This window comes from Roseateles chitinivorans, assembly GCF_002761755.1.
Lineage (GTDB): Bacteria > Pseudomonadota > Gammaproteobacteria > Burkholderiales > Burkholderiaceae_C > Roseateles > Roseateles chitinivorans.
Genome location: NZ_PEOG01000016.1, coordinates 54,810 through 104,852, shown reverse-complemented (window position 1 = coordinate 104,852; position 50,043 = coordinate 54,810). Strand labels below are relative to the sequence as shown.

At 70.7% G+C, this 50,043-nt stretch carries 48 protein-coding genes (1 of these 48 cut by a window edge); 21 read left to right on the top strand and 27 right to left on the bottom strand.

The window, feature by feature from the left end; genetic code table 11:
- Positions 1–364: methyl-accepting chemotaxis protein (locus CS062_RS07930; RefSeq protein WP_233217966.1), on the top strand; the 364-nt coding region annotated here is incomplete at its 5' end.
- 201 nt (positions 365–565) lie between these two features.
- Here CS062_RS07930 and CS062_RS07925 read toward each other — a convergent pair.
- Entirely contained in the window at positions 566–1,312 is a 747-nt protein-coding gene (locus CS062_RS07925) for a sulfite exporter TauE/SafE family protein (protein ID WP_099861020.1), read from the bottom strand.
- Between the two features lie 84 nt (positions 1,313–1,396).
- On the opposite strand from CS062_RS07925, the gene CS062_RS07920 reads away from it, so the two are divergent.
- The 4 genes from CS062_RS07920 (at position 1,397) to CS062_RS07905 (ending at position 5,411) form a co-directional block, all read left to right on the top strand.
- Positions 1,397–2,365: a LysR family transcriptional regulator gene (locus CS062_RS07920; protein ID WP_158238706.1), complete on the top strand. Its 969-nt coding sequence runs from the start codon at positions 1,397–1,399 to the stop codon at positions 2,363–2,365.
- Positions 2,366–2,442: 77 nt separating this feature from the next.
- Positions 2,443–3,459, top strand: a complete 1,017-nt coding sequence (locus CS062_RS07915; RefSeq protein WP_099860996.1) for an aldo/keto reductase — start codon at positions 2,443–2,445, stop codon at positions 3,457–3,459.
- A 171-nt stretch (positions 3,460–3,630) separates the two neighbouring features.
- Positions 3,631–4,623: a diacylglycerol/lipid kinase family protein gene (locus tag CS062_RS07910; RefSeq protein ID WP_099860994.1), complete on the top strand. Its 993-nt coding sequence runs from the start codon at positions 3,631–3,633 to the stop codon at positions 4,621–4,623.
- A complete protein-coding gene (locus tag CS062_RS07905) occupies positions 4,620–5,411 on the top strand; it encodes a metallophosphoesterase family protein (protein ID WP_099860992.1) in 792 nt (263 codons plus the stop codon). Before CS062_RS07910 ends, CS062_RS07905 begins: the two co-directional genes overlap by 4 nt.
- Here the strand turns inward: CS062_RS07905 and CS062_RS07900 are convergent.
- Positions 5,381–6,226 (bottom strand): phosphatase PAP2 family protein, encoded by an 846-nt coding sequence (locus CS062_RS07900; RefSeq protein ID WP_158238705.1) that lies wholly within the window; start codon positions 6,224–6,226, stop codon positions 5,381–5,383. The genes CS062_RS07905 and CS062_RS07900 overlap by 31 nt on opposite strands.
- Positions 6,227–6,319: 93 nt before the next feature.
- Positions 6,320–6,574, bottom strand: coding sequence for a hypothetical protein (locus CS062_RS07895; RefSeq protein WP_099860986.1), 255 nt, complete (start codon positions 6,572–6,574; stop codon positions 6,320–6,322).
- 160 nt (positions 6,575–6,734) lie between these two features.
- Here CS062_RS07895 and CS062_RS07890 point away from each other — a divergent pair, with 160 nt between their 5' ends.
- From CS062_RS07890 to corA, 5 genes are all read left to right on the top strand, one after another.
- Entirely contained in the window at positions 6,735–7,742 is a 1,008-nt protein-coding gene (locus tag CS062_RS07890; RefSeq protein ID WP_199174198.1) for a LysR family transcriptional regulator, read from the top strand.
- A 216-nt stretch (positions 7,743–7,958) separates the two neighbouring features.
- Entirely contained in the window at positions 7,959–9,047 is a 1,089-nt protein-coding gene (locus CS062_RS07885; RefSeq protein WP_099860984.1) for an extracellular solute-binding protein, read from the top strand.
- Positions 9,048–9,102: 55 nt separating this feature from the next.
- The gene (locus CS062_RS07880) at positions 9,103–10,743 is read left to right on the top strand and encodes an ABC transporter permease (RefSeq protein WP_099861017.1); all 1,641 of its coding nucleotides are present in this window, start codon (positions 9,103–9,105) and stop codon (positions 10,741–10,743) included.
- On the top strand, positions 10,740–11,858 hold the full coding sequence (locus CS062_RS07875; protein ID WP_099860982.1) for a GNAT family N-acetyltransferase: 1,119 nt from the start codon (positions 10,740–10,742) through the stop codon (positions 11,856–11,858). The genes CS062_RS07880 and CS062_RS07875 overlap by 4 nt, the downstream gene beginning before the upstream one ends.
- Before the next feature lie 107 nt (positions 11,859–11,965).
- A complete protein-coding gene (gene corA / locus CS062_RS07870; protein WP_099860980.1) occupies positions 11,966–12,934 on the top strand; it encodes a magnesium/cobalt transporter CorA in 969 nt (322 codons plus the stop codon).
- Positions 12,935–12,965: 31 nt separating this feature from the next.
- On the opposite strand, the gene CS062_RS07865 is transcribed toward corA, so the two are convergent.
- From CS062_RS07865 to CS062_RS07845, 5 genes are all read right to left on the bottom strand, one after another.
- Positions 12,966–14,030, bottom strand: a complete 1,065-nt coding sequence (locus tag CS062_RS07865) for a tartrate dehydrogenase (RefSeq protein ID WP_099860978.1) — start codon at positions 14,028–14,030, stop codon at positions 12,966–12,968.
- A gap of 105 nt (positions 14,031–14,135) precedes the next feature.
- The gene (gene hpaI, locus CS062_RS07860; RefSeq protein ID WP_099861016.1) at positions 14,136–14,936 is read right to left on the bottom strand and encodes a 4-hydroxy-2-oxoheptanedioate aldolase; all 801 of its coding nucleotides are present in this window, start codon (positions 14,934–14,936) and stop codon (positions 14,136–14,138) included.
- A gap of 5 nt (positions 14,937–14,941) precedes the next feature.
- Positions 14,942–16,393 carry an NAD-dependent succinate-semialdehyde dehydrogenase gene (locus CS062_RS07855; RefSeq protein ID WP_099860976.1) on the bottom strand — a complete coding sequence of 484 codons (1,452 nt, stop codon included), beginning with the start codon at positions 16,391–16,393 and terminating at the stop codon, positions 14,942–14,944.
- Positions 16,394–16,465: 72 nt separating this feature from the next.
- Complete coding sequence (locus CS062_RS07850; RefSeq protein ID WP_099861014.1) at positions 16,466–18,037, bottom strand: UxaA family hydrolase; 1,572 nt, start codon at positions 18,035–18,037, stop codon at positions 16,466–16,468.
- 14 nt (positions 18,038–18,051) lie between these two features.
- Positions 18,052–19,050 carry a tripartite tricarboxylate transporter substrate binding protein gene (locus CS062_RS07845; protein ID WP_233217965.1) on the bottom strand — a complete coding sequence of 333 codons (999 nt, stop codon included), beginning with the start codon at positions 19,048–19,050 and terminating at the stop codon, positions 18,052–18,054.
- 188 nt (positions 19,051–19,238) lie between these two features.
- Here CS062_RS07845 and CS062_RS07840 point away from each other — a divergent pair, with 188 nt between their 5' ends.
- Positions 19,239–20,222, top strand: a complete 984-nt coding sequence (locus CS062_RS07840; protein ID WP_099860975.1) for a LysR substrate-binding domain-containing protein — start codon at positions 19,239–19,241, stop codon at positions 20,220–20,222.
- Here CS062_RS07840 and CS062_RS07835 read toward each other — a convergent pair.
- From CS062_RS07835 to CS062_RS07825, 3 genes are all read right to left on the bottom strand, one after another.
- On the bottom strand, positions 20,174–21,256 hold the full coding sequence (locus CS062_RS07835) for a hypothetical protein (RefSeq protein WP_143742278.1): 1,083 nt from the start codon (positions 21,254–21,256) through the stop codon (positions 20,174–20,176). The genes CS062_RS07840 and CS062_RS07835 overlap by 49 nt on opposite strands.
- Before the next feature lie 204 nt (positions 21,257–21,460).
- Positions 21,461–22,573 carry a PepSY-associated TM helix domain-containing protein gene (locus CS062_RS07830; protein ID WP_199174197.1) on the bottom strand — a complete coding sequence of 371 codons (1,113 nt, stop codon included), beginning with the start codon at positions 22,571–22,573 and terminating at the stop codon, positions 21,461–21,463.
- A gap of 25 nt (positions 22,574–22,598) precedes the next feature.
- The gene (locus tag CS062_RS07825; RefSeq protein WP_099860971.1) at positions 22,599–24,773 is read right to left on the bottom strand and encodes a TonB-dependent siderophore receptor; all 2,175 of its coding nucleotides are present in this window, start codon (positions 24,771–24,773) and stop codon (positions 22,599–22,601) included.
- Between the two features lie 391 nt (positions 24,774–25,164).
- Between CS062_RS07825 and CS062_RS07820 the strand changes: the two genes are divergently transcribed.
- Together CS062_RS07820 and CS062_RS07815 are read left to right on the top strand one after the other, a co-directional pair.
- A complete protein-coding gene (locus tag CS062_RS07820) occupies positions 25,165–25,962 on the top strand; it encodes an isocitrate lyase/PEP mutase family protein (RefSeq protein ID WP_099860970.1) in 798 nt (265 codons plus the stop codon).
- A gap of 76 nt (positions 25,963–26,038) precedes the next feature.
- Positions 26,039–27,037, top strand: a complete 999-nt coding sequence (locus CS062_RS07815) for an alpha/beta fold hydrolase (protein ID WP_099860968.1) — start codon at positions 26,039–26,041, stop codon at positions 27,035–27,037.
- A gap of 24 nt (positions 27,038–27,061) precedes the next feature.
- Here CS062_RS07815 and CS062_RS07810 read toward each other — a convergent pair whose 3' ends face one another.
- Positions 27,062–27,736, bottom strand: coding sequence for an NUDIX hydrolase (locus tag CS062_RS07810; protein ID WP_099860966.1), 675 nt, complete (start codon positions 27,734–27,736; stop codon positions 27,062–27,064).
- Between the two features lie 199 nt (positions 27,737–27,935).
- Between CS062_RS07810 and CS062_RS07805 the strand changes: the two genes are divergently transcribed.
- The 4 genes from CS062_RS07805 to CS062_RS07790 are packed head-to-tail and all read left to right on the top strand — an operon-like array spanning position 27,936 to position 32,826.
- Positions 27,936–28,769: a cysteine hydrolase family protein gene (locus CS062_RS07805; protein ID WP_099860964.1), complete on the top strand. Its 834-nt coding sequence runs from the start codon at positions 27,936–27,938 to the stop codon at positions 28,767–28,769.
- Positions 28,770–28,782: 13 nt separating this feature from the next.
- Positions 28,783–30,018: a nicotinate phosphoribosyltransferase gene (gene pncB, locus CS062_RS07800; RefSeq protein ID WP_099860962.1), complete on the top strand. Its 1,236-nt coding sequence runs from the start codon at positions 28,783–28,785 to the stop codon at positions 30,016–30,018.
- 19 nt (positions 30,019–30,037) lie between these two features.
- Entirely contained in the window at positions 30,038–31,744 is a 1,707-nt protein-coding gene (locus tag CS062_RS07795; RefSeq protein WP_099860961.1) for an NAD+ synthase, read from the top strand.
- A gap of 56 nt (positions 31,745–31,800) precedes the next feature.
- Positions 31,801–32,826: an NUDIX domain-containing protein gene (locus CS062_RS07790; protein ID WP_099860959.1), complete on the top strand. Its 1,026-nt coding sequence runs from the start codon at positions 31,801–31,803 to the stop codon at positions 32,824–32,826.
- Between the two features lie 23 nt (positions 32,827–32,849).
- Here CS062_RS07790 and pobA read toward each other — a convergent pair whose 3' ends face one another.
- Entirely contained in the window at positions 32,850–34,022 is a 1,173-nt protein-coding gene (gene pobA / locus CS062_RS07785; protein ID WP_099861010.1) for a 4-hydroxybenzoate 3-monooxygenase, read from the bottom strand.
- A gap of 260 nt (positions 34,023–34,282) precedes the next feature.
- On the opposite strand from pobA, the gene CS062_RS07780 reads away from it, so the two are divergent.
- A complete protein-coding gene (locus CS062_RS07780; RefSeq protein WP_158238704.1) occupies positions 34,283–35,065 on the top strand; it encodes a helix-turn-helix domain-containing protein in 783 nt (260 codons plus the stop codon).
- Positions 35,066–35,103: 38 nt separating this feature from the next.
- Here CS062_RS07780 and CS062_RS07775 read toward each other — a convergent pair whose 3' ends face one another.
- Complete coding sequence (locus tag CS062_RS07775) at positions 35,104–35,571, bottom strand: nuclear transport factor 2 family protein (protein ID WP_099860956.1); 468 nt, start codon at positions 35,569–35,571, stop codon at positions 35,104–35,106.
- Between the two features lie 102 nt (positions 35,572–35,673).
- Here CS062_RS07775 and CS062_RS07770 point away from each other — a divergent pair, with 102 nt between their 5' ends.
- Positions 35,674–36,267 carry a TetR/AcrR family transcriptional regulator gene (locus tag CS062_RS07770; protein WP_099860954.1) on the top strand — a complete coding sequence of 198 codons (594 nt, stop codon included), beginning with the start codon at positions 35,674–35,676 and terminating at the stop codon, positions 36,265–36,267.
- Positions 36,268–36,746: 479 nt separating this feature from the next.
- Here the strand turns inward: CS062_RS07770 and CS062_RS07765 are convergent, their stop codons facing one another.
- Together CS062_RS07765 and CS062_RS07760 are read right to left on the bottom strand one after the other, a co-directional pair.
- Positions 36,747–38,189 (bottom strand): ATP-binding protein, encoded by a 1,443-nt coding sequence (locus CS062_RS07765; protein ID WP_099860952.1) that lies wholly within the window; start codon positions 38,187–38,189, stop codon positions 36,747–36,749.
- Positions 38,186–38,794 (bottom strand): 2-hydroxychromene-2-carboxylate isomerase, encoded by a 609-nt coding sequence (locus CS062_RS07760; protein ID WP_099860950.1) that lies wholly within the window; start codon positions 38,792–38,794, stop codon positions 38,186–38,188. Before CS062_RS07760 ends, CS062_RS07765 begins: the two co-directional genes overlap by 4 nt.
- A gap of 218 nt (positions 38,795–39,012) precedes the next feature.
- Here CS062_RS07760 and CS062_RS07755 point away from each other — a divergent pair, with 218 nt between their 5' ends.
- Positions 39,013–39,759, top strand: coding sequence for a response regulator (locus CS062_RS07755; protein ID WP_099860949.1), 747 nt, complete (start codon positions 39,013–39,015; stop codon positions 39,757–39,759).
- On the opposite strand, the gene CS062_RS07750 is transcribed toward CS062_RS07755, so the two are convergent.
- Together CS062_RS07750 and CS062_RS07745 are read right to left on the bottom strand one after the other, a co-directional pair.
- A complete protein-coding gene (locus CS062_RS07750; protein ID WP_199174196.1) occupies positions 39,756–40,334 on the bottom strand; it encodes a thioredoxin family protein in 579 nt (192 codons plus the stop codon). The two genes, CS062_RS07755 and CS062_RS07750, sit on opposite strands and share 4 nt — an antisense overlap.
- A gap of 186 nt (positions 40,335–40,520) precedes the next feature.
- The gene (locus CS062_RS07745) at positions 40,521–41,171 is read right to left on the bottom strand and encodes a TetR/AcrR family transcriptional regulator (protein WP_099860947.1); all 651 of its coding nucleotides are present in this window, start codon (positions 41,169–41,171) and stop codon (positions 40,521–40,523) included.
- Positions 41,172–41,259: 88 nt separating this feature from the next.
- Between CS062_RS07745 and CS062_RS07740 the strand changes: the two genes are divergently transcribed.
- Positions 41,260–41,658: a DUF3331 domain-containing protein gene (locus tag CS062_RS07740; protein WP_158238703.1), complete on the top strand. Its 399-nt coding sequence runs from the start codon at positions 41,260–41,262 to the stop codon at positions 41,656–41,658.
- Between the two features lie 188 nt (positions 41,659–41,846).
- On the opposite strand, the gene CS062_RS07735 is transcribed toward CS062_RS07740, so the two are convergent.
- The 9 genes from CS062_RS07735 to CS062_RS07695 form a co-directional block, all read right to left on the bottom strand.
- Entirely contained in the window at positions 41,847–43,217 is a 1,371-nt protein-coding gene (locus CS062_RS07735) for an SLC13 family permease (RefSeq protein ID WP_099860944.1), read from the bottom strand.
- Between the two features lie 271 nt (positions 43,218–43,488).
- Positions 43,489–44,451 carry an ACP S-malonyltransferase gene (locus CS062_RS07730; protein WP_099860942.1) on the bottom strand — a complete coding sequence of 321 codons (963 nt, stop codon included), beginning with the start codon at positions 44,449–44,451 and terminating at the stop codon, positions 43,489–43,491.
- A gap of 18 nt (positions 44,452–44,469) precedes the next feature.
- Positions 44,470–45,372, bottom strand: coding sequence for a triphosphoribosyl-dephospho-CoA synthase MdcB (mdcB, locus tag CS062_RS07725; protein ID WP_099860941.1), 903 nt, complete (start codon positions 45,370–45,372; stop codon positions 44,470–44,472).
- Complete coding sequence (gene mdcG, locus CS062_RS07720; RefSeq protein WP_099860939.1) at positions 45,369–46,049, bottom strand: malonate decarboxylase holo-[acyl-carrier-protein] synthase; 681 nt, start codon at positions 46,047–46,049, stop codon at positions 45,369–45,371. Before mdcG ends, mdcB begins: the two co-directional genes overlap by 4 nt.
- The gene (locus CS062_RS07715) at positions 46,046–46,747 is read right to left on the bottom strand and encodes a biotin-independent malonate decarboxylase subunit gamma (RefSeq protein ID WP_099860937.1); all 702 of its coding nucleotides are present in this window, start codon (positions 46,745–46,747) and stop codon (positions 46,046–46,048) included. Before CS062_RS07715 ends, mdcG begins: the two co-directional genes overlap by 4 nt.
- 27 nt (positions 46,748–46,774) lie before the next feature.
- A complete protein-coding gene (locus CS062_RS07710) occupies positions 46,775–47,722 on the bottom strand; it encodes a biotin-independent malonate decarboxylase subunit beta (RefSeq protein ID WP_099860936.1) in 948 nt (315 codons plus the stop codon).
- On the bottom strand, positions 47,719–48,042 hold the full coding sequence (gene mdcC, locus CS062_RS07705) for a malonate decarboxylase acyl carrier protein (RefSeq protein ID WP_099860934.1): 324 nt from the start codon (positions 48,040–48,042) through the stop codon (positions 47,719–47,721). The genes CS062_RS07710 and mdcC overlap by 4 nt, the downstream gene beginning before the upstream one ends.
- Positions 48,043–48,097: 55 nt before the next feature.
- A complete protein-coding gene (gene mdcA, locus CS062_RS07700; RefSeq protein WP_099860932.1) occupies positions 48,098–49,777 on the bottom strand; it encodes a malonate decarboxylase subunit alpha in 1,680 nt (559 codons plus the stop codon).
- Positions 49,778–49,868: 91 nt separating this feature from the next.
- Positions 49,869–50,043 carry the final stretch of a LysR substrate-binding domain-containing protein gene (locus tag CS062_RS07695; protein WP_099860930.1) on the bottom strand. Its footprint extends 740 nt past the window's final position, so the window shows 175 of its 915 coding nt (coding positions 741–915); its start codon lies beyond the right edge, outside the window; it ends in the stop codon at positions 49,869–49,871.

Below are 50,043 nucleotides of genomic sequence, written 5' to 3'. Positions count from 1 at the left end.
TGTCGCCGCGGAGGTGCGCCACCTCGCCAAGCGCAGCGCCGCCGCCGCCGGCGAGGTCAAGGTGCTGATCGGCGAATCGGTCACCCGCGTCGAGCGCGGCCAAGCGGAGGTGCAGGCCGCCGGCACCGCGATCGCGGCCATCGAGCGCGGCATCGGCGCGGTCGGCGGCGAGATCGAGCGGATCGCTCATGAGGTGGCCGAGGAGGCCGGCGGGCTCCAGCAGCTGCGCGGCACCTTTACCGACGTCGAGCGCATGGTCCAGCAGAACGCTGCCCTGGTGGAGGAAGCGGCCGCCTCGGCCGCGTCGCTCAACGATCAGGCGGAGCGGATGAACGAGCTGGCATCGGCATTCCGGCTGGCGTGACGCTGGCCCTGACCAGCAAGGCACGCGCCTCGTCGAGCACCTCGACCAGCTCGGCCGCGGCGACCTGGATCGCGAAGGCGTGCGTGTCGGCGTCCGCCGGACACCGGTCGCGGGTCGAGTCCTGGAGCCACAAGGCGAGCCGGTAGGCGCGCTCGAGCCGTGCGCCGACGGCGCAGCTTCCATCGGTGAAAAGCCCGGCGCTCACAGCCCGCGCCACAGGTTGGCCGCGCCCAGCACGATGAACACCAGGAACAGCGCGCGCTGGAAGGTCGTGGCGCTGATGCGGGCGCGCACCGCCGCGCCGAGCGCCAGCCCGACCGCAGCGCCGGCCAGGGCGACAAGGGACGGAATGGACAGCAGGCCCTCGCCGTCCAGGGCCTGCAGCCGCGCCGCCAGCGCCAGCGTCGCGACGGTGAAGGACAGGCCGAGCGCCTGGATCATGGTGTCCTTGTCCAGGCGCAGCGCCTGCAGGTAGGGCACCAGCGGCAGCGCGAAGACGGCGGTGGCCGCGGTGACGAAGCCGGTGGCCAGTCCGACGGCCAGGCCGATCCACCAGGCGTCGGCCGCCACTGCGGGCACCACCGGTTTCCACAGCCCCCAGAGCCCGTAGACGATCAGGATGGCGCCCAAGGCCAGCCGCGCGTCGATCGGCACGAGGGTGGCCAGGTCGGGACTCCAGACCGTCGTGATCGCCAGGCCGGCCCAGAGCGGCCAGAGCGTCGCGACCAGCCGCCGTCCCGCCGGTCCGCGACACTGCGCGACATTGGTCACCAGGGCGGGCACCACCAGCAGCGCGGCGGCCTGCGCCGGCGCCATCCACAGGCCGAGCAGGCTCATGGCGACCGTCGGCAGGCCCATGCCGGTGATGCCCTTGACGCCGCCGGCCAGGACGAAGACCAGCCCGATGCCGAGCCAGGGCGCGAGCGCCGCGAAAGAGATCGACTGCATGCGCCGCATCTTCATCGCCGGAGGGGGCGGTGTCGATCTCGATGTGCGGCGGATATCCTTCGCCTCTGCAAGAGGATGGGCCCGATGACTGCCGCCAACACCCGCTCCCGCCCCGCCGCGCGACCGATCGACTACCGCGTCGATCCCTTCGACCTGCAGCTGTTCGAGGCGGTGGTCGCGCAGGGCTCGATCACCGCCGGTGCGGCGGCGATGGGCCTGTCGCTCGCGGCGGCGAGCGCGCGGCTCAAGGCGCTGGAGCATCGCGTCGGCGTGCGCCTGCTCGACCGTTCCAAGACCGGCGCCGTGGCGACCGACGCGGGCCGCGCGTTGTCGCGCCAAGCGCACCGGGTGCTGGCGGAGCTCGATTCGCTGCATGTCGCGATGTCGGCCTTCGGGCACGGGCTGCGCGGCACGGTCCGTCTGCTGGGCAACACGGCGGCGATGGTCGAGGCGCTGCCGCCGCGGCTGGGGCCCTTCCTGGCCGCGCATCCGGACCTCGACCTCGAGCTGCAGGAGATGGCCAGCGACGCCGCGTTGCAGGCGCTGCGAGGCGGTGTCGCCGATGTGGCGGTGGTCGCGAACCATGTCGACACCACCGGCCTGAGCGCCCACCCCTGGCTGGAAGACGAACTGGTCGCGCTGCTGCCGGCGAGCCCGCGTCGGCGGGCGGCGTCGATCCGTTTCGTCGAGCTGCTGGACCGGCCCTTCGTCGGCCTGGGCGCCGAGGCGGGCCTGAGTCGATTCCTGCAGGCGCAGGCGGCGCGCAGCGGTCGGGTGCCGAAGCATCGGGTGCGGGTGTCGAGCTTCGAGGCCGTCGCGCGCCTGGTCGAAGCGGGCGCCGGTGTCGCCGTCATGCCGCGCGGCGCGGCGAGGCGGCAGATGTCGGCGGGTCTGCGCGTCGTGGCGCTCGACGATGCCTGGGCCCGTCGCACGCTGCTGCTGTGCCACACGGCGCAGGCGCCGTCGCTGCCGGGCGTGCGGGCCCTGATCGATGCGCTGCTGCTCGCGCCCCGGGGCGATGCGCGCCCTGTCACACCGGCAAGGCCGGCTTGAAGGACCCGATTCGGCTTCATGAATCGCGGTCCAGGCTCTAGATTGGTAGCACCCTCATTGCGATGGAAAGGACTCCCATGGCCCTCAAAGACCTGCTCCCCGGCCGGCTCGGCTTCGGCACCGCGCCGCTGGGCAACATGTTCCGCGACATCCCCGAGGCCGAAGCCCGGGCGACCGTCGATGCCGCGTGGAACGACGGCATCCGCTACTTCGACAACGCGCCGTTCTACGGCGCCGGCCTGGCCGAGATCCGCATGGGCGAGGCGCTCGCCGGCCGCCCGCGCGACGACTACGTCATCAGCACCAAGGTCGGGCGGCTGGTGCTGGACGAGATCGAGGACGTCAGCGCTCGCGACTTCGGCGAGAAGGGCGAGGTCTTCAAGTACGGCCGTCCCAACAAGATCGTCAACGACTATTCCGAGGATGCGACGCTGCGCTCGATCGAGGACAGCCTCCAGCGCCTCAAGACCGATCGCATCGAGATCATCTGGGTGCACGACGTCGCGCAGGACTTCTACGGCGACGAATGGCTCGGCGTCTTCGAGTCCGCGCGCAAGGGCGCGTTCAAGGCGCTGGACCGGCTGCGGGATGAAGGCGTGATCCAGGCCTGGGGCCTGGGCGTGAACCGGGTCGAGCCGATCGAGCTGGCGATGGCGCTCGATAGCGCCCGGCCCGACGGCTTCCTGCTCGCCGGCCGCTACACGCTGCTCGACCATGAACGCGCGCTGCAGCGCGTGATGCCCGAGGTCGCCCGGCAAGGGCTGGGCATCGTCGTCGGCGGCCCGTACAGCTCCGGCGCGCTGGTCGGCGGTCCCAACTTCGAGTACGCGCCGGCCAGTCCGCAGATCCTGGACAAGGTCGCACGCATCAAGGCGATCGCCGATCGCCACCGCATCAGCATGAAGGCGGCCGGCCTGCAGTTCGCGCTCGCCAATCCGGCGGTGGCCGCGGTGATTCCCGGCGCCAGCAAGCCGGAACGCCTCGCCGAGGACCGGGCCGCGCTCAACGAGCGCATTCCCGCCGACTTCTGGCGCGAGTTGCGTCAGGCGCGGCTGGTGCATCCGGACGCGCCCCTGCCCGGCGGCATCGCCTGAACGACGCGGCGGCGTGCCGCCCCGCGCTCGCGGGGCCGACCGGCGCGAGGGCCAGGCCGTGACAGTGCGCGGCCGGTAGTGCCGCGCCGGGTCACGGCGACCGGTCGGGCGTCCCGCTTGCCGAGGCGGGTATCGTCCCGACTTTCCTGCCCGCCGCCGCGCCCAACGCCCATGTCCGTGCCGCTCGCGCCTCGCTCCGCGCCGCTTTTCGTCGTGTTCAACCGCGCCTCGGGCCGAGGCGATCGTGACGAGCTCGGTCCCGCCGTCGAGGCCGCCTGCCGCGCGGCGGGCCGTGTCTGCGAGCTGCTGCCTGTCGAGGAGCCGGGCCGCCTGGCCGACACGGCAAGGGAGGCGGTGCGGCGTGCGTCCGAGGCCGGTGGCGTCGTCGTGGCCGCGGGCGGCGACGGCACCATCAACTGCGTCGCGCAGGCGGTGCTCGGCAGCGGCTGCGCCTTCGGCGTGCTGCCCCGGGGCACCTTCAACTACTTCGCGCGCACCCACGGCATTCCCGCCGAGCTGGACGGCGCGCTGCGCGTGCTGCTCGAGGAGCGCGCGGTGCCGGTCCAGGTCGGGTTTCTCAACGACCGGGTCTTCCTCGTCAATGCGAGCCTCGGCTTGTATTCGCAGTCGCTCGAGGACCGCGAGGTCTGGAAGCGGCAGTTCGGCCGCAGCCGGGTCATCGCCATCGGGGCGGTGCTCGCAACCATCCTGCGCGGTCATCGCAGCCTCGGGCTGACGATCGAGTCGCACGGCCCACCGCGCAAGGTCCGCACGCCGACGGTCTTCGTCGGCAACAACGCGCTGCAGATGGAGCAGGTCGGCCTGCCCGAGGCGCAGGCGATCGACCAGGGCGCGCTGGCCGGCGTGATGCTCAAGCCGGTGGGCCGATGGGGCCTGCTGAAGCTGTTGGTGCGCGGCGCCATGGGCCGCCTGGCCGAGGCGGACCAGATCGTCAATTTCGCCTTCCGCCGCTTGACGGTCCGGGATCGGCGCTTCGGCGCGCGGCGGGTGAAGGTCGCCACGGACGGGGAGGTCCTCTGGATGCGGCTGCCGCTGCGCTTCGAGGTCTCGCCCCACCGGCTGATGCTGATCCGCCCCCCGGGTCTGGCGGAGGAGCGCCGACAGGCCCAGGCCAGCCTGGCCGAGGCGGAGTCCGGGCGATGACGCTCGTGCTGCAGATGTCCGATCCGCACTTCGGCACCGAGCGGCCGATGGCGCTGGCCGCGCTGGAGCGGCTGTGCACCGAGCTGCGGCCCGATGTGCTGCTGATCACCGGCGACATCACCCAGCGCGCGCGGCCGATCGAGTTCTCCCGCGCCCGGGCCTTCGTCGACAAGCTTGGCATTCCGGCGCAACTGGTCATTCCCGGCAATCACGACATCCCGCTCTATGCGCTGCCGACGCGGCTGCTGCATCCCTACCAGCGCTACGAGCGCGCCTTCGGTCCGGTCCGGGACGGCGAGTTCGAGACCGACGACCTGCTGCTGATCGCGCTCAACACGACCCGGCGCTACCGGCACACGAACGGAGAAGTCTCGGAACGTCAGATCGAGCGCACCGCGCAGCGGCTGGCCCGGGCGCGAGCCGGTCAGGTGAAGCTGGTGGCGGTCCACCAGCCGGTGGCGGTGACACGCGCGTCGGACCTGGAGAACCTGCTGCGCGGTCATGCCAAAGCCGCGCGGCGCTGGGCGGAGGCCGGCGTCGATGCGATCGTCGGGGGCCACATCCACCTGCCTTACGTGCTGCCGCTGCATGCCCACCGGCCGGACCTGCCGCGGCCGGTCTGGGCCGTCCAGGCCGGCACCGCGCTGAGCACGCGGGTGCGGGGCGGCATCCCCAATTCGGTGAACCTGATCCGGACCGAGCGGGGCGAGGCGGCCGTCGTCGAGCGCTGGGACGTCGACGAGACCGCGGGCCAGTTTCAGCGCGTGAGTTCGACGCCGCTCGCCTGAGCCGCGATGCGCCGGCGCTTCGCCCAGCGCGCGAGCTCGATGCTGGCGATCGACACCGTCAGCCAGGCCGCGCCCGAGGCGAAGCCGGCGAGGACGTCGCTCGGGAAGTGGACGCGCAGGAACACCCGGCTCGCGCCGATCGAGAAGGCGAGCCCGGCGGCCGCGATCCAGGCTGGCACATGCCAGCGCCGCGGCAGCAGCCGCACCGCGAGGTAGGCGAGCATGCCCATGGCGATCACGGCGCCCGAGCTGTGGCCGCTGGGGAAGCTGAAGCCGTCCTCGGTCAGCCAGCGGGTCGGGTGGATCGGCCGGGCGCGCTCGAAGACCTGCTTCAGCGTCGGATTGAGGGCACCGTTGCCCAGCATCGCCAGCGCCCAGCCGAGCGCCAGCCCGCGGCGGCGCAGGACCAGCAGGCCCACGGTGACCGCCACGCCCAGGGTGATCAGCGTCTCGCGGTTGCCGACCAGGGTGAGCAGGTAGAAGGCACGCAGCGCCGCGTCGGGCACCTGACCGATCATCGCGACGATGAAGGCCTCGTCGAGCTGGCCGAGGGTCGGCTCGGCATGGAGCTCCTCCGCGATCGCGGCGAACAGCATCGCGCCGCCGACCAGGCAGGCGAAGCCCGCCGCGAAGCGCAGCAGCAGGGCGATGGGGGAGAGCGGCTCGGGCGTCGCGACCGAGGAGCCGCGCAGGGGCAGCAGCGCGCGGGCGACGAGGCCTGCGGTGAGCATCACCAGCAGCAGGAGCACGGCGTAGATCGCCAACGCATGGCCGCCGGCGAAGCGGGCGGCGTCGAGAAGGGTCGGATCGGGCATGCGGGCGATCATCCCAAGAAAAAAGCCGGACCTTTCGGCCCGGCTCAATCCTTGCAGGAGCGGACGCGGGTCAGGCGTCCGGAGGAGACTCGATCAATACATCATCCAGCCGTTGCGGGCGACGCGGCGCAGCGAGAAGGCCAGGTCCGGGCGCTCGGCCGACTGCTCGGAGGCGGCCTGCAGCACCGCATCGCGGGGGCGGATCTCGGCGGCGGCGTTGACGAATTCGACGACCGCGTGGCCGGCGCGCAGGGCCAGGCTCACCAGACGCTCGCCGGCGGCGCTCGCGGCGCGGACCCGGGCTGCGTCGGCAGCCATCACTTGGACATTCAGCGTGGTGGTGATCATGGCGGTTCCCTTCTGAGGTGATGTTCGGTGGCGCTTGCTTGGCGGGTGGCCTTGCGCCATGGCCGAGATATTGCGGTTTTTACGTAGGGCACGCCAATTGCGCTTCGGAATCGGGCCATCACCGCCAGAAATGACCCGTGACGGAATTAGCATCCGGCGCATGAGCATCCCCCGCCCCGTCAACTTCCGGACGCTGGACCTGAACCTGCTGCGCGTCTTCGACGTGGTGATGGAAGAGCGGCATGTCACCCGGGCCGCGCATCGGCTGGCCATCACCCAGCCGGCCGTCAGCAATGCGCTGCGCCGGCTGCGGGAGGCGACCCACGAGGAACTGTTCATCCCGTCCTCCACCGGCGTCGAGCCCACGCCGCATGCCCAGGCACTGTGGCCGGTGGTGCGGCGCGCGCTCTCCAGCCTGCAGCAGGCGCTGGAGCCGCAGATCTTCGACCCCCGCGCCGCCGGCAACACGGTCAGCTTCACGCTGGCCATGGCCGACGCCACCGCGGCCCTGGTGGTGCCGCAGCTGGCGCGGCGTTTCCTGGACGAGGGGATTCATGTCGGCCTGCGGGTGGTGCCGCTGACCACCCGCGACCCGCGCGAGCTGCTGGAGCAGGGCTGGGCGGACCTGGCCATCGGCTTCTTCCCCGACCTGACCGAGCAACTGCTGGTCGAGGACGACAGCGCCGCCTTCCGCCGCGAGGCGCTCTATGCCAGCCGCTATGTCTGCGTGATGCGCGCCGACCATCCGCTGGCCGCGCCCGGCGCGCTGACGCTGGACGCCTACTGCGCGGCGCAGCACCTGCGGGTCAGCTTCGCGGGACGGGCGCACGGCTTCGTCGACGACGCCCTGGCGATGATTGGCCGCAAGCGCACCGTCGCGATGACGGTCAACAGCTTCTTCACCGGCACGATGGCGGTGCAGCAGTCCGACCTGATCACGGTGCTGCCGGACAGCTTCGTGCCCGCGACCGGCTTCGCGGGGCAGCTCGCCTGCCGGCATCTGCCCTTCGCGCTGCGTGGCATCGACATCAGCCAGGTCTGGCATGTGCGCGCCGAGCCCGATCCCGCCCAGCGCTGGCTGCGCCAGGTGATCGGCGAGATCTCGGACGTGATCGCCGCGGGCGCCCGGGCGCTGCCGCAGACGGCCCCGCCGGCCGAGCCCGCCTGAGCGACCGGCGGTCCTCCGGCGCCCCGAAGGCCCGGAAACCCGAGCGCGCGGGCGCCGCCGGACGGCATGCATCAATTCCTTCGCCTCCCCCAGTATTTGTCTCCTTGCCGCTTCGGAGGCCAGCACCTAAAGTGCGCCACTCCTCAGATGAGAGTAATTCTCATCGACAGGTTCCGGTTCCACCGTCCTCCGGGATGCCAGCGAAAGAGACCCACGATGCGCTCACTGACGACCTCCTTCCGACCCTCCTTGCGCCCGATCGGGGCCGCCGCGGCGCTGGCGCTGTCCGGCCTGGCCATCACCCTCGCGGTCGCCCCAGCGGTGGCGCGCGCCGCGGCGCCGGCCGGCGGCGAACTGACGCTCTACACGACGCGCGAGGTCGCGCTGATCCAGCCGCTGTTGTCGGCCTTCACCGCCCGCACCGGCACCAAGGTCAACACCGTGTTCGTGAAGGATGGGCTGCTGGAGCGCGTCAAGGCCGAGGGCGCGCGCTCGCCGGTCGACCTGCTGATGACGGTGGACGTGGGCAATCTGGTCGACCTGGTCGAGGGCGGCGTGACCCAGCCGCTGAAGTCGGCCGAGGTCGAGGCGGCGGTGCCGGCCACCCTGCGCGCCGCGGACGGGCAGTGGACCGCGCTGTCGATGCGGGCCCGGGTGCTGTACGCCGACCAGGCGCTCAAGGCCGGCCCGATCCGCTACGAGGACCTGGCCGACCCGAAGTGGAAAGGCAAGGTCTGCACCCGTTCCGGCCAGCATCCCTACAACACGGCGCTGGTGGCCGCGATGATCGCGCACGACGGCGAGGCCCGGACCGAGCAGTGGCTGCGCGGCCTGAAGGCCAACCTCGGCCGCAAGCCCACCGGCGGCGACCGCGACGTGGCCCGCGACATCCTGGGGGGCATCTGCGATGTCGGCCTGGCCAACTCGTATTACGTGGGCCAGATGAAGTCGTCGCAGCCGGGCAGCGACGCGCGCAAGTGGGGCGACGGCATCCAGGTGCTGAAGCCGACCTTCGCCGCGAAGGGCTCCGGCACGCATGTGAACATCAGCGGCGCCGCGCTGGCCAAGCATGCGCCCAACCCGGCCGCGGCGCGGGCGCTGCTGGCCTTCCTGGTGTCCGAGCCGGCGCAGCAGCTCTATGCGCAGACCAACTATGAATACCCGGTGCGTGCCGGCGTCGCGCTGGATCCGCTGATCCAGTCGGCGATCGGGCCGGTCAAGGCCGACACCCTGCCGCTGACCGAGATTGCTCGTCATCGCAAGCAGGCCAGCCTGCTGATCGACAAGGTCGCCTTCGACCAGTGAGGGCGTGAGGACGGTCCTCGGCCGGCCGCGCGCGGTCGGCCCGCTCTGGCACGCGATGGCCACGGCGATCGCGCTGGCGGTGCTGGCGCCGCTCGTCGCGCTCGCCTGGACGGCGCTTGGCGCCGGGGCCGCGCATTGGGGCCATCTCGCCGCGCATGTGCTGCCGCTCGCGGCGGCGCAGACGGCGACCTTGCTGGCCGGCGTCGGGTTGCTGACGGCGCTCGTTGGGACCGGCAGCGCTTGGCTGGTGACGCGCACCGACTTCCCCGGTCGCGCCGTCTTGCAATGGGCGCTGCTGCTGCCGCTGACGGTGCCGACCTACATCGCGGCCTACAGCTACGTGGACCTGCTGCATCCGATCGGCCCCTTCCAGAGCGCGGTGCGCGCACTGCTGGGCTTCGAATCGCCGCGCCAGTTCCGCCTGCCCGATGCGCGCTCGATGATGGGCGCGGTGCTGGTGCTCTCGGCCGTTCTCTATCCCTACGTCTACCTGAGCATGCGCGCCATGTTCGCGACCCAGCCGGCCCGGCTGATGGAGGTCGCGCGCCTGCTCGGCGAGGGGCCATGGGGCGCGTTCCGGCGGGTCGCGCTGCCGATGGCGCGGCCGGCGCTGGCGGTCGGCGTGGGGCTGGTGCTGCTGGAGGTGCTGAACGATGTCGGCGCCTCGGAGTTCCTGGGCGTGACCACGCTGACGACCACCGTCTACACGACCTGGATCACCCGCTCCGACCTGGGCGCGGCGGCGCAGATCGCCTGCGCGATGCTGGCCATGGTGGCGCTGCTGGTCTGGCTGGAACGCCAGGGGCGACGGCGTCGTCGCGCCGGCACCGTCCATGCGATGCGGCCCGCGCCGCGGCGCCGGCTGCGCGGGCTGCGAGCCGGGCTCGCGACGGCGGCGGCCGCGCTGCCGGTGCTGGTCGGCTTCGTGCTGCCGGCGGGCCATCTGGCGGTGCTGGCCGGCAAGCGTGCGGCCGAAGGGCACGGCCTGTCCCCCGAGGTGCTGGCCGGGGCGATGAACTCGGGGGGACTGGCGCTCGGCGTGACCGCGATCGCCGTGGGGGCCGGCTTGATCGTCGCCTGGGCCTCGCGTCCGACGGGCGGGGCGGGGCGCCGCCGCGCGTGGTGGCTGGGCAGCGCGGCGCTGGGCTATGGCATCCCCGGCACGGTGCTGGCGATCGGGCTGCTGCCGCCGGCGCTGGCGATGGACGGAGGGATCGCCGCCGCGCTGGGGCTGCCCGGCTTGCCGCTGATGAGCCTGGGCGCGGTGCTGGTCCTGGCCTGCGTCCTTCGTTTCCTGGCGCTGCCGATCGGTGGCGTCGAGGCCGGACTGGCGCGGCTGCCGGCGCCGCTGGAGCAGGTCGCGCGCAGCCTGGGCGAATCGCCCTGGGGCACGCTGCGCCGGGTCCACCTGCCGCTGCTGAGGCCGGCGCTTTCCGCCAGCGCGCTGCTGGTGTTCATCGATGTGATGAAGGAACTGCCGGCCTCGCTGCTGCTGCGGCCGGCCAACTTCGAGACCTTGCCGACGCTGCTGTACGCCGAGGCCGCGCGCGGCAGTTATGAGCACGGCGCGCTCGCGGCGCTGCTGATCGTGGCGGTGGGGCTGCCGGCGGTGCTGCTGCTGAGCCGAGAACCCGCGTCGGCATCGCCCTCGGCCGACGCGTCTCCCGCATTCATGCCGATGAAGGAAGCGACATGAGCACCCTGTCCCTCGAGGACCTCCAGGTCCGTTATCCCGGTGCCGCCGCCCCGGTCCTGCGTGGTCTGTCGCTGACCCAGCCGCTGGGGACCATCGCCTGCCTGCTCGGTCCGTCGGGCTGCGGCAAGAGCACGGCGCTGCGCGCCATCGCGGGCTTCGAGCCGCTGGAGGCGGGCCGCATCGCGCTGGCGGGACAGCTGTTGTCGGGCCCCGGCCTGCATGTCGAGCCGGAGCGACGCGGCGTCGGTCTGCTGTTCCAGGAGATCGCGCTGTTTCCACACCTGGATGCGGCGGCCAACGTGGGCTTCGGCCTTCGGCGCCGGCCGCGCGCGGAGCGCGACCGTCGCGTGCAGGAACTGCTGGCGATGGTGGGCCTGGACTCGCTCGGCGCGCGGATGCCGCATGAGCTGTCCGGTGGCCAGCAGCAGCGGATCGCGCTGGCGCGTGCGCTGGCGCCATCGCCGCGGTTGCTGCTGCTCGACGAGCCGTTCTCCAGCCTGGACGCGACCACCCGCGACCGCCTGGCCGGCGAGGTGCGCGACATCCTGCGCGCCGCCGGCCAGACCGCGTTGATGGTCACCCATGACCCCGACGAGGCCGAGTCGATCGGCGACTGGATCGGCGTGATGGACGGCGGGCGCCTGGTCGAGTGGCGTCCGACCCGGCGCTTCTCCTTGCGACCGGCCCTGCCGTCCGACATCGCCGCCTGCATCGAACTGCGCGGACGTACCCGGGAGAATGCCGTCCCAGCGGCGCGGTTGGCCGAGCTGGGCATCACTGAAGCGTCCTGGTCCGGGCAGGTGCGTGACGGAACCTTGCCGGGGATCGTCGCAGAGGTCGAGGGCCGCCTGGCCGGCTACTGCTTCGGAGATTCGAGGACCGGCGAGATCGTCGTGCTCGCACTGCTGCCCGCGCATGAAAAGCAGGGACTCGGGCGCGCGTTGCTGGGCCGCATGGTCGCGCAGCTGCGCGCGCTGGGGCACCAGCGCCTGTTCCTGGGGTGCTCCGACAACCCGGCGCACCGATCGCACGGCTTCTATCGTCGGCTTGGCTGGCGCCCGACCGGCGAGCGCGACGGCCATGGGGACGAAGTGCTGGAGCTTCCTCCCACCTGAGTCGCCCGCGTTGTCTCGGCGCCGCGGCGCCCCCTCGGTTTCTCTTGATGTCGCCTTGAGGCCATCCGGGCTACGCTCGCCGCAAGCAAGAACGAGCGAGACATCCCATGCTCATCAACTGTGTCGCCTATCGCGACGGCCGTCGGCTGGCCGATATCCAGCCCGAAGAGATCAGCGACTACCTGACGCAGCCCGACTGCTTCGTCTGGGTCGCGTTGCGGGACGCCTCCACCGAGGAGGTCCTCGCGATGAAGGAGGAGTTCGACCTGCACGAACTCGCGGTGGAGGACGCGTTGCACGGCCAGCAGCGGCCCAAGGTCGAGGAGTACGGCGACACGCTGTTCGCCGTCATGCAGACGGTGCAGTTCACGCCCACCGACGAGCTCTGCACCGGCGAGGTGTCCATCTTCGCCGGCAGCAACTTCGTGCTGTCGATCCGCAACCGCGTCGCCCAGAGCCTGCTGGGCGTGCGCGCCCGCGCGGAGCGGGAACCGCACATGCTCAAGCGCGGTCCGGGCTTCGTGATGTACGCGATCATGGACGCGGTCGTGGACCGCTACTTCCCGGTCATCGAGGCGCTGGAGGCGGAACTCGAGGCGATCGAGGCGCAGATCTTCGAACCCGGCGTCACCCGCGACAACATCCGCCGCGTGTATGAACTCAAGCAACGCGTCACCGTCGTCAAGCACGCGGTGTCGCCGCTGCTGGACGCCGTCGGCAAGCTGGTGCGCGGTCGCGTGCCGCCGGTCTGCGAGGACACGCGCGAGTACTTCCGCGACGTCTACGACCATCTGGAACGGATGCAGACGGCGCTCGATTCGCTGCGGGATACCGCGACGACGGTCATCCAGGTGCATCTGTCGATGGCCGCGATCGAGGACTCCGAGACCACCAAGCGCCTGGCGGCCTGGGCCGGGATCTTCGCGGCGGCCACCGCCTTCGCCGGGATCTGGGGCATGAACTTCGAGGTCATGCCGGAGCTCAAGTGGCGCTGGGGCTATCCCGCTGCGCTGGGCGTGATCACCGCGACCTGCGGCGTGCTGTTCTGGAGGTTCAGGAAGGCCGGCTGGTTGTAAGAAGGACCGTGGCCGGCGGCAATGGCCGTGCTCAGATCAGCTCGGCGATCGCCTTGCCCATCTCGGTCGTGTCCGCCTCGCCCCCCAGGTCGCGCGTGCGCGGCCCCGAAGCCAGCGTCTGCTCGATCGCCTTCAGGATCGCGTCGTGCGCGGCCTGCTCGCCCAGGAACTGCAGCATCAGCGCGCCCGACCAGATCATCGCCACCGGATTGGCGATGTTCTTGCCGTAGATGTCGGGCGCCGAGCCATGCACCGGTTCGAACAGGGAAGGGAAATTCCGCTCCGGGTTCAGGTTGGCCGACGGCGCCAGCCCGATCGTGCCGGTGGTCGCGGGCCCAAGGTCCGACAGGATGTCGCCGAACAGGTTGGACGCCACCACCACGTCGAAGCGCCCCGGCTGCAGCACGAAGCGCGCCGACAGGATGTCGATGTGCTGCTTGTCCACCGTCACCGACGGATAACCTGCACCGACCGCGTCCGCGCGTCCATCCCACCAGGGCATCGAGATCGCGATGCCGTTGCTCTTGGTCGCCACCGTGAGGTGGCGGCGCGGGCGGCCCTGCGCCAGCTCGAACGCGTACTTCAGCACCCGGTCCGCGCCGAAGCGCGAATAGACCGACTCCTGGATCACGATCTCGCGATCGGTGCCGGCGTACATCACCCCGCCGAGGTTGGTGTATTCGCCCTCGGTGTTCTCCCGCACCACGAGGTAGTCGATCTCGCCCGGCTTGCGATTGGCCAGCGGGCAGGGCACGCCCTCGAAGAGCCGCACCGGCCGCAGGTTGATGTACTGGTCGAACTCGCGACGGAACTTCAACAGCGACCCCCACAGCGAAACATGGTCCGGCACGGTCGCCGGCCAGCCCACCGCGCCGAAGAAGATGGCGTCCTGGCCCTGCAGTTGCGCCTTCCAGTCGTCCGGCATCATCTGGCCGGTCTGCTGGTAGTAGTCGCAGCTGGCCCACGCGATGTGGGTGAACTCGAACCGGATGCCGAAGCGCCTGGCAGCGGCCTCCAGCACCCGCAGGCCTTCGGGCATCACTTCCTTGCCGATGCCGTCGCCGGGGATGACGGCGATCTTGTACGTCTTGCTCATGGTCGTGCTTTCGATCTTGAAATCAACGGAGGTCGGAAGGGCGGACCGGGCGCGTCCGACCGTCCCGCGAAGCGGACGATCGTCGCGGGCGATCCACCGTCGTGATCAGTACGGCGAGCCGGTCGGCGCCGGCTGCGGCGGCGAGAGCTCGAAGTCTGCCGCAAGGCGCCGCGTGGCCTGTGCGAGCAGCGTGACGTCGATGCCGACCGCGACGAAGCGGGCGCCCAGCGACAGGTAGTGCCGCGCCAGCGCCGCATCGCCGGTCAGCGTGCCGGCCGCCTTGCCGCTGGTGACGATGGTGCGCAGGGCCGCGTCGATCGCCGCCTGCACCTCGGGATGCGTCGGATGGCCGCGATGGCCCATGGACGCCGCGAGGTCGGCGGGTCCGATGAACACGCCGTCGACGCCGTCCACCGCGCAGATCGACTCGAGGTTGCGCAACGCGGTGACCGTCTCGGCCTGCACCAGCACGCAGGTCTCGCCGTCGGCCTCGTCGAGGTAATGCCGGCGCAGGCCCCAGCGCGATGCGCGCGCCACCGCCGCCCCGACGCCACGCACGCCGTGCGGCGGGTAACGCGTCGCGGCCACCACCGCCGCCGCCTGCTCGGCGGTGTCGATCATCGGCACCAGCAGCGTCTGCACGCCGATGTCCAGCAGCTTCTTGAGACCGTCCTTGTCCGCATTGACCGCGCGCACCACCGGATGCGACGGATACGGCGCCACCGCCTGCAACTGCTGCAGGGTGCTGGTCAGCTCATTGGGCGCATGCTCGCCGTCGATCAGCAGCCATTGGAAGCCGGCGGTCGCGCAGACCTCGGCGCTGTAGGCCTGCGCCATCGACAGCCACAGGCCGATCTGCGGCCGGCCCGCGGCCAGGCCCTGCTTGAAGGCGTTGGAGAAGTGCATCGCGCTCATGACAGGCCTCCCTGGCAAACGTACTTGATGTGCAGGTAGTCGTCGAGCCCATGGGTGGAGCCCTCGCGCCCGTAGCCGGATTCCTTGACGCCGCCGAAGGGCGCGGCCTCCGCGGCGATCGCGCCCTCGTTCAGGCCGACGATGCCGCTCTCCAGCGCATCGGCGACCCGCCAGGCGCGCGCGAGGTCGCGGGTGTAGAAGTAGGCGGCCAGGCCGAAGGGCGTGTCGTTGGCGGCGGCGATGACCTCGTCCTCGCGCTCGAAGCGGAACACCGGCACCACCGGCCCGAAGGTCTCTTCCCGCCACAGCAGCATGTCGGTGGTCGCGCCGGTCAGCACCGTCGGCGCGAAGTAGTGGGGACCGGCCGCGATCTCGTCGCGCACCCGTCGGCCGCCGGCAACCGCGGTCGCGCCGCGCGCGAGCGCGTCCTGCACATGGCGCTCGATCTTCTCGACCGCGCGGGCATTGATCATCGGACCGATCTGCGAGTCGGCGCGGCTGGCCGGGCCGACCCGCAGCGCGCTCACTCGCGCCGCGAGCTGCTCGACGAAGCGGTCATGGATGCCCGCCTGGGCGAAGACGCGGTTGGGGCAGACGCAGGTCTGGCCGCCGTTGCGGAACTTGGCAGCCATCAGGCCGTCGACCGCCGCGTCGACATCGGCATCGTCGAAGACGATGAAGGGCGCATTGCCGCCGAGTTCCAGCGACAGCTTCTTGAGCGTGGCGGCCGACTCGCGGGCCAGGTGCTTGCCCACCGGCGTCGAGCCGGTGAAGGTGATCTTGCGCACGCGATCGTCGGCGAGCCACACATCGACGACCTCCGGCGTGCGCTCGCGCGAGGCGCAGACGAGGTTGAGCACGCCCGGCGGCAGGCCGGCCTCGACGGCCAGTTCGACCAGCGCCAGCGAAGTCAGCGGCGTGTCCTCGGCCGGCTTGGCGACGACGGTGCAGCCGGCGGCCAGCGCCGGCGCGATCTTGCGGGCGATCATCGCGGCGGGGAAGTTCCAGGGCGTGATCGCCGCGACGACGCCGACCGGCTCGCGCAGCGCCAGCATCCGGCGGCCCGCCACCGGGGCGGGAATGACCTCGCCGTTGGCCCGTGTGGCCTCCTCGGCGAACCACTCGATGTAGCTCGCCGCGTAGGCCACTTCCGCGCGTCCCTCGGCCAGCGGCTTGCCTTGCTCCCGCGAAATCAGCGCGCCCAGGCGGTCCTGGTCGCGCAGCAGGAGATCGTTCCAGCGCTTGAGCAGCGCGGCGCGCTGCTTGGCCGGCACCGCGCGCCAGCCGGCGAAGGCCGCCTGCGCGGCATCGACCGCGGCTCGCGCGTCCTCGGCGCGGCTGTCGGGCACCTCGGCGATGCGGCCGTCGTCGGCGGGATCGACGACCGGGAATCGGTCGCCGGCGGCCGCATCGCACCAGCGACCGGCAATGTGGTTCTGCGTCTGCATGAAAGGACCCGAAGGCGGAAGGAAGTCAGGGAGCGATGGATGCCGCGGCAACCGACACGGGTGCCGGCGCCGTCAGCTGACGATGCCCAGGTGCCAGGGCACGAACTCGTGGTCGCCCAGGCCGAGCCGCTCGCTCTTGGTCGGCTCGCCAGACGCGGTGCGCAGCAGGTGTTCGAAGATCTGACGGCCCATCTCTTCGATGCTGAGCGTGCCGTCGATGACCTGGCCGCAGTTGATGTCCATGTCTTCCTCGAGGCGGGTGAACATCGGCGTGTTGCTGGCCAGCTTGATCGTCGGCGCCGGCTTGGAGCCGAACATCGAGCCGCGGCCGGTGGTGAAGCAGATCAGGTTGGCGCCGCTGGCGATCTGGCCGGTGACCGCGACCGGGTCGTAGCCCGGCGAATCCATGAACACGAAACCGTGCTCGTCGATCGGCTCGGCGTACTCGTAGACCTGCCGCAGCGGCGTCGTGCCGCCCTTCATCGCGGAGCCCAGCGACTTCTCGAAGATGTTGGCCAGCCCACCGGCCTGGTTGCCGGGACCGACGACGCCGTTGAACTGCCCGTTGTGGCCGCGGGTGTACGCCTCCCACCAGGCCAGCCGGTCCAGCAGTTTCTGGCCGACCTCCGGGCTGATCGCGCGGCGGGTGAGCAGGTACTCGACGCCGTGGATCTCGGGCGTCTCCGACAGGATCGCGGTGCCGCCATGACGCACCAGCAGGTCCATCGCGGCGCCCAGCGCCGGATTGGCCCCGATGCCGGAGAAGCCGTCCGAGCCGCCGCATTCCAGCCCGATCTTCAGATGCGCGGCGCTGACCGGCTGGCGGGAGACGCGATTGGCGATCGGCAGCATCGCCTCGACGGCGCGGATGCCGGCCTCGATCGTGGCGCGGGTGCCGCCGGTGTCCTGCATCACCAGGGTGCGCAGCGTCTCGCCGGCCACCAGGTGCTGGGACTCCATCAGGCCGGCGACCTGGTTGCGCTCGCAGCCCAGGCCGACGATCAGCGCGCCGCCGAGGTTGGGGTGGCGCACATAGCCGGCGATCGTGCGACGCAGCAGGTCGAAATGCGGGCTGGGCGAGGACATGCCGCAGCCGGTGGTCTGCGCGAAGGCGACGACGCCGTCCACGTTCGGATAGGCCTTCAGCCGCTCCGGCGTGAAGTGCTCGGCGATGCGATTGATCGCGGTCGACGAGCAGTTGACCGACGCGAGGATGCCGATGAAGTTGCGCGTGGCGACGCGGCCATCCGCCCGCACGATGCCCTGGAAGGTGGCGCGCTCCGCTTCGGGCAGGTAGTCCACCGGCTTCACGTCCGCGCCGAAGGCGGGATCGCGGTGGAAGTCGACCAGCGCGATGTTGTGCGCATGGACGTAATCGCCGGCCTCGATGTCGCGCGCGGCCATGCCGATCACCGCGTTGTACTTGCGGATCGGCTCGCCGGCGGCGATGCGGCGCGCAGCGATCTTGTGGCCGGCCGGCACCTGCGCCTTCAGGCGCAGGCCGAATTCCGGCAGCACCTGACCGAGCGTCAGGGCCTGGCGCGCGATCAGCACGTTGTCGCCGGGATGCAGTCGCAGCAGCGGCGAGGCCGTCGCGGTCGCGGTCGACGCGGCGGCGGCCGCCTCGGCGGAATGGGCGTTCATCGATCCGCTCACGCTCAGCCCTTGGCCAGCAGCTCGCGCAGCTTCAGCCGCTCGATCAGCTGCGTGTCCTTGCGGTAGGTCGCCTGGATGTATTTCTCGTAGTCGGGCTGGTCCAGGTACATCACCGGCGCGTCGATGCGGTCGCAGACTGCGACGAACTCGGGATCCGCGGCGGCCTTGCGGAAGGCGTCGCGCAGCCGGGTCACGATCGCCGGGTCCATGCCCTTCGGCGCGCCGATGCCGTTGGGCGCGTCGACGACCAGGTCATAGCCGGACTCCTTCAGCGTCGGAACCGTCGGGAAGTCCTTGGTGCGGGTCTCGCCCCAGGTCACGAGCAGGCGCAGCTTGCCGGACTTGACGTGCGGCGCCCAGGAGCTGGAGTCGGCCACCGCGTCCACCTGGCCGCCCAGCAGGTCCTGAAGCGCCGGCGCGCCGCCCTTGTAGGGAATGTGGTTGAGCTGGATGCCGGCGAGCAGGTTGAATTCCTCCATGCCGACATGGGTGGCGCCGCCGATGCCGGCGCTGCCGTAGGTGATCAGGCCGGGCTTGGCCTTCGCGGCGGCGACGAACTCGGCCAGCGTCTTCCACGGCGCGTCCGCGCGCACCGCCAGGCCGAAGGTCTGGCCGTTGACGCGGGCGAGGTAGGTGAGGTCCTTGAGCGGATCCAGCTGCACCGTGCGCAGCTGCGCGAAGCGGGTCACCGAGATCGGCACCTGGCCGATCGTGTAGCCATCGGGCTTGGCGGTCGACAGCACCTTGGTGCCCAGCATGCCGGACGCGCCGGCGCGGTTCTCGATGATGACGGTCTGGCCCAGCACCTTGGCCGCAGCCTGGCACAGGGCCCGCATCGTCACGTCGGCGGTGCCACCGGCGGGCCAGGGGCAGATGAAGGTGATGGCCCGTTCGGTGGGATAGGCGGCGGCGCGCGCGACACGCGGCAGCGACAGGGCGCTGGCGCCGAGGCCGGCGGCGCCGGCGAGCAGGACGCGGCGGCGGTCCATGCGGATGGTCATCTATGTCTCCTGGCTCGGGATCGAGGTCTGGCTCGGAATCGAAGGCGGCGGGCCTTGTCGCGTTGCGCCGTGCGATGGCGAAGCGAGGCCTCTTTGCGTCGCATTGTGGGCACCCGGTCCATGCGGCTCAATTGAAGAACTGGACAGGCTTCATGCCGGAAACGGCATGAAGCCTAAGATGCGCGGCCATGAGCCAGATCGATCGTGTCCTGCGTTCCAACCTCAAGCTGCGCCACCTGCAGATGCTGGTCGCGCTCGACCAGTTCCGGCACCTCGGCCGCGCGGCGGAGTTCCTGTCGCAGACGCAGCCGGCGGTGTCGAAGTCGCTGGCCGAGGTCGAGCGCATGTTCGGCCTGGCCTTGTTCACGCGCTCCACGCGCGGCACCGAGCCGACGCCATTCGGCGAGGCGGTGGTGCGTTTCGCGCGCTCGGTGCTGTCGGACTACGCCCGCACCCGCGACGAGATCGCCGCCGTGGCCAGCGGCGCGGCGGGACGGGTCAGCGTCGGCGCGATGGTGGTGGCGATGCCGGGCCTGGTGGCCGGCGCGGTCGAGCGGCTCAAGCGCCACTCGTCGCTGACCACGGTGCACCTGGAGGAGGGCGATCTGACGCGCCTGCTGCCGCGCCTGCGCGTGGGCGAACTCGACGTGATCGTCGCCCGGCTGGAGCCCGGCTATGCCGCGCCGGACCTGGCGACCGAGCCGCTGATGGAGGAGGCGATGCGCATCGTCGTGCGGCCCGACCATCCGCTGGCCGCCGGCCGCAAGCGGCGCGAGCCGCCCTGGGCCGAACTCGCCGGCATGCCGTGGGTGATGCCGCCGCCATGGGCCTCGTCGCGGATCAAGCTGAACCAGCTCTTCTACGCCCAGCGGCTGGATCCGCCGAGCGACATCATCGAGAGCGCGTCCTTCCTGGTCACCCTGACCTTCCTGCGCCAGCGTGGTGCGGCCGCCTTCGTCGCCGACAACGTGGCGCGCTACCTGGTCCGCGAGGGGCTGGCGAAGGCGCTGCCGATCGACGTGCCGATCGAGCTGCCGCCGGTGGGCCTGCTGACGCTGCGCAACCGGCGCGCGACGCCGGCGGCTGAGCAGTTCATGGCCTGCTGCCGCGAGGTCGCGGCGGCTCACCCGCCCAGGGCGGCATCGCGGAAGCTGTCCAGGGCCAGTTCGTAATTCATCTCGCCGAGCAGCGCGACCAGCCGGTCGCGATCGGCGTTCCAGCTGTCGACGACATGGCGCCAGGCCGGTGCGAGCGAGCGCGGCTCGGCCTCGTCGTCCGGGATCTCCGCCGCGATCGAGGCCGGCGGCAGGTCCGAGGGCAGCATCAGCCGGGAGGCGACGACGGGCCGGTCGGCATCCTCGTCATAGCGCGGGTCACCGGCGTCCGCGTCGATGCCCGGGTCGATGCGCCAGCGGCCGTCGGCCTGCACCGCGATCCGCGGGCGCAGCCAGGGCTCGTGGGCGCGCGGATTCAGCAGGTGGCAGCTGCGATGGCGGGCATCCACCACCAGCAGGCTGAGCACCGATCCGCGGCCGTTGGCGAGTTCCTCGACATAGTCCGGATGCTCCGGCGGGCCGTCGACGTCCAGCACGAAGTAGCGGTCGTCCAGCCATTCCCCGGAGCCGGCGATCGAGCAGCCGAAGGTCAGTTCCTGCGGGTAGGGCAGCAACCGGCCGTCCAACCAGAGCGCGGCGCCGTAGGGCGCCTCGAAGACGGCACCGTCCTGGGGGAACTCCGGCAGTTGGCCGTCCTCCCACCAGACGACGGCGCGATGCAGCCGCCCCGGCGCGTCGGCGATGCGGAAGCCGGCGGTGCGCCACTCGGGCCAGGAGGCCCAGACGCGGGACTCGACGCGCTCGTCCAGCCCCATCGCGCGCAGGTCGCGGCTGCTGGCGTGCTGCAACAGATGCTGTGCGAAGTGCCGCCACATCGCCGGACCGAGCGTCCGGGCGATCGGTTCGGCGTCGCGCAGCCAGTCGAGCAACAGCGGCACGATCGGCGCCTGTCGCGACCACAGCGCGTGCGCCGCCACCGACTGCGCCCAGCGGCGCTCCAGGGCCCGCAGGCCCCGTGTGTCGGGGCCGGCGGCCGGCGGCGGAGCAGGGCGGGAGGAGGACCCGGCGGGCCCGTCGGAGGCGGCCGGAGGTTCGGAGAGCCCCACCAGCGACGGCGGGACGGGGGAGGGCGGCAGGTGGTACAGCGGCATCAGGTCAGGCGCACCGGGATGGAGGAAGCGGTGTCGCGAGCGCTGGTGGGCAGATGGGATTCCTGGGGCAGGGCGCGCCCGTCGCCGTCCTGGGGGACGCCTGCCGATTCGTGCGGGGGCGGGTCTTGCCCGGGCGGGCCGCTGTCGGCAAAAGCTGCAGGCGGGGAGCGGGCGAGTGGGGCGGGCGAGGGCGGGCGCGCGCGCTCAGCGCCGGCGCCGCCACCACAGCCAGGTGCCGGTGACGCCCATGCCGAACAGCACGAGGCCGAGCAGGCCGGTGAGCACCCGGTGGGCGGGCCCGAACAGTTCGCCGGCGTGCAGGGGATAGATCCACGCGGTGGAGCGGCCGGCGAGGTCGAGTTCATCCCAGCGCTGACGCGCCAGGACATGGCCGTCGACCGGATGGGCCCAGACCGAGGACAGCCCGTTGGGATGCGGCTCGCCGGGCAGCTTGAAGCGGATGCGGATCGGGCGCGTGTCCACGGCCCCGAGCTGGACGAAGCCCACCCGGCCATCCGGCCAGGCGGCCTGGGCGTCGGCCACGATGGCGTCAAGCGGGCGGCGCTGGCCGTGGTCCGGGCCGACCTTGGGCGGTTTCGGCGCCGCTTCGCCGACCAGCGCGTTGATCCAGCCGCCGATCGGCCGATAGGCCATCCACGCGCCGCTGGCGACGGTCACCGCCAGGAGCAGGCCCAGCACCGCGCCGCCGAAGCGGTGCAGGTCGAACAGGCCGCGGGTGGTGCCCTTGTCGAGCTTGAGCTTGAAGGCGTGACGCCACTGCGCGGCGGTCGTCGGCCACCACAGGACCAGGCCGGTGACCAGCAGCGCGAGATAGGCCAGGGCGGTGAAGGCAAGCACCGCCTTGCCGGTGTCACCCAGCAGCAGCGCGCTGTGCAGCTCGAACACGAGGTTGGCGAGCCCCTCGGCCTCGCCGCGCCGGCCGAGCTCGGCCACGGTGACCGGGTCCAGGTAGAGCGTGCCTTCCCAGGCCGGGCCGCGCACCATCACGCGCAGCGACTCGCCGGGCTCGCGCGGCGGCCGGATCGTCATCGTCGACTTGGGGCCGAATTCCTCGGCGACCCGGCGGCGCAGCGTTTCCAGCGGCGTGGTCGACGCCTCCGCGGCAGGCGCGAGGCCCGACCCCGCCGCAGCCGCCGGCGGCGCGCGGAAGAGCTCCGGGTGCATCGCCTCGTCCAGCGGACGCAGCACCGTCATCAGCGCGCCCAGCAGCGCCGCCGCGGTGAGCAGCAGGCCGAGCGTCAGTCCGGTCCAGCGGTGCAGCCAGATCCAGACGCGGCGGGCGGTCATCAGCGCCATGGCTCGCTCGCTCCCAGGCCGGCGATCAGAAGTCGACCTTGGCGGTAATGCGCAGCGTGCGCGGCGCGCCGACGCCTAGCAGGCCGTTGCCGGCGGTGCTCCAGTAGTCCTTGTCGGTCGCGTTGTCGAGGTTGGCCTGCAGGTTGACCCGCTTGTCGAAGAGGCGCGTCTCGTAGCGCGCGCCCAGCGACAGCGTCTGGTAGCCGTCGACCCAGGCCTGGTTGCTGTTGTTCACCGCGCGCTTGCCGACGTGGTAGACGCCCGCGTTCAGCGACAGGCCCGGCACCGCCGGCAGCCGGTACTCGCCGAAGACGCCCAGCGTGTTCTTCGGCGTGTTCTCCGGGGTCTTGCCCAGTTCCAACGGGTTGCCGGTGCCGACCTTGGTGATCTCCGCGTCCAACACCACGCCGGAGACGACCAGCGCGAAGTCGCGGCCGATCTCGCCGCTGGCGGAGAACTCCAGGCCGCGGTAGCGGGTCTCGCCGCCGACCTGGTAGACGCGGTTGATGGTCGTGGCCAGCGGACGGTCCGTCTGGAACAGCGCCGTCTGCAGCAGCACCGCGCCCAGGCGGGCCTTCACGCCGAGTTCGTGCTGGCGGCTCACCGCCGGCGGCAGCACCTGGCCGAAGTTGTCGGTGTTCAGCGGCGCGGTGCCGGTCTCCTCCAGGCCGCGCAGCGCGCTGGCGTAGACGCTCAGGTCCTTCATCGGCTTCCACATCACCGAGACATTGGGCGTCACCTTGTCGGCGCGGTAGGTCGGCACCGGCGACGAGGGATTGCTCGCCTCGCTGCGGTACACCGTCTTGCGCAGCCCGGCCAGCAACTGCCACCGCTCGCCGAAGCTCATCCGGTCGAAGATGTACAGGCCACGGTCGTTGACCTCCGACGGGAAGCCGGTCTGCGTCAGCGTCGGGCTGACCGGCGCGATGTCGACCGGGTCGTACAGGTTCTGCGCGGCGCGCGCCGTCCCGTTGAACCAGCCGGCCGAGGCTCGCCGGTTGTAGGTCGCGCCGATCGTCAGCTCGTGGCCGATGCCGGCCGTGTCGAAGCGGCCGATCGCTTCGACGCGGTGGTTGGTGTTGGTGTACTCCTGGCCCTTGAGCACCGAGATGTTGGCGGTGCCGGCGCCGGTCTGGGTGTTGTAGTTGGTCAGCGTCGTGTAGTTGCGGTCGCGCTGGGTGTTGGCGCGGCCGGATTCGATGCTCAGCACCCAGTCGTCGCTGAGCGCGAAGTCGCCGCGCACCAGCAGGTTGGTCGCCTCGGCGTCGTAGCGGGCCCACTCGGGCGCGATGTTGGTCTTGTTGTCCGGCACCCGCGGCAGCGTGATCACGCCGTTGACCGCGGCCGGCAGCGTGATCGCGCCCTGCTCGCTGACGTTCTTGCGGTAATGCTCGACGTCCACCTTCAGGTTGGCCCAGGGGGTCGCGCGCCAGTCGTAGGCGACCGACACCAGCCCGCGGTCGCCCTTGTAGCGGTCGATGCCTGTGGCTTCCTTGCTGGTGACGGCGTTGAAGCGCAGGCCCATGCTGTCGTCGGCGCCGAAGCGGCGGCCGATGTCGACATGGGCCTTCATGCCGCCGTGGTCGTTGAAGGTGGTCGTCAGCGAGGTCACCGGCGTGGGGCCGGCCCGCTTGGTCACGAAGTTGACGATGCCCGACGGCGGCACCATGCCGTAGTACATCGACGACGCGCCCTTGAGCACCTCCACCTGTTCCTTGTTCTCGAGTGGGATGTCGATCAGGTTGACGATGGGCAGGTTGCCGTTGAGGCGGTAGTTGCCGCGGTTCTCGACGACGATGCCGCGGATCGACAGGTTGTCGTAGGTCGAGCCGCTGACCTGCGAGCGGGTCACGCCGGCGGTGTTCTTCAGCGCGTCGTACAGGCCCTGCGCGGCCTGCGCGTCGAGCAGGTCGCGCGACATGACGCTGTTGGTCAGCGGGACGTCCAGCGGATCCTGGTCGCGGAAGGCGCCGACCCGAACCGTCGTCGGCGCGAAGGTCTTCTTGCGCACGCCATTGACGGTGACCTCGTCCAGCAGCTTCGCCGGCGCCTGGCCCTCGACGGCCAGGCGGGCGTCGGGTGCCTTCGCGTCGGTCGCCGCGGACTGCGCGCCGGCCGCGAACGGGGCCAGCAGCGCGAGGACGGACAGGGAGATCAGGGACAGGCGCGGCGAGGCGCCGCGGGACGCGGTGGACGACATGACGTGGACCGGGGGACCGGAGATCAGGGATTCAGGGGAGGCGGGCCGGGGAGGCCGCGGGCGCGGCGAAGGGCCGCGCTTGCTCAAGCGAACGCGATACGTTATCAAATGCGAATGGTTCGCAACATTGGGGTTGCGGGAATTCGTGCGCAGGACGCGCGCGTACCCCCCGATCGCGCGGAATCGCCCCCAAAACCGTGGCGGGCGCGCCACCCTTTTTGCGGTCTCCGGGGGCGGTCGGCCCGGACGAAGCGGCAGCGAGGGCGACCGGGAGGGCGCCGGGTGGAGGTTGGTAGACGTCCGATTCCTGCCAGACGGCGGCAGGGGCCCGACCTAGGATGCGCCGTGCTTCCCTCCGAAGCTCCCCTCATCCCTTCACGAGGCTTCCAAGATGACCACCGCATCCCCCACCGCCGCCGACAAGTCCGCCGCCCTGTTCGCGTTGCATCAGCGTCCGGGTCCATTCGTCATCGCCAACGCCTGGGACATCGCCTCGGCGCGGATGCTGGAGGCGGCGGGCTTCCCCGCGCTGGCGACCTCGAGCGCGGCGGCGGCCGAGGCCATCGGCCGGCGTGACGGCCAACTGACCCGGGACGAGACCCTGGCCCACATCCGGCTGCTGGCCGGCGCGACGTCGCTGCCGCTGAGCGCCGACCTGGGCAACGGCTTCGGGCACCGTCCCGAGGATTGCGCATTGACGATCCGCCTGGCGGCGGAGGCGGGCGCGGTCGGCGGGTCGATCGAGGATGCGTCCAGCGAGGGCGGCGCGCCGATCCTGGACTTCGACCTGGCCGTCGAGCGCGTCGCCGCCGCGGTCGAGGCGGCGCGCGCACTGCCGGTGCCTTTCCTGGTCACGGCGCGCTCGGAGAACTTCCTGCATGGCGTGAACGACCTGGAGGACACGATCCGGCGCCTGCAAGCCTTCGAGCGTGCTGGCGCCGACGTGCTGTTCGCGCCGCTGCTGCCGGACCTGGCCGCGGTCCGCCGGGTCTGCGCCTCGGTGTCCAGGCCGGTGAACTTCATGGCTGGCATCCCGGGACGCTCGTTCAGCGTGCGCGAACTGGGCGAGGCCGGCGTCAAGCGGGTGAGCCTGGCGATGTCGCTGTTCCGGCATGCGATGAAGGCCGCGCGACTGGCCGCCGAGGAGATCCGCGACCACGGCACCTTCGGATATCTCGATCCGCGTTGAAGCCGGGGCGCCGGGCGGAGGGAACGACACTTGCTCGCTTCGGCGCGCCCCGTTCCCCTGTCATTGGAGTTCCCCGATGAAGATGCTTCTCGCCGCCGCCCTCGCGGCGCTCTCCCTCGCCACGTCGGTGCAGGCCGCCCCCAGCTACGGCGCCCGGCTGGAGGGCTTCGAGTACCCCTACCCGCTGCAGCGCTTCAAGCTGAACTCGCAGCGCCAGGCGCTGGAGATGGCCTACATGGATGTCGCGCCGACCGCGCCGCCCAATGGCCGGACCGCGGTGCTGCTGCATGGCAAGAACTTCTGCGGCGCGACCTGGCAGGAGACGATCGCGGTGCTCGCAGGCGCCGGCTACCGTGTCGTGGTGCCGGACCAGATCGGCTTCTGCGCGTCGACCAAGCCGGTCGGCTACCAGTTCAGCTTCAACCAGCTCGCCGCCAACACGCAGGCGCTGTTGCAGTCGCTCGGCATCGCCAGGGCGACGGTGATCGGCCATTCGATGGGCGGCATGCTCGCGATGCGCTACGCGTTGCAATACCCGGCGCAGGTCGAGCAACTCGTCGCCCTCAATCCGCTGGGGCTGGAGGACTGGCAGGCGGCCGGGGTGCCGTACGCGACCATCGACCAACTGCATGCGCAGGAACTGAAGACCACGGCCGAGACCATCAAGGCCTACCAGCTGCGCTTCTATTACAACGGCCAGTGGAAGCCGGCCTACGACCGCTGGGTCGAGATGGCCGCCGGCCTGTATGCCGGCCCGGGACGCGACCTCGTCGCCTGGAACCAGGCCCAGACCTCCGAGATGATCTTCACCCAGCCGGTGGTGCATGAGTTGCCCCATCTGCAGGTGCGGACGCTGTTGATGATCGGCGGCAAGGACCGCACCGCGCCGGGCGCCAACCGCGCGCCCAAGGCGATTGCCGAGCAGCTGGGCGACTACGCGACGCTCGGCCGCACGACCGCGAAGATGATTCCCGGCGCCGCGCTGGTCGAGTTCCCGGCGCTGGGGCACTCGCCGCAGGTCGAGTCGCCCAAGGAATTCCATGAGGCCCTGCTGAAGGGGCTCGCCGCCCGCTGACGATGCGGCGGCGCCTTCTGGCGCTCAGCCGACCGGCAGGTTGCTGGTCGCCGTCTTCAAGGCCGGCGCGTGGGCCTTCTTGCGGTAGAGCTGTGCCGGCCGGTGGCTGCCGCCGCTGGTGAAGGCGCCGGGGATCTCCTCGATGACATCGAGCTCCTCGATGCGGCGGCGGAACCCGCGCTTGTCGAGCGTCGCGCCGAGCACCTGCTCATAGGTGCGTTGCAATGCGCCGAGCGTGAACTCGGCCGGCATCAGGTGCACTGGCAGCGAGGAGTACAGCGTCTTCGATCGCACGCGTTCGACGGCGGTGCGTAGGATCTGCGCATGGTCGAAGGGCAACGAGCGCAGGCCATCGACCGGCGCCCAGCGGAAGCGCTCCCCCGCCGGCTCGCCCACCGGTTCGGGCACCACCGCGTAGTAGCTCACCGACAGCGACCATCCGCGCGAATCGCGATGCATGCCGGAGAAGGTCCTGAGCTGCTCCAGGTAAGGAGAGACCAGGCCCGCCTTGTCTCGCAGGATGCGGGCGGCGGCCTCGTCGGCGTCCTGGTCCTGGTCGGTGTGAACCCAGCCACCGGGCAGCGTCCAGGCGCCGAGCGCCGGCGCCTTGTCGCGCCGAGTCAGTCCGGCGTGCAGATGACTGTCGCGCAAGGTCAGCAGGACGATGTCGACGGTGACGATGGGGCGTTCGAAGTCCACGGCTCGATGCTTAGTGCGAAACGGCACGAATTATGGACGGACTCATCCGCAGACGTCAAACCGTTCCCTGGAACACTGGAAATATATGGATACAAATCCAGGACTCCGATCGGACGATTCAAAAGGCTTGTTAGTGCTATTGAGCACGAAGTCGGTTATGCTGTCGCCACGACATCACGAAGACCGAAACGGAGTGCTCATGGACCGCCAAGCCCAACTGCTCATCGTCGATCCGCAGAACGACTTCTGCGACATCCCTGGCGCCGCGCTGCCGGTGACCGGCGCCGATGCGGACATGAAGCGCCTGGCCGCGCTGGTGGACCAGGCCGGCGGTGCGATCGGCGACATCGTCGTGACGCTGGACTCGCACCCGGTCTACGCGATCGAGCGGCCGGCCTTCTGGCAGCGGCCGGGCGAGGATGGTGCACCCCAGCCGGTGGCGCCGTTCACCCAGATCCGCGCGGCCGATGTGCGCGAGGGCCGCTACACGCCGCGCGATCCGGCGCTGCGGGACGCGGTGCTGCGCTACCTCGACGCGCTCGAGGCCAGTCCGAGGAAGTACGTGCTGATGGTGTGGCCGACGCACTGCGTCGTCGGCAGCTGGGGCCACAACCTCCACGGCGAGTTGGCCGAGGCGCTGGGCCGCTGGGAGGCGACCCGCCTGCGCACGGTGGAGAAGGTGCTGAAGGGCCTGAACCCGATGACGGAGCAATACAGCGCGGTGCGCGCCGAGGTGCCGGTCGACGGCGACCCGCGCACCCAGACGAATCAGGCGCTGGTCGACCGCATCGTCGATTTCCCCGGCCTGAGCTTCATCGCCGGCGAAGCCAGCAGCCACTGCGTCGCGGCGACGGCGGAAGACCTCTTCGCGGCGATGACGCCCGAGCGGCTCGCGCGCGTCGTGCTGATCGAGGATGCGATGAGCGCGGTCGGCGGCTTCGAGGCGGGCGCCTCGGCCTTCGTCGAGCGCGCCCGCGTGCTGGGCGTGCGGACGATGACGGCAGCGCAGGCGCTCGGCCTGCTGTCGGCCTGAGCGGGGTGGCCTCATGGACGACGCACCCGTCATCCGCTCCCTGCTGGAGACCGACCTCTACAAGTTCACGATGTGGCAGACGCTGCTGCACGCGTTTCCGGCCAACGACGCCGAATACCGCTTCGTCTGCCGCAATGTCCCGGCCTTCCCGCTGAGCGAGCTCTGCGAGGCGGTCAACCGGGAACTCGACCACCTTTGCACGCTGGGCTTCAGCGACGAGGAACTCACCTACCTCGGCGGCCTGCGCTTCATGAAGGCCGATTTCATCGACTTCCTGCGCATCTTCCGTTTCCAGCGGCGTTTCATCGAGGCGCGGCCGGGCGAGGGCGCCGAGGCCGGGCAGCTGGTCATCGTCGCCAAGGGGCCGCAGGTCCATGTGATGGGCTTCGAGATCTTCGTGCTGGCGATCGTCAACGAGCTCTACTTCCGCCGCCTGTGCGCGGGCCGCGAGCCCGAGGTGCTGGCCGAGGGCCGCGCCCGGCTGGCCGTGAAGGCGGCCCGCTTCCGGGACTACGCGGCGGCCGTGCCGGCGACCCTGGGCGCCGACGCCCATCCCTTCGAGTGCTTCGACTTCGGCCTGCGACGCCGCTTCTCCGGCGCCTGGCACGACGAGGTCGTGGCCACCCTCAAGCGCGAGATTCCGCAGGTCTTCAAGGGCACCTCCAACGTGGCACTGGCGCGGCGTCACGGCCTGGTCCCGATCGGCACGATGGCCCACGAGTACCTGCAGACCTGGCAGGCGGTCGGCGTGCAGCTGCGGTTGTCGCAGCGGGCCGCGCTGGAAGGCTGGGTGCAGGAGTTCCGCGGCGACCTGGGCATCGCGCTGACCGACGTGATCGGCATGGATGCGTTCCTGGCTGATTTCGATCTCTACTTCGCCAAGCTCTTCGATGGTCTGCGTCATGACTCGGGCGATCCGGTCGCCTGGGGCGAGAAGGCGCTCGCGCATTACGCGGCGCTGCGGATCGACGCACGGACCAAGCGGCTGGTGTTCAGCGACGGTCTCGACGTCGACGAGGCGCTCCGCCTGCACACCCACTTCGCCGGGCGCGTGCCGGTCGGATTCGGCATCGGTACGCACTTGAGCAACGACCTCGGTCCGAAGCCGCTGAACATCGTCATGAAGCTGGTGCGCTGCAATGATCAGCCGGTCGCCAAGCTGTCCGATGCGCCGGGCAAGACGCTGTGCGACGACCAGACCTTCCTCAACTACCTGCGGCAGGTGTTTCGGGTACCGACCGCCGGATGACGCCAAAGGAAGAGACCGCATGCTCAAGATCACCCTGGCCCAGATCAACCCGACGATCGGCGACCTCGAGGGCAACCTGGCGCTGCACCTGGACGCGGCCCGCCGCGCCCGGCACGACGGCGCCGATCTGGTCGTCTTCCCGGAGTTGTCGCTGACCGGCTACTACCCGGCGGATCTGCTCGACGACGAGGACTTCCGCGAACGCCTTGGCCATGCGATGAAGGCGCTGCTGGCCGCCACGCGCGAGGTGGGATCGCTGCATTGGGTCGTCGGCGTCCCGACCCGCAATCCCGGCCCCGGCAAGGCGTTCCGCAATTCGCTGCTGGTGATCCGCGACGGCGAGGTGCTGCTGGACTATCACAAGCAGCTGCTGCCCACCTACAACGTCTTCGACGAACGGCGGCACTTCGAGCCGGGGCCGGACGTCGCCCGCGTGCTGCGCATCGCTGGCGCGCAGGTCGGCTTCATGATCTGCGAGGACGGCTGGAACGACGATGGCAAGGACTACACCGTCAATCCGTTCCAGCGCCTGGCGGACGCGGCGCCCGACCTGATCGTCTCGATCAACGCCAGCCCCAGCCATGTCGGCAAGCGCGAGCTGCGCCATGAAGTCTTCCGCGCCGCCTGCTGGCGGCATCGCCTGCCGCTGGTCTTCGTCAACCAGATCGGCGGACACGACCAGCTGGTCTACGACGGCGCCTCCTTCGCCATCGAACCGGAGCCGGGCGTCGTCTTCGAGGCCCGGCGTTTCGAGGAGGAGGTGGTGACCCTGGGCTTCGAGATCGACCGCGGCCACTTCGCATCGCTGGACGGCAGCGCGCTGCCGCCCGCCGCCGCCGGGTTGGACACGATGAGCTTCTATCGCCGGCAGATCGTGCTGGGACTGCGGGACTATGCGCGGCGCTGCGGCTTCGAACGTGTCGTCGTCGGCGCCTCCGGCGGCATCGACTCGGCGCTGACGCTGGCCCTGGCCGTCGAAGCCCTTGGGACCGACCGGGTCCTGGCCATCACGATGCCGTCGCGCTTCTCGTCGAGCGGCAGCGTCGACGATTCGAAGGCGCTGTGCGACCGGCTCGGCATCCCGCTCGAGGTCTGCCCGATCGAGGACATCGTCCGCCAGGTCGGCGAGACGATGGCCGGCAGCACGCTGGCGCTGCGACCATCCGGCCTGGCGCTGGAGAACCTGCAGGCACGGGTGCGCGGCATGCTGCTGATGACCGTGTCCAATGCGCGCGGCCACCTGCTGCTGACCACCGGCAACAAGAGCGAGATCGCCGTCGGCTACTGCACGCTCTATGGCGACACCAATGGCGGCCTCGGCCTGATCGGCGACCTCTACAAGACGGAGGTCTTCGCGCTCTGCCGTCATCTCAACCACGTCGCCGGACGGGAGCTCATTCCCGCCGCCATCCTCGACAAGCCGCCGAGCGCCGAGCTGGCGCCGGGCCAGCGCGACACCGACAGCCTGCCGCCCTACGAGCTGCTGGACGAGGTGCTGAAGCTGCTGGTCGAGGGCGAGCGGCTGGCCGCGGACGAGCGCGTCGCGGCCGAGGCGGCCGTTGCGGCACTGCGCGGGAGCGACGAAGGTCAGGCGCTGATCGCGCGGATCAAGGGCATGATCGCGCGCAACGAATACAAGCGCCGCCAGGCGCCGCCGATCGTGCGGCTGCGCGCCCGGGCCTTCGGCAGCGGCCGGCAGTTGCCGATCGCGGCGCGGCACCATTGAACTGAGGCGCCGATGGCCGCATCGGCACGCTTCGATCCCGACTGGAAGGACAAGGCATGACCCGCAAGACCGTCGCCGTGGTGGTGGGCCGTTGGCAGCTGGTGCATCAGGGGCAGGAGGCGCTGTTCCAGGCGGCCTTCGGCCTGGCCGACGAGGTGATCGCGGTGCTGGGCTCCTCGTACAAGGCGCGCGATCCGCGCAATCCCTTCGTGCACGAGGAACGCCGCCAGATGCTGATGGCCAACCTGACTGAGGCGCAGCGACAGCGGCTGCATGTGCTGCCGGTGCGCGACTACTTCGACGACCGGCGCTGGAATGCCGCGGTGACCCTGGGCGTGCGGGCGCTGGCGGGCGAGGAGGCCGACATCGTGCTGGTCGGCCATCGCAAGGACCACACCAGCTACTACCTGAACAACTTCCCGCGCTGGCGACAGCAGCTGGTGGACCGCCTGGCCGATGTCGACGCGACGGCGATGCGGCAGGTGTTCTTCGAGGCCGAGGATCCGGACGCGGCGCTGACCGTCATGACGCCCTATGTCAGCGCGCCGGTGCGCGCCTGGCTGCAGGCCTGGAGCCGGCTGCCCGAGTACGCGCGGCGCAAGGCCGAGCATGCCGCCGTGGCGAGCTACCGCAAGAAGTACACCGCGGTCGCGTACATGACCGGCGATGCGGTGGTGACCGTCGGTGATCATGTGCTGCTGGTGCGGCGCAAGGGTCCCTTCGGCGAGGACCTCTGGGCGGTGCCCGGCGGCCACCTCGACCGCGGTGAGAAGCTGGTGGCCTGCGCGATCCGCGAGCTGATCGAGGAGACGCGCTTCCCCTTGCTGCCGGCCTCGATCCTCGCGGCGCTGCACGGCGTCGCCACCTTCGAGGACCCGCTGCGCAGCGCGCGCGGGCGGCTCATCACCATGGCCCACCACTTCCGGTTCCCGGCCATGGGCACGCTGCCGGAGGTCGTCGGCTGCGACGATGTGAAGGAGGCGCGCTGGTTTCATCGCGATGAGCTGGCGGCGATGGAGTCGCGCCTGTTCGAGGACCACTTCGTGATCCTCGATCACTTCCTCGGGCTGATCGAGGACTGAGCGAGGACCGAGCGGGGACCGGGTCAGAACGGCAGGCCGATGTAGTTCTCGGCCAGCACACGCCGGGCCGCCTCGGACCCGAGGACATAGTCCAGCTCGGCCTCCTGCAGCCTGGCCTGGAAGGCGGGCTCCTGGTCGAAGTTGTGCATCAGGCTGGTCAGCCACCAGGAGAAGCGCTCGGCTTTCCATACCCGGGCCAGGCAGCGCGCGGAATAGTGGTCCAGTCCGGCGTCGCTGCGCTCGCGGTAGTGCTCGATCAGGGCCTGCGAGAGGTAACGGACATCGGAGGCCGCGAGATTCAGCCCTTTGGCGCCCGTCGGCGGCACGATGTGCGCCGCGTCGCCGGCAAGGAACAGACGGCCGAAGCGCATCGGCTCGGCGACGAAACTGCGCAGCGGCGCGATGCTCTTCTCCAGCGACGGACCGGTGACCAGCGCGGCGGCCGCCTCGGGATCCAGTCGCAGACGCAGCTCGTCCCAGAAGCGGGCGTCGGTCCAGTCGTCCACCCGCTCGCCCAGCGGCACCTGCAGGTAGTAGCGACTGCGGGTGGGCGAGCGCATGCTGCACAGGCTGAAGCCGCGCGCATGGCGGCTGTAGATCAGCTCGTCGGAAACCGGCGGCGTGTCGCTGAGCAAGCCCAGCCAGCCGAAGGGATAGACCTTCTCGTAAAGGCGGATCGCATCCGCCGCAACACTTGCTCGGCACACGCCGTGGAAACCGTCGCAACCGGCGATGAAGTCGGCGTGGATCTCGACCGGCTCGCCGCCGACGGTGCAATGGGCGCGGGGCGTGGCGGTGTCGAAGCCTTCGATGCGGACCTCGGCCGCCTCGTACAGGGTGGGCAGGCCCGCGGCATCGCGTGCGGCCATGAGGTCGCGCGTGACCTCGGTCTGGCCATAGACCAGCACCCCGCGGCCGCCGGTGAGCCGGCGCAGGTCGATGCGATGCCGCACCCCGTCGACCGCCAGCGCGAAGCCGTCATGGAGCAGCCCCTCGGCATGCATCCGAGCGCTGACGCCAGCCTCGTCCATCAGGTCGGCGGTGCCTTGCTCCAGCACGCCGGCCCGGATGCGGGAGAGCACATGAGCGGCGGTCTGGCGCTCGACGATCAGCGTGTCGATGCCGGCACGGTGCAGCAACTGGCCGAGCAGCAGGCCCGAGGGACCGGCGCCGACGATGAGCACCTGGGTTCGCAAGGTCTTCATGGGGAATCCGGCCTTCTGGCGAGGCGCGTGGTGTTGTCTCCGATGCTTGCAGCCTACGGCTCGGTCGATCCGCAGTGAATGGACGGCGCCGACGCCGACTTGCACAATCCGAACCCATGACTGGACCGCGCCCGAATTCCTCCCGCCGGTCGCGAGCCGTCGCGACCCCGGTTTACTCCCTCTACGGCGAGGAGGGGCGAACGCCGGCGCTGGATGGACTGCACCTCGAATCGATCGCCGATAGAAGCCGCTTGCACAATTGGGAAATCCAGCCGCACCGGCACGGCGCACTGGTGCAGCTGCTGCTGATCGAGCGCGGCCGGGTCACGGTCCGGATGGACGAGGACGAGCGCGAACTGCGCGCGCCCGCGCTGGTGTGGGTGCCGGCGCTGGCGGTGCATGGCTTCCGCTTCGCGCCGGAGACGGAAGGGCTGGTCGTGACGCTGGACCAGGGGCGGCTGCGGGACCTGCTCGATCACCTGCCGGACCTGCTGGAGAGCCTCTCCGAGCCGCGTGTGGTGCCGCTGGAACGCGGCGCGACGGTGACGCGCGCGCTGTTCGCGGTCGGTCATGGGCTGCGGGAGGACTACGCGGGCGCGGCAGCCTGGCGCGGTCCGGCGCTGGACCATGCGGTGGCGCTGCTGGCGACGCAGGCTGCGCGCTTCGGTGCGGCGGAGCCTGCGACCCATGGGGCCGGCGAAGGCCGCGCCATGCAGCACCTGACCCGCTATCGCGAGCAGGTGGAGCGCCACTACCGGCGTCAGCCGTCGGTGGCCGAGCTGGCGGCGCCGCTCGGCATCACGCCGACGCAGTTGAACCGGCTGTGCCGCCGGCATCTGCACTGCTCGGCGCTCGCGGTCCTGCACCAGCGTGTCCTGCTGGAGGCCAAGCGGGAGCTCGGCTACACGAACCTGATGGTCCGTCAGATCGCCGATGGCCTGGGCTTCGCCGATCCCGCCTACTTCACGCGCTTCTTCCTGAAGCACACCGGGCGCGCGCCGACCGAATGGCGCGAACACACCGGCGGGCGCTGACCCTCCCGGGTGTCGCTACCGGTTCTCGCGCCTGCGTGTCACAGACCCAGCTCGCTCAGCCCGGGATGGTCGTCGGGACGACGGCCCTGCGGCCAGAAGAACTTGCGGTCCGCGGCCTTGATCGGCTGGTCGTTGATGCTGGCATGGCGGTGGGTCATCAGGCCCTGCGCGTCGAACTCCCAGTTCTCGTTGCCGTGGCTGCGGAACCAGTTGCCGGCGTCGTCGCGCCATTCGTAGGCGAATCGCACGGCGATCCGATGGCCCTCGAAGGCCCACAGTTCCTTGATCAGGCGGTAATCCAGCTCACGCGCCCACTTGCGTTCCAGGAAGGCCTGCGCTTCGGCTCGGCCTCTCGGAAACTCGGCGCGATTGCGCCACTGCGTGTCCGGGCTGTAGGCCAGCACGATGCGCGCCGGGTCGCGGCTGTTCCAGGCGTCCTCGGCCAGGCGGATCTTCTGGATCGCGGTGTCGCGGGTGAAGGGGGGCAGGGGCGGGCGGGAGTCCATGTCGAGGCCTTTCATGAGAGGGCTGAGGCGGTCTTGAGGTAGACAGGTCTGTCTACGGGGCGCATTCTGGCGAAGGTAGACAGGTCTGTCTACAATGCCCGCATGAACGACATCGACGGCAGCGTGGACATCGGCGAGCTGCCCGCCCGCGATCGCATCCTGCGCACCGCCCACGACCTGTTCTATGCCGAGGGCATCCGCGCGACCGGCATCGACCGCGTGATCGCCGCGTCAGGGGTCACCAAGGTGACCTTCTATCGGCACTTCCCCAGCAAGAACGATCTGATCGTGGCCTACCTGGGCCTGCGGCACCTGCGCTGGATGGCGTGGTTCACCGAGGCGCTCGCACGCCACGGCGGCGCGCGGGCGGGAGCGCCGGCGCTGGTGCCGACGATGGGCGAATGGTTCGGTGGTCAGGCTTTGGGCGACTACCGCGGCTGCGCGTTCCTCAACGGCGTGGGCGAGATGGGGCCAGCGTTGCCGGAGGTGATCGAGGTCACTCGGCGCCACAAGCAGGACATGACGGACGCGATCGCGGGGCTGTTGCCGGCTTCGCGCCAGCGCCGGAAGCTCGCGGCTGCGCTTGCCCTGGCCGTCGATGGCGCCATCGTGCAGGCCCAGTTCGCGGATGAACCGGGGCCGGTGCTCAAGAGCCTGCAGTTGATCGTCGAATCGCTGCTCGCCGACACCGCCTGACGTGCCGGACGGACGGGTCACCGCGTCCCCCGGAATACGCGCATCTGAAGCCCCCCATGGTGGGGGCTGCCTCATTCCGCAGCATCCCAATCATTTCCTTGCCCTGACAAGGACTTGCGCCATCCGTGCGCGGGCAGCCAACAGAGTTGTCCACAGCGGCCGTGGACAGACGGAACCGTCGGTGCACAACCGGTGAGCACTGTGAGCAACTTCGGGGCAGGTATATCGCTTGCTCCTGCGCCGGCGCCGTGACGTCAAGGCCAGGCGCTCGTCAATCGCCCCGGTCTTTGGGCTGCCTGTTTTTAAGGCGACGCAAGGATTTCTCAGCGGCGACAAAGACTTGCAGTACTGCTGCAAGGGCAGCCAACAGACTTGTCCACAGCGCGCGGGGATAGCCATGAAGGCGTCGAGCATCGGTCGGCACGGCTCATTCGGATCACTGCCTCATTTCGCAGCAGTGCAACGAATTCCGTGACGAATCAACGGCTTGCACCATCCCTGCCCGCTGAGCCAACAGACTTGTCCACAGAAGCCGTGGACAGCGTGGCCGGTGTCGGCGAGGAGAGGCTCAGTCGGGCCTCGAGGCCCCCTCCCGGGCGGTTGTGAAGGGACAGGCTGCCCCCCATCGCGGTGGCAAGCTGGTGGGCGATCGCCAGCCCCAACCCGGTGCCGCCGGTTTCCCGATTGCGGGAGGTCTCCAGGCGGTGGAAGGGCTTGAAGACGGCGCTCAGTTGGTCTTCAGGGATGCCGGGCCCCCGATCCAGCACAGCGATGGTCAAGCGTGGGGCCAGGCCTTGCGCGTCGTCGCGCCTGACCCAGATCTCCGCCGCCCCGCCAAAGGCCAGGGCGTTGTCGATCAGGTTGACCAGGACGCGCTTGAGCGCCTGCGGCGGGGCCATGATTGGCGCGCCCGCCGCGCCGTCGAGCGTCACCGCTTCGCCGGCGTCCTCATAGTCGCCGACGATGCTCGCCAGCAGCGCGTCCGTATCGAGGCGCGCCGTCGGCTCCGAGGTCCCGTGCAGCGTCCGCGCGTAGGTCACGCCTTCACGGACCAGCGCATGCATCGCATCGAGGTCCTGCCGGAACTTGTCGCGCAGCGTCTCGTCGGCCATCAGGTCCGCGCGCAACCGCATCCGCGTGATCGGCGTCTGCAGATCGTGGGAGATCGCGGCCAGGATCTCCACGCGCTCGGCCGTGTAGCCGGCGATGCGCTGCTGCATCGCATTGAAGGCGCGCGCGGCATGGGCCACCTCGGCGGGGCCGTCCTCGGCGATCAGGCGCGGGGTGAGGTCCGGACCAAGATCGTCGGCGGCCGTCGCCAGCGCGTTCAGCGGCCGCGTCACCAGCCGCACCGCCATCCAGGTGCAGAAGGTCAGCACCACCAGTTGCGCCACCAGCACCCAGGTGACCCATTCGGGAATCGGCATGTCGACGCGGCGCGCATGCACCGTGACCGCGGCGCCGTCGCCCAGGCGGACCAGCAATTGATAGCGCCGCGCGCCGACCTGCGCGACGCGTTCGATGCGGAACGGCCGCAGCGCCTGCGTCAGCGCGTCGACGAACGCCCCGCTGAACTCGGTGTGGTCGACCGGTCCCGCCTGCGGATCGACCTCGTCGGCGAGCGCGAAGCGGAAGTTGGGGCGTTCCAAACGGTCCAGCCACGCGGTGCGCTCGGCCGGCGGCAGGCGATCGAGCACGGCGACACCGGTGGCGATGTCGCGCTCGATGCCCGACATCATCAGCGAGCGCAGGGCCATCGAGCGCTCCTGCCGGATTGCCACATAGGCCAGCGCCTGCGCGATCGCGATGCCCAGCACCATCATCCAGAAGACGCGCGCGAAGAGCGTGCGCGGCCCGAAACGGCGCGGTCGCGTCGGCGACGGATTCGCGGCAGCGCCGCCCGAGGCCGGAACAGCGCTCATGGCCGGTCGGCGGTCAGCGCGCGCTGCACGAAGTCGAGCCGGTCCTGGCCCCAGAACAGCTCGCCGTCGATGACATAGCTGGGGGCGCCGAACAGGCCGGCATCGATCGCGCGCTGGGTGTTGGCGTCGTAGCGCGCGCCGATGTCGTCCTCGGCGGAGCGGGCCAGGCGCGCGGCGGGCAGCTCCTGCTCGGCCAGGATCGCGGTGAGGGTGGCGGTGTCGGCGATGTCGCGCTGCTGCTCCCAGACCGCGCGCAGCAACGCGCCGGTCAGGCGCATCGCCGCGTCCGCGCCGTCGGCCTCGTCGACCGCGATGATCAGCCGCGCCGCCGCATGCGGCACGACGGGGAAGAACGCCGGTTCCACCTGCATCGGCATGCCCAGGTGACGCGAGAAGCGCCGCAGCTCCAGCAGCCGGTAGGCCTGACGCTGGGCAGGGCGCTGCGACAGCGGCAAGCCGCCGGAGACCGCGAACAGCTTGAGCAGGTCGATCGGGATCGGGCGCACGGTGGCGCCGGCCTCGCGTGCGATGGCGGCGAAGCGCTCGTGGCCGAGGTAGGTCCAGGGGCTGTGGGGAGCGAGGAAGTAGTCGATGACGCGGCTCACGGGGATCTCCGATGCGGTGCGCTGGGACGAAGTCGAAGGGCGCGGCGGGGCCGCAGGCAGGTTTATAGGCCTGCGGGTCCGGTTTGTGGCGGGCTTTGTATTGGCGTGTATCCGCGTCCCGCACCGGAGACACAACATTGCCTCGGTCGGCACGGCGCGGGCTCGGGGCCGCTACATTGCGGCTTATGCCGCTCCCGGCGTTCCGCCTTCCCCAGCCCATGCAGACGACCGCGCCTACCCAGGACCACGTCCTGATCGTCGACGACGACCGCGAGATCCGCGAGTTGCTCACCACCTACCTGACCCGCAACGGCCTGCGCGCCACCGCCGTGCCCACCGGCCGGCACATGCGCATCGCGATGGAGACGGGAGGCCCCTTCGATCTGGTGATCCTGGACCTGATGCTGCCGGGCGAGGACGGCCTGTCGTTGTGCCGCGACCTGCGGGCCGGCCGGCACAAGGCGACGCCGGTCATCATGCTGACCGCGCGCGGCGACGAGGCCGATCGCATCCTCGGCCTGGAGATGGGCGCCGACGACTACCTGGCCAAGCCGTTCGCGGCGCGTGAGCTGCTGGCGCGGATCAAGTCGGTGCTGCGGCGCGCGCGGATGCTGCCGCCCAACATGCGCGCCTCCGACGAGTCGCCGCGGCTGTCCTTCGGCGACTGGGTGCTCGACACGATCGAGCGACACCTGGTCGACGCGCAGGGCACGGTGGTGCCGCTCAGCGGCGCGGAGTACCGGCTGCTGCGGGTGTTCCTTGACCATCCGCAGCGGGTGCTGAGTCGCGACCAACTGCTCGGCCTGACGCAAGGGCGCGAGGCCGAGCTCTTCGAGCGTTCGATCGACCTGCTCGTCAGCCGCATCCGCCAGCGGCTGCGCGATGACGCGCGAGAGCCGAAGTACATCAAGACGGTCCGCAGCGAGGGCTACGTGCTGTCGATGGCCGTCGAGGGGCGCGATTAGGCCGGCTGTTTCAGCAGCGCCTGGATCTGCGCCTCGGTCTGCTGGTAGGCGCCTTCGCCGAAGTGGGTGTAGACGACCTTGCCCTGCTTGTCGACGAGGTACAGCGCCGGCCAGTAGCGGTTGCTGTAGCTCTTCCACGTCTTGAAGTCGTTGTCCTGCGCCACCGGATGGGTGATGCCCAGCCGGCTGATGGCGTCCTTCAGGCCGGCCAGCGATTTCTCTTCCTCGTACTCGGGAGAATGCACGCCCACGACGACCAGCCCCTGGTCCTTGTACTTCTCATGCCAGGCCTTCACATAGGGCAGCGCGTTCAGGCAGTTGATGCAGGTGTAGGTCCAGAAGTCGACCAAGACCACCTTGCCGCGCAGCTCCTCCATCTTCAGTGGTGGGCTGTTGACCCAGCTGTTGATGCCGGCGAAGGCGGGCGCCGCCTTGCCGGTCATGCCGCTGCCGCCCAGCAGCGAAGCGGCCACCGCGTCAGTGGACATCGGCGGCAGCGAGAGCGCCACGGCGGCCGCGGCGGCGGTGCCGGCCAGCGCCAGCGGGAGCAGGGAACGTCGGGTGATCGATCGCATGGGGAATTCTTTCCGGGCCAGCAGCGGGAAGCTGCGATGGGGCGGATTCTTCGAGCGGCGACCGATCCGCGATACGGCTTTCGTATGCCCGTGTATCCGGCCTGGGAAGGAAAGACGATCTGATGCGCGGGGACACATCGCGGCAGCGGCGCGGGCGGCGCCACGCCGCGCTCGAGAGGCCCGCGGTCAGCGCAGCAGGTGGAGCGCCACGTCCGTCAGCTCGCGCTTGAAGCGGTCCGGGTCGTCCGGCAACGGCGAGACCGCCCGCAGCACATGCGCATACGCCACCGTCTTGCTGATGCCCTGCATCAGCAGCGAGAACAGCAGCGCCGGATCGCAGCGGCGCAGCTCGCCGGCCTCCATCGCGTCGCTGAACAGCGGCAGGCAGACCGCGTGGAAGGGCCGCACCATCACGTCGACCAGCACGTTGAGCCGCTCGCCTTCCTCGGTCGCGGCCGTCGAGAAGAAGATGCCGATGTCCGGGTGCTCGAAGACGCGGTCGATGAACGCCAGCAGGCAGTGCTCGACCCGTTGCCGCGGTCCCAGCGAGGCATCGGCGCGCAGCGCCGCGGTCGTCTCCAGCATCGGGTCCAGGAGCTCCCTGATCTGGTCCACCACCGCCAGCCACAGCGCTTCCTTGGAGCCGAAGTGGTGCGCGATCAGCGCCGGATCGACCTCGGCCTGGCGCGCGATCTCACGGACGCTGGTGGCTTCATAGCCGCGCAGCGCGAAGGTGCGGCGCGCGACGCGCAGCAGGTCGTCCGCGCCGCTCGCACAGTTCGCGCTCGGCCGCCCGCGACGTCGCGGCACCCCGGCCGTCTTCGGGGTCTTGTTCATGCGCTGCCCGCCTTTGTTATATTCATCACCCGTTGAATTATTTCAGGCTTCGGCGCCGATTGTCGGCGGACGTGAAAGGCGGTGCAGCATGCACAGGGATCTGGCGAACGATCCGACCCGCGCGGGTTGGCTGCGCACGGTGTCTTGGCTCAGGAACGGCGGCGTGCCCGACACGCCACATCCCGCCTCCCCCCAGCCCGGTTCGACCCGCCCCCACGACAGCACCAGCCTCACCCTGCGTCCTCCCCCCACCATCCACATCCTCGATCGGCCCACTCCCCGCACCGCCGCCATCTCCTGGTCCGACGCCGGAGCCTGCCATTACGGCTATCAAATCTGGGACATGGTGCCGTCCAAACGCGATGGCATCTGCGTGCTCACCGGGTCGACCATCCGCACCGGTGACCTCATCTATACGCCCAGGGTCGATGAACCATCACCCATCAACGCGGGAGAAATGATCGCGGCGGCGTTTGTGGACGCTTGAGGGCGCAATTCGGGACGGTCGCGGAGCTCGGCACTTGGCCGGGGCCGCCGGCGAAGCCGAAGCTGGGGGCGCCAACTCGCGACGCTCACCTGCGGTTCGCTCTGCTCAGACAGACGGCGCCCAGTCAGATGACGAAGCTTCGGCTTCGCCGGCGGCCCCGGCCAAGCGCCCGACGGACTGAGAGTGACTCAGAGCAGGACGAAGAGGGACCAGACGACGATCGGGGCGATCACGGTCACGGCGGCGCCGTAGAGCAGCAGAAGACGGAAGAAGCGGTCGCGGTCCATGCCCTTGGCGTTGGCAAGGACCAATGCACCGTTCGTCGAGAAGGGACTGACGTCCACGATCGTCGACGACACCGCCATCGCCGCAATGAAACCGATCGCCATGCCCGCGTTGTCACCCGTCAGGAACGGTACGCCCAAGGGGATCAACGAACCGAGCACCGCGGTCGACGAAGCAAAGGCCGAAACCACCGCGCCGACGAAACACAGCAGCAGCGCCGCCATCAGCGGTGACGTCAGGTTCGCGACGCTGTGGCCCACGTAGTCGATCGTCCCCATCTTCTCCATCACGCCGACATAGGTGCTCACGCCAACGATCAACATGATCTCCGGCCACGACACCTGGCCCAGTGCGCTCTTCTGCAACCGCGGCTGCATCAGGCTCAGCACCAGACCGATCGTGATCGACACGAAACCGATGTCCAGCTTGTAGCCCAGCGTCAGCACCGCCAGCAGCACCAGACCCAGCGCGGTGATCACCTGATGCACGCTCGTGGCCTGGAAGGTCTGCGTCTGCACCTGACCCAGCATCGACGAGCGGCTCGCCGCGACCCGTCGCCCCTCACCATACGACTCGGCCTCCGCGCCACCGAAGACCTGCGGCCCACCCTGCGCACGCGCCACCGGCGGGATCGGCGCCAGCTCGCCCTCATCCTCGACCCGGCCCCGTCGCATCAGCTGCAGGCCGCCCAGGGCGACGAAGAGCCCCAGCGCGACCGCGAAGTTCACGCCGAAGCTCGCCAGCATCGTGGTGATCTCGCTGAGCGGCAGGCCCGCCTTCGCCACGATCTTGTTGGTGATGCCCCCATAGATGCTCATCGGCGAGAACCCGCCGGCCTGCGCACCGTGGATCACCATCAGGCCCATCATCAGCGGATGAATGCCGTGCCGGGCCGCGAATCCCAGCGCGATCGGCGCGATGATCGCCACCGCCGCCGGACTCACCGCGCCGACCGAGGTCAGCAATGCCGCCACCAGGAACATGATCCACGGGATGGCGGCGATGCGGCCCCGCACCGCGCGCACGGCCAGGCGCACCAGCCAGTCGATCGTGCCGTTGTTCTGCGCCAGCGCGAAGAGATAGGTGATGCCCGCCAGCGTCAGGAAGAGCTCGGCCGGAAAGCCGGCCATGATGGCCTTCGCGCTCATGCCGGCCACCAGCGTGCCCACCAGGAAGGCGCCGACGAAGGCGAGCACGCCCATGTTGATCGGCAGGGCGGTGGCCACCACGAACATGGCCCCGAGCGGAAGGATCGACATCCAGTGTGTGGTCATCGCTGTCTCCTGTTGCGGCGGTCCGGCATGTCGAGCACCGGCCGCTCCGTTCTTCATTGACTTCTCATCGGCTCGCACGGTATCGAGCGCACGAGCCCGCTTCAATCAAGCTCCGATCCGGACCGTTACGCCCGCCGCAACGATCGAGGGAGAACCCGGGCGCCGCTCGCGCGGTCCAGCGGTTCTTCCGCTTGTGCCAGTTACTGGCGACGGCCCGTTGGTCGCGTGAGTTCTCGATCGCTCGTCGCTCGTCGCTCGTCGCCGGCGGCGATCAAGTGGCGCAGCGGGCAATCCACGCGATCACGCCGTCGATCGTGCGGAACTCGTCTGCTGATCGCGCGGGCGTCGCCGGATGGCGCTGCAGCCACAGTCGAGCGAGCGCCTGACCGCCGCCGATCTCCAGCACGCTCGACGGCGCGCGTGCCGCGATCTGGTCCATGACCGCGTCCCATCGCACCGTCGTGGCGATCTGCCGCGACAACCCGTCGCGCGCTTGTCCAGCGCTCCAGCTGCGATTGCCGTCGCTGTCGAACAGTGGCAGCGAGGGCGCGTTCAATGGTTCGTGGGTCAATTCGGCGGCGAAGGCTTCGGCGGCCGCGCGCATCAGCGGCGTGTGCGACGCCACCGTGACCGCCAGCCGCGTGCAGCGTGCGCCGCGTCCGGCCAGCACGGCTTCGATCGCGTCGAGCGATCCGTCGGAGAGACGCGTCGCCGCCGGCTCCTGTCCCGGCGACTCGCCCAGCGGCCCGCCGACCACGACCGACTCCTCGCCATTGCGGATGGCGACGGTCACCGCCGAGTCGCGCAGCAGTTCGTCCAGCGCGGCCGCGCCGACGCCGGTGACGCCACACAGCCCTCCGGGCCGAGAGCGGCCCGCGGCATCCATCAATTCCGCCCGACGCACGGCCAGCGCGACCGCTCGTTCCGGACTGAACACGCCCGCCGCCGCGCAGGCGGCGATCTCGCCGACGCTGTAGCCGGCGAGGGCATCGACCTCGATGGACGCGGCACGCAACGCCGCATGGAGTTGAGCCCAGGCCGACACTGCGGTCGCTGTGATCAGCACCTGCGCATGTCGGTTGGCGCGAGCCCAGGCCTCGTCGGCGAGTGCGGCGCGCCAGTCGCCGATGCCGAGCTGTGTCGTCATCGCAGCGATCACCGCGTCATGCCGCAACCACGGCAGCATCCCCGGATGCTGGTGGCCCTGGCCGCTGAAGACGATCGCGACGCTCACAAGATGTACCTGACGCGATCACCGCACCTTGAATGCGCCGACCGCCCCGATGCGGACCATCCAGCAGACCGCGGCCAGCATGTCGGCGGAGCCGCCGGGCGACAGCCGGCGGGCCTCGAAGTCCTGGCCGAGTGCCTCGGCCCGCGCGAGGGCAAGGGGATGCGCGGCCCCGCCGTCCGCGAGGAATCCGCGCGCCGCCTGCTGCGCGAAGCGCAGGCCCTCGAGACCGCCGCGATGCGCGAGGTTGCTGTCGTCGAGCGCGGCCATCAGATGGAAGAAGGTGTCGAGCTGCGCGCGCTCGCGGGACAGGCCCTGAGCGAGCGCCGACCGCATCGCAGGCACGCCCACGTCGAAGACGGCGGGGAATCCGAGCGCCGCCTCCTCGGACGCGCCGCGCAGACCATGCCGGCGCGCGGCCATGCCGCCGGGCAGCGTCGACGGGCGCTGCGCGCGCCGACGCAGCGCCGCGCCCCAGCGTTCAACCAGGGTTGCGCGCAGCCTCGTCGGCGTCAGCGGCTGGCCGGCCGAGACGAGGGCGCCCGCGCAGGCGCACAGCAATCCCAACAGGAAGATCGCGCCGCGATGGGTGTTGATGCCCCCGGTGGCTGCGAGCATGCAGGCCTCGGCCTCGATGCCGGCGCGCTCCAGGGCCTCGAAGTCCGCCCCGGCCATGCCGAGCCCGGCGATCCGGACGAAGTAGCGACGCAGCGCGGCGATGCTGCGAAAGAAGGTCCGCGCGTCCATGTCGTCATGGCTGCCGTTGCTGGTCAGGGTGACCAATCCCGGCTTGGGCGCCAGCGCCAGCTCATCGTGCAGAGCGGCCGCGGCGGCACGTCCGAGGTCGGCGGCGGTAGGGGCCCGGAGCGCGTCGGCGGCGCGGGCAGGTCGCCGAACCGGCCGCTCATGCGCCGGCGAGCTCATGCCGCCACCTTCACGTCGCGGACGATCTCGGCGAGATCGCTGGCGAGGCGGCTGCCGCCGACGGTCTTCACCAGGATCGAGCGCGTGCCGCCGGCGCGCCAGGCCAGCCACTCGCGCCAGGACACCGCGGTGTCGCCGTCGAAGATCAGCTCGCCATCGAGTCGCAGCCCCGGGATCTCGGCCCGCGCGAACAGCGCGGCGATCGCGTCCGCCTGGGCCGCATCGTGGACGCCCGCCCAGAGGTCCACGTCGGAGTCCGCATGGACATGCGCCATGCCCGTCAAGGCCTGCCAGCCGTAGCTGCCGTAGACGCGCGGTTGGGCGCCTTCCGCGGCCACCGACCGGCACAGCCGGTCCCAGGCGGTCCGCGTCGGGACGGGCAGCAGTTTGGTCAGCGCGCGCGCGACGGGAAACTCGTCGAAGAACAGCACGTCGCTCCGATCGAGGATCACGCCGATCCGGCGCGAGGCCCAGCGCAGCGGCGCGGACAGCCCGGTCGCGATCCGGTCGGCGGCGGCTCCGGCGTCGCAGCGCTGCTGCGTCACCACCAGCGGCAGTCCCCGCGCCGCCCACAGCGTCAGGCATTCCCGTTCGACCGCGTCCGCCGCGCTCGCGCGCAGAGCGGTCCAGGCAGAGGGCGACGGACGCACCAACTGGTGTCGATGCAGGCGGGTCATGGCGCCTCCAGCACACGGGCCATCACGTCCGCCGCGAGCCGGCGCCCGCCGCGCTCCGCGCCATCCAGGGCGCGACGGTCCTCGGTCGGCGCGTCGGCCAGCGCCTGCCGCAGCGCGGCCTGCAGGTCGCCGGACCACACGCGCCGCACGCCGCCCATCGCCACGTAGTTCTCGACGCCCGGCGCGAAGACCGGATTGGCGCGCGACAACTCGGTCAGCATGTCCTCCGGCAGCTTGGTCACGCGCGACATCGCCGGAATGCGCATCACGCGGATCTCCGCCTGCGGCAGCGCATCGCAGGCGTCGGCGATCAGGCCGGAGGTGATGAAGCCGCCCGACAGCGCCTGGTCATAGACCAGGCCCAGCACCCGGTGCCCACGCCGGCGCGCGAGGTCGATGGCCATGCCCAGGTGGGCCATCGCCCGGTTGATGCCCAGCAGCTCATCGCGCCGCCGCAGCTGCTGGCCCTGGGTGTCGATCAGCAGCAGGATCGGCCGGCCCGGATGGCGGGCGATGGTATCGAGCACCGCGCGTGCCTGCGCCAGCGCGAGTCGCACGCCGATCGGCGCATGTCCCGTCGTGCCGACGACGGTCAGCGGCTCGCCGTCGAGCGCGACCTCGCCTTGCAGGAAGTCGCCTTGCAGCGTCAGCCCGCGATCCGAGCCGAACAGCGTCTCGGCCAAGCTCTTCCAGTCCATGTTCGAACTCCTTTCCGCCCCGGCGTCTCAACGGCTGTCGGGACTGGCCGCGACGGTGCGCAGCGGCACGACCTCGGCAACGTCCAGGTCGGGGATGCTCGCGGCGTCCTCGATGCCGAGCCGGCGCCACAGCGCCAGCGCGTCGTCGCCGGCGACCGGCGCATCGAGCAGCGCCAGCCGCCGTGCGAGCAGCGCATGTTCCGCCTCGAGCGCTTCCAGCGTCACTGGCCGGGCCGCGGGCAGCGCCTCCATGGCCGCGATCGCCGCGCGGCGGAACGCGGCGACCTCGTCCTCGACCAGCGCGTCGCAGTCACCGGTCAGCCAGCGCTGCTTGCCGCCGGTGGTGCGCCAGACCAGTGCGCGATCGCGGGCATCGAATTCCTCGACCCCGTGGGAGGCCTCGATGACCTCCGGTCCGGACATCGCGAGGCGGCCGAGGTCGCTCATGACGACGAAATCGGTGCAGCGCGCCACGATCCCCATGCCGCCGAAGCAGCCGTTGGCGGCGCCGATCAGCGCGATCACGGGGAGGCCAGCGTCGCGTGCGTCGAGCACCGCGCGCATCACCTCGGAGACCGCGATCAGCCCCGCGTTGGCCTCGTGCAGGCGCACGCCGCCGGAGTCCAGCAGCAGCAGCACGGCCGCCGGGCGCTCGCGCAGTGCGCGGCGCAGCAGGCCGACGAGCTTGGCGCCGTGCACCTCGCCGACGCCGCCGCCCATGAAGGCGCCTTCCTGCGCGGCGACGAAGACGGTCCGGCCGGCCAGCCGGGCACGGCCGATCGCGACGCCGTCGTCGAAGGAGGAGGGCACCCCGAGCTGGGCCAGGTGGGGGCTCATCACGCGCTCGGCGGGCGGCAGCCACTCGTGGAAGCTGCCGGGATCGAGCAACTGCGCGAGCCGCTCGCGCGCGCTGCACTCGGCGTACGAGATCGCGGGTACGGCGGCTGGCCGGGCTGGGGACGTCGTCGCCGTCATGGCTGCAGTTCCCGGACCGCCTGGTCGAGGCGCAGGCTGACCACCGCGGGCGTCGCGCCCATGTCGTTGATGGACACGCGCACGCCGGCGAGGTCGTGGCGATGGTGGAAGTCGTCGAGCACCGCCTGCCAGACCGGCGCGAAGCCGCGCGCCGAAGTCTGGACATGCACGGCGCACTCGCTGCCGTCGCCGGGTTCGAGCATCACCTCGAGGTTGCCGGAGCCGACCACGCCGACCAGCACCGGCGTGAAGGCCGGCACGGCGCGGTTGCCGGCGAAGCGGAAGTCCAGGGTCTCCAGACCCGGTGGAATGGGTGTCATGGCGGTCCTCGTCGTTGGGGCGGGCGTCAGGGGCGTCGCGAGCGCCGCGGTGTCGTCACCAGTTGCGGAAGCGCTTCGGCGGGCGGTACAGGCCGCCGGACGCCCGCACCAGGTCGCGCATGCCGCGCGCGGCCAGCAGGTTGCGGGTGGCGTCGCGCGGGTCGATGCCGAGGTCCTCGGGACGCCGGATGACGCCGCGGTCGCGCAGCCGCTCGACCGCGCGGCGGTCGCGGCCGAGGCCGACCGCGGTGTAGCCCGCCACGCCGCGGATCGCCTGCTCGCGCTCCTCGTCGTCGCGGCACAGCAGCAGGTTGGCGATGCCCTCCTCGGTGAGGACATGGGTGACGTCGTCGCCGTAGATCATGATCGGCGGCAGGTCCATGCCGGCCTGGCGCTGCAGCTCCCAGGCGTCGAGGTGCTCGACGAAGGCGGGCTGCATGTGCTCGCGGAAGGTCTCGACCATCTGCACGACCAGCTTGCGGCCGCGCGGCGTCGCGGCCGCGCCGCTGCGATGGGCGCGGGCCTGCTCGCCCGCCTTCAACCAGGCGGGGCTCGCATGCCGGCGCCCGCGCGCGTCGGCGCCCATGTTGGGCGCGCCGCCGAAGCCGGCGATGCGTCCCAGCGTCGCCGTCGAGCTGTTGCCCAGCAGGTCCATCTGCAGGGTGGAGCCGATGAACAGGTCGCAGGCGTAGTGACCGGCCGCCTGGCTGAACGCCCGGTTGCTGCGCAGGCTGCCGTCGGGGCCGGTGAAGAAGACGTCCGAGCGGGCGCGGATGTAGTCCTCCATGCCCAGTTCCGAGCCGAAGGAATGGATCGACTCGACCCAGCCCGCCTCGATCGCCGGGATCAGCGCGGGATGCGGGTTCAGCGCCCAGTGGCGGCAGATCCTGCCCTTCAGGCCGAGCGATTCGCCGTAGGTCGGCAGCAGCAGCTCGATCGCGGCGGTGTCGAAGCCGATGCCATGGTTGAGCCGCTGGACGCCGTATTCGGCGTAGATGCCCTTGATGGCCATCATCGCCATCAGCACCTGGATCTCGCTGATCTGCGCCGGATCGCGGGTGAACAGCGGCTCGATGAAGTTGGGCGTGGGCGCCTGCACGACGAAGTCGACCCAGTCCGCCGGCACGTCGACGCGGGGCAAGGCCGTGCCGTCGGGCACCCGCTCGTTGACCTGCGCGATGACCAGTCCGCCGGAGAACGCGGTCGCCTCGACGATCGCCGGCGTGTCCTCGGTGTTGGGGCCGGTGTAGAGATTGCCCTGCGCGTCGGCGGCGTGCGCGGCGATCAGCGAGACCTTGGGCGTCAGGTCGACGAAGTAGCGCGAGAACAGCTCCAGGTAGGTGTGGATCGCGCCGATGCGGACCCGGCCACTGGCAAGCAGCTTGGCCAGCCGCGCGCCCTGCGGGCCGGAGAAGCTGAAGTCCAGCTGGCTGGCGATGCCGCGCTCGAAGACGTCCAGGTGCTCGGGCAGCGCGAGCACCGACTGGACCATGTGCAGGTCATGGATGCGGGCCGGGTCCAGGGCCACCAGCGCCTTGGCCAGGAAGTCGGCCTGCTTCTGGTTGTTGCCTTCGAGGCAGACGCGGTCGCCGGGCTTGAGCACCGCGTGCAGCAGGTCGACGATCGCGTCGGTCTCGACCTGCTTGCCGGTCAGGCGGGCGCCGAGCGCCTCGCGTGCCGCGCCGATCCGCGCGGCGCGGTCGCGGGCCTTGGTGTCCAGGGTGATGCGGTCCATGGGCGTGGACGGTACGACCGGGCCCGCGGCCGATCAATCAACCGCCGCGCCTGACGATTACGCGCAGCGGAATGATCCTGGGCACGGCCGGTCAGTGTCCGCCGAGGCGCAGCGTGCGGCTGGCGGCGAGCAGGGCGAGCAGGTTGGGGTCGCGCTCACGGGCGCGGAGGAAGCACAGCGCGATGGTCTGGCGCACCGCGTAGCGCTCCTGGAGCGGGATCAGCCGGACGCTGGGCGGCAGCACCGCGCGGACGCGCCCCGGCAGC

Bases quoted from the DNA above. Each gene is read 5' to 3' on its own strand.
- CS062_RS07925 (WP_099861020.1), bottom strand. From the start codon at position 1,312: ATGCAGTCGATCTCTTTCGCGGCGCTCGCGCCCTGGCTCGGCATCGGG.
- CS062_RS07920 (WP_158238706.1), top strand. From the start codon at position 1,397: ATGACTGCCGCCAACACCCGCTCCCGCCCCGCCGCGCGACCGATCGAC.
- CS062_RS07915 (WP_099860996.1), top strand. From the start codon at position 2,443: ATGGCCCTCAAAGACCTGCTCCCCGGCCGGCTCGGCTTCGGCACCGCG.
- CS062_RS07910 (WP_099860994.1), top strand. From the start codon at position 3,631: ATGTCCGTGCCGCTCGCGCCTCGCTCCGCGCCGCTTTTCGTCGTGTTC.
- CS062_RS07905 (WP_099860992.1), top strand. From the start codon at position 4,620: ATGACGCTCGTGCTGCAGATGTCCGATCCGCACTTCGGCACCGAGCGG.
- CS062_RS07900 (WP_158238705.1), bottom strand. From the start codon at position 6,226: ATGCCCGATCCGACCCTTCTCGACGCCGCCCGCTTCGCCGGCGGCCAT.
- CS062_RS07895 (WP_099860986.1), bottom strand. From the start codon at position 6,574: ATGATCACCACCACGCTGAATGTCCAAGTGATGGCTGCCGACGCAGCC.
- CS062_RS07890 (WP_199174198.1), top strand. From the start codon at position 6,735: ATGAGCATCCCCCGCCCCGTCAACTTCCGGACGCTGGACCTGAACCTG.
- CS062_RS07885 (WP_099860984.1), top strand. From the start codon at position 7,959: ATGCGCTCACTGACGACCTCCTTCCGACCCTCCTTGCGCCCGATCGGG.
- CS062_RS07880 (WP_099861017.1), top strand. From the start codon at position 9,103: ATGGCCACGGCGATCGCGCTGGCGGTGCTGGCGCCGCTCGTCGCGCTC.
- CS062_RS07875 (WP_099860982.1), top strand. From the start codon at position 10,740: ATGAGCACCCTGTCCCTCGAGGACCTCCAGGTCCGTTATCCCGGTGCC.
- corA (WP_099860980.1), top strand. From the start codon at position 11,966: ATGCTCATCAACTGTGTCGCCTATCGCGACGGCCGTCGGCTGGCCGAT.
- CS062_RS07865 (WP_099860978.1), bottom strand. From the start codon at position 14,030: ATGAGCAAGACGTACAAGATCGCCGTCATCCCCGGCGACGGCATCGGC.
- hpaI (WP_099861016.1), bottom strand. From the start codon at position 14,936: ATGCACTTCTCCAACGCCTTCAAGCAGGGCCTGGCCGCGGGCCGGCCG.
- CS062_RS07855 (WP_099860976.1), bottom strand. From the start codon at position 16,393: ATGCAGACGCAGAACCACATTGCCGGTCGCTGGTGCGATGCGGCCGCC.
- CS062_RS07850 (WP_099861014.1), bottom strand. From the start codon at position 18,037: ATGAACGCCCATTCCGCCGAGGCGGCCGCCGCCGCGTCGACCGCGACC.
- CS062_RS07845 (WP_233217965.1), bottom strand. From the start codon at position 19,050: ATGACCATCCGCATGGACCGCCGCCGCGTCCTGCTCGCCGGCGCCGCC.
- CS062_RS07840 (WP_099860975.1), top strand. From the start codon at position 19,239: ATGAGCCAGATCGATCGTGTCCTGCGTTCCAACCTCAAGCTGCGCCAC.
- CS062_RS07835 (WP_143742278.1), bottom strand. From the start codon at position 21,256: ATGCCGCTGTACCACCTGCCGCCCTCCCCCGTCCCGCCGTCGCTGGTG.
- CS062_RS07830 (WP_199174197.1), bottom strand. From the start codon at position 22,573: ATGGCGCTGATGACCGCCCGCCGCGTCTGGATCTGGCTGCACCGCTGG.
- CS062_RS07825 (WP_099860971.1), bottom strand. From the start codon at position 24,773: ATGTCGTCCACCGCGTCCCGCGGCGCCTCGCCGCGCCTGTCCCTGATC.
- CS062_RS07820 (WP_099860970.1), top strand. From the start codon at position 25,165: ATGACCACCGCATCCCCCACCGCCGCCGACAAGTCCGCCGCCCTGTTC.
- CS062_RS07815 (WP_099860968.1), top strand. From the start codon at position 26,039: ATGAAGATGCTTCTCGCCGCCGCCCTCGCGGCGCTCTCCCTCGCCACG.
- CS062_RS07805 (WP_099860964.1), top strand. From the start codon at position 27,936: ATGGACCGCCAAGCCCAACTGCTCATCGTCGATCCGCAGAACGACTTC.
- pncB (WP_099860962.1), top strand. From the start codon at position 28,783: ATGGACGACGCACCCGTCATCCGCTCCCTGCTGGAGACCGACCTCTAC.
- CS062_RS07795 (WP_099860961.1), top strand. From the start codon at position 30,038: ATGCTCAAGATCACCCTGGCCCAGATCAACCCGACGATCGGCGACCTC.
- CS062_RS07790 (WP_099860959.1), top strand. From the start codon at position 31,801: ATGACCCGCAAGACCGTCGCCGTGGTGGTGGGCCGTTGGCAGCTGGTG.
- CS062_RS07775 (WP_099860956.1), bottom strand. From the start codon at position 35,571: ATGGACTCCCGCCCGCCCCTGCCCCCCTTCACCCGCGACACCGCGATC.
- CS062_RS07770 (WP_099860954.1), top strand. From the start codon at position 35,674: ATGAACGACATCGACGGCAGCGTGGACATCGGCGAGCTGCCCGCCCGC.
- CS062_RS07765 (WP_099860952.1), bottom strand. From the start codon at position 38,189: ATGAGCGCTGTTCCGGCCTCGGGCGGCGCTGCCGCGAATCCGTCGCCG.
- CS062_RS07755 (WP_099860949.1), top strand. From the start codon at position 39,013: ATGCAGACGACCGCGCCTACCCAGGACCACGTCCTGATCGTCGACGAC.
- CS062_RS07750 (WP_199174196.1), bottom strand. From the start codon at position 40,334: ATGCGATCGATCACCCGACGTTCCCTGCTCCCGCTGGCGCTGGCCGGC.
- CS062_RS07745 (WP_099860947.1), bottom strand. From the start codon at position 41,171: ATGAACAAGACCCCGAAGACGGCCGGGGTGCCGCGACGTCGCGGGCGG.
- CS062_RS07740 (WP_158238703.1), top strand. From the start codon at position 41,260: ATGCACAGGGATCTGGCGAACGATCCGACCCGCGCGGGTTGGCTGCGC.
- CS062_RS07735 (WP_099860944.1), bottom strand. From the start codon at position 43,217: ATGACCACACACTGGATGTCGATCCTTCCGCTCGGGGCCATGTTCGTG.
- mdcB (WP_099860941.1), bottom strand. From the start codon at position 45,372: ATGAGCTCGCCGGCGCATGAGCGGCCGGTTCGGCGACCTGCCCGCGCC.
- mdcG (WP_099860939.1), bottom strand. From the start codon at position 46,049: ATGACCCGCCTGCATCGACACCAGTTGGTGCGTCCGTCGCCCTCTGCC.
- CS062_RS07715 (WP_099860937.1), bottom strand. From the start codon at position 46,747: ATGGACTGGAAGAGCTTGGCCGAGACGCTGTTCGGCTCGGATCGCGGG.
- CS062_RS07710 (WP_099860936.1), bottom strand. From the start codon at position 47,722: ATGACGGCGACGACGTCCCCAGCCCGGCCAGCCGCCGTACCCGCGATC.
- mdcC (WP_099860934.1), bottom strand. From the start codon at position 48,042: ATGACACCCATTCCACCGGGTCTGGAGACCCTGGACTTCCGCTTCGCC.
- mdcA (WP_099860932.1), bottom strand. From the start codon at position 49,777: ATGGACCGCATCACCCTGGACACCAAGGCCCGCGACCGCGCCGCGCGG.